Annotated in this window: 35 protein-coding genes (1 of these 35 running past the window's edge); 21 read left to right on the forward strand and 14 right to left on the reverse strand. The window is 45.7% G+C overall.

All coding sequences use genetic code 11. The features are described 5' to 3' along the window. Window positions 1–195: 195 nt before the first annotated feature. On the reverse strand, window positions 196–1404 hold the full coding sequence (locus B5F77_RS08725) for an ectonucleotide pyrophosphatase/phosphodiesterase (protein ID WP_239445969.1): 1209 nt from the start codon (window positions 1402–1404) through the stop codon (window positions 196–198). A gap of 436 nt (window positions 1405–1840) precedes the next feature. Between B5F77_RS08725 and B5F77_RS08730 the strand changes: the two genes are divergently transcribed. The 5 genes from B5F77_RS08730 to nadB all read left to right on the forward strand — a co-directional run bounded on the left by B5F77_RS08730 (window position 1841) and on the right by nadB (window position 11573). Further along, window positions 1841–5137, forward strand: coding sequence for a TonB-dependent receptor (locus tag B5F77_RS08730; RefSeq protein WP_087329882.1), 3297 nt, complete (start codon window positions 1841–1843; stop codon window positions 5135–5137). Between the two features lie 475 nt (window positions 5138–5612). Next, window positions 5613–7424, forward strand: a complete 1812-nt coding sequence (locus tag B5F77_RS08735) for a long-chain fatty acid--CoA ligase (RefSeq protein ID WP_087329884.1) — start codon at window positions 5613–5615, stop codon at window positions 7422–7424. Between the two features lie 67 nt (window positions 7425–7491). Beyond that, window positions 7492–8709: a DcaP family trimeric outer membrane transporter gene (locus B5F77_RS08740; RefSeq protein ID WP_087329886.1), complete on the forward strand. Its 1218-nt coding sequence runs from the start codon at window positions 7492–7494 to the stop codon at window positions 8707–8709. 80 nt (window positions 8710–8789) lie between these two features. Next, window positions 8790–9893: a redox-regulated ATPase YchF gene (ychF, locus tag B5F77_RS08745; protein WP_087329887.1), complete on the forward strand. Its 1104-nt coding sequence runs from the start codon at window positions 8790–8792 to the stop codon at window positions 9891–9893. Between the two features lie 108 nt (window positions 9894–10001). Beyond that, window positions 10002–11573 (forward strand): L-aspartate oxidase, encoded by a 1572-nt coding sequence (gene nadB, locus B5F77_RS08750; protein ID WP_087329889.1) that lies wholly within the window; start codon window positions 10002–10004, stop codon window positions 11571–11573. Window positions 11574–12113: 540 nt separating this feature from the next. Here nadB and B5F77_RS08755 read toward each other — a convergent pair. The 7 genes from B5F77_RS08755 to B5F77_RS08790 all read right to left on the reverse strand — a co-directional run bounded on the left by B5F77_RS08755 (window position 12114) and on the right by B5F77_RS08790 (window position 21870). Then, window positions 12114–13652, reverse strand: coding sequence for a YifB family Mg chelatase-like AAA ATPase (locus B5F77_RS08755; protein WP_087329891.1), 1539 nt, complete (start codon window positions 13650–13652; stop codon window positions 12114–12116). 55 nt (window positions 13653–13707) lie between these two features. Continuing rightward, window positions 13708–14811 (reverse strand): redoxin domain-containing protein, encoded by a 1104-nt coding sequence (locus B5F77_RS08760; RefSeq protein WP_087329893.1) that lies wholly within the window; start codon window positions 14809–14811, stop codon window positions 13708–13710. Between the two features lie 157 nt (window positions 14812–14968). Further along, the gene (gene pckA / locus B5F77_RS08765) at window positions 14969–16576 is read right to left on the reverse strand and encodes a phosphoenolpyruvate carboxykinase (ATP) (RefSeq protein ID WP_087329895.1); all 1608 of its coding nucleotides are present in this window, start codon (window positions 16574–16576) and stop codon (window positions 14969–14971) included. 308 nt (window positions 16577–16884) lie between these two features. Next, window positions 16885–17739 (reverse strand): hypothetical protein, encoded by an 855-nt coding sequence (locus tag B5F77_RS08770; protein ID WP_087329897.1) that lies wholly within the window; start codon window positions 17737–17739, stop codon window positions 16885–16887. A 23-nt stretch (window positions 17740–17762) separates the two neighbouring features. Beyond that, window positions 17763–18812 (reverse strand): glycosyltransferase family 9 protein, encoded by a 1050-nt coding sequence (locus B5F77_RS08775; RefSeq protein WP_087329899.1) that lies wholly within the window; start codon window positions 18810–18812, stop codon window positions 17763–17765. A 9-nt stretch (window positions 18813–18821) separates the two neighbouring features. Then, entirely contained in the window at window positions 18822–19427 is a 606-nt protein-coding gene (locus B5F77_RS08780; protein ID WP_087329901.1) for a DUF4254 domain-containing protein, read from the reverse strand. 919 nt (window positions 19428–20346) lie between these two features. After that, window positions 20347–21870: a GH3 auxin-responsive promoter family protein gene (locus B5F77_RS08790; RefSeq protein WP_087329902.1), complete on the reverse strand. Its 1524-nt coding sequence runs from the start codon at window positions 21868–21870 to the stop codon at window positions 20347–20349. Window positions 21871–21963: 93 nt separating this feature from the next. On the opposite strand from B5F77_RS08790, the gene B5F77_RS08795 reads away from it, so the two are divergent. The 5 genes from B5F77_RS08795 to yidD are packed head-to-tail and all read left to right on the forward strand — an operon-like array spanning window position 21964 to window position 25125. Continuing rightward, a complete protein-coding gene (locus B5F77_RS08795) occupies window positions 21964–22977 on the forward strand; it encodes an ATP-dependent 6-phosphofructokinase (RefSeq protein ID WP_087329904.1) in 1014 nt (337 codons plus the stop codon). A 48-nt stretch (window positions 22978–23025) separates the two neighbouring features. Next, window positions 23026–23763 carry a DUF4271 domain-containing protein gene (locus B5F77_RS08800; RefSeq protein WP_140392854.1) on the forward strand — a complete coding sequence of 246 codons (738 nt, stop codon included), beginning with the start codon at window positions 23026–23028 and terminating at the stop codon, window positions 23761–23763. Beyond that, on the forward strand, window positions 23760–24509 hold the full coding sequence (locus tag B5F77_RS08805) for a uroporphyrinogen-III synthase (RefSeq protein WP_204244956.1): 750 nt from the start codon (window positions 23760–23762) through the stop codon (window positions 24507–24509). The genes B5F77_RS08800 and B5F77_RS08805 overlap by 4 nt, the downstream gene beginning before the upstream one ends. A gap of 8 nt (window positions 24510–24517) precedes the next feature. After that, on the forward strand, window positions 24518–24907 hold the full coding sequence (gene rnpA, locus B5F77_RS08810) for a ribonuclease P protein component (RefSeq protein WP_087329909.1): 390 nt from the start codon (window positions 24518–24520) through the stop codon (window positions 24905–24907). Beyond that, window positions 24904–25125 carry a membrane protein insertion efficiency factor YidD gene (gene yidD / locus B5F77_RS08815; protein ID WP_087329911.1) on the forward strand — a complete coding sequence of 74 codons (222 nt, stop codon included), beginning with the start codon at window positions 24904–24906 and terminating at the stop codon, window positions 25123–25125. Before rnpA ends, yidD begins: the two co-directional genes overlap by 4 nt. Before the next feature lie 15 nt (window positions 25126–25140). Here the strand turns inward: yidD and prfB are convergent. After that, a protein-coding gene (gene prfB / locus B5F77_RS08820; RefSeq protein WP_140392855.1) for a peptide chain release factor 2 occupies window positions 25141–26257 on the reverse strand; the annotation gives its coding sequence in 2 pieces (ribosomal slippage) (window positions 25141–26193 and window positions 26195–26257; 1116 coding nt in all). A gap of 133 nt (window positions 26258–26390) precedes the next feature. Then, entirely contained in the window at window positions 26391–26936 is a 546-nt protein-coding gene (locus B5F77_RS08825; protein WP_087329913.1) for a GNAT family N-acetyltransferase, read from the reverse strand. Window positions 26937–27276: 340 nt separating this feature from the next. Between B5F77_RS08825 and B5F77_RS08830 the strand changes: the two genes are divergently transcribed. From B5F77_RS08830 to B5F77_RS08875, 8 genes are all read left to right on the forward strand, one after another. After that, complete coding sequence (locus B5F77_RS08830; RefSeq protein ID WP_087329915.1) at window positions 27277–29979, forward strand: DNA gyrase/topoisomerase IV subunit A; 2703 nt, start codon at window positions 27277–27279, stop codon at window positions 29977–29979. Beyond that, window positions 29979–30830, forward strand: a complete 852-nt coding sequence (locus B5F77_RS08835; RefSeq protein WP_087329917.1) for a DUF3316 domain-containing protein — start codon at window positions 29979–29981, stop codon at window positions 30828–30830. The genes B5F77_RS08830 and B5F77_RS08835 overlap by 1 nt, the downstream gene beginning before the upstream one ends. Before the next feature lie 47 nt (window positions 30831–30877). Beyond that, window positions 30878–31858 (forward strand): S41 family peptidase, encoded by a 981-nt coding sequence (locus B5F77_RS08840; RefSeq protein ID WP_087329974.1) that lies wholly within the window; start codon window positions 30878–30880, stop codon window positions 31856–31858. Between the two features lie 1990 nt (window positions 31859–33848). Then, entirely contained in the window at window positions 33849–37910 is a 4062-nt protein-coding gene (locus tag B5F77_RS08855; protein WP_087329923.1) for a DUF6383 domain-containing protein, read from the forward strand. Window positions 37911–38327: 417 nt separating this feature from the next. Beyond that, on the forward strand, window positions 38328–44465 hold the full coding sequence (locus tag B5F77_RS08860; protein ID WP_140392856.1) for a T9SS type A sorting domain-containing protein: 6138 nt from the start codon (window positions 38328–38330) through the stop codon (window positions 44463–44465). A 411-nt stretch (window positions 44466–44876) separates the two neighbouring features. Beyond that, the gene (locus B5F77_RS08865) at window positions 44877–46163 is read left to right on the forward strand and encodes a DUF2851 family protein (protein WP_087329976.1); all 1287 of its coding nucleotides are present in this window, start codon (window positions 44877–44879) and stop codon (window positions 46161–46163) included. Between the two features lie 319 nt (window positions 46164–46482). Then, window positions 46483–48312, forward strand: coding sequence for an Ig-like domain-containing protein (locus B5F77_RS08870; RefSeq protein ID WP_239446021.1), 1830 nt, complete (start codon window positions 46483–46485; stop codon window positions 48310–48312). Further along, complete coding sequence (locus B5F77_RS08875) at window positions 48287–49081, forward strand: DUF3108 domain-containing protein (protein ID WP_087329929.1); 795 nt, start codon at window positions 48287–48289, stop codon at window positions 49079–49081. Before B5F77_RS08870 ends, B5F77_RS08875 begins: the two co-directional genes overlap by 26 nt. Here B5F77_RS08875 and queG read toward each other — a convergent pair. The 4 genes from queG to B5F77_RS08895 form a co-directional block, all read right to left on the reverse strand. Next, window positions 49038–49988: a tRNA epoxyqueuosine(34) reductase QueG gene (queG, locus tag B5F77_RS08880; RefSeq protein ID WP_087329931.1), complete on the reverse strand. Its 951-nt coding sequence runs from the start codon at window positions 49986–49988 to the stop codon at window positions 49038–49040. The two genes, B5F77_RS08875 and queG, sit on opposite strands and share 44 nt — an antisense overlap. Window positions 49989–50252: 264 nt before the next feature. Further along, entirely contained in the window at window positions 50253–50864 is a 612-nt protein-coding gene (locus B5F77_RS08885) for a polysaccharide deacetylase family protein (RefSeq protein ID WP_087329933.1), read from the reverse strand. Window positions 50865–50879: 15 nt separating this feature from the next. After that, a complete protein-coding gene (locus B5F77_RS08890) occupies window positions 50880–54143 on the reverse strand; it encodes a DUF2723 domain-containing protein (RefSeq protein WP_087329935.1) in 3264 nt (1087 codons plus the stop codon). 126 nt (window positions 54144–54269) lie between these two features. Then, complete coding sequence (locus tag B5F77_RS08895) at window positions 54270–54923, reverse strand: ribonuclease H family protein (RefSeq protein WP_087329937.1); 654 nt, start codon at window positions 54921–54923, stop codon at window positions 54270–54272. A gap of 354 nt (window positions 54924–55277) precedes the next feature. On the opposite strand from B5F77_RS08895, the gene B5F77_RS08900 reads away from it, so the two are divergent. The 3 genes in view from B5F77_RS08900 to B5F77_RS08910 are tightly spaced (at most 48 nt apart) and all read left to right on the forward strand, a layout consistent with a single transcriptional unit that may run on beyond the window. Next, entirely contained in the window at window positions 55278–55799 is a 522-nt protein-coding gene (locus B5F77_RS08900; RefSeq protein WP_087329939.1) for a shikimate kinase, read from the forward strand. A gap of 12 nt (window positions 55800–55811) precedes the next feature. After that, a complete protein-coding gene (locus B5F77_RS08905; RefSeq protein ID WP_087329941.1) occupies window positions 55812–57023 on the forward strand; it encodes an NAD-binding protein in 1212 nt (403 codons plus the stop codon). Between the two features lie 48 nt (window positions 57024–57071). After that, window positions 57072–57671, forward strand: the 5' portion of a protein-coding gene (locus tag B5F77_RS08910) for a 2-oxoacid:acceptor oxidoreductase subunit alpha (RefSeq protein WP_087329943.1). 1254 nt of this gene lie beyond the right edge of the window; only the first 600 of its 1854 coding nucleotides appear in the window; the start codon lies at window positions 57072–57074; its stop codon lies beyond the right edge, outside the window.

The following is a 57671-nucleotide window of genomic DNA, read 5'->3' on the forward strand; positions in this document are numbered from 1 at the left end:
CCCCGAAGGGGTGAGGGGTTGTTTCTTATTATGAGAGATTTAACCCCTCAGTCTCAGCTATCGCTTCGCCAGCTCCCCTACGAGCAGGGGAGCTTTTCAGATAGCATTTTGACACAGCTCCTTTCAGTTACTTTCAATAACATTTTCTTATTTATGATACACCTCCGATTACATCCTGTCATGTATTTAGGCGGTTTATGGACGGAAGAGGGCTTCTACGGTGGCGCTATCGCCATCGTTCGGAGCCGGTTCGATACCTAACAAGCGAGCTATTATAAGGTAAAGGTTTACATTGGCCATTGCAGGCAATTTCACGCCCTGCTTGAACGACGGGCCGGCTGCATAGAAGATGGCTTCCATCTCGGGGGCGAAGTTATCATATCCATGTGCCCCGCCATTGTATGCCTTGGGATTATCGCGGAAAACGACGTAAGTCCCGATATGCGGCGCGACTACCAATTCCGGCACACGCGGGTTCTTTCCATATACATACTTTTCCGGGATTTCGTTTTTGCGCCAAACCGTCACGTTCGGTACTTTCTTCAATAGCTCATACGCCTTATCGGCATAACCGGCTTTCGGGTAAAGCAACGTCGGTACGCCTTCGAAGACATGATGAAAACTATCGCGCGGCAAGTATTCCGCCAGGTTGACCGATTGCGCAGCCGTATAGGTCGCCATGCCATGGTCGGAGACGACAAGGAAATCTATCTTATCGAAAATAGCCAACGTCCGAGCTTTCGCAAAGAAATAACCCAAGACGCTATCCACCTGTTCTACCATCCGAAGCGTAGCCGATGAATCTGGCGAACAAACATGCCCCGTATGGTCTGGCTCTTCCAAATACCACATAATCAAATGTGGGCGTGTTGCCTCGGGCCGTTGCAGCCAAGCGATAACCGAATCAGCCCGGTCTTTGAAAGGCACAGACGAATCGAACTTCTTCCACGTAGAGGGTTGTCCGCTGGGTAAAGCTATTTCGCTTCCCACCCAATAGAACGAAGCCGTACGCACACCCTGCCGCTCGGCCGTGTTCCAAATCGGTTCGCCCCCAAAGAAGCGAGGGTCGGCGCAACGCATGGTATATACGCTATCCAATTCGGCATCATAAAACGAATTGTTCACAATGCCATGATGGTCCGGATGTAAACCCGTCGCCATACTATAATGGTTCGGGAACGTCACGCTCGGATAACAAGGGCGGAAAGCAGCCTGCACGCCCGCTTTCCCCAACGAATCCAATGTCGGCGTGTGTGCCCGTAAGGGATAATCAGAGCGGAAGCCATCCATTGAAAGCACCACGACGTAACGATCGGATAGGGCATCAGACGGACGGCAACCTACTACTAGTAAACAACAAAAAAACCAAACAAAATAACTAATCCTTTTTATGTCAAACATCATTCATTCCTTTTTTAATTTCGCCGCAAAAGTACAACCATTCTCCCTATCCTTCATTAAGAACAAATGAAAACTTAGTTGCATTCCGGTTGCATTGCCTCCATTTCCACAAACTCCCCGAAGAAAATCCGCCCGATGCCCAAGATAAACTGGCAAACCGCCTAAGAAAGTTCTATCTTTAGGCTGCAGATATATATCTTTAGGTTGAAGATATGTATCTTTAACTTGCAGATATGTATCTTTAGCCTAAAGATAGAGAATGCCTCGTATGTTTTTCATTTTTCCATGGGCATCACCGGTTTTATCCTCAAGCCCAACCCCTGTTACCTTCGATGCGCTTCATATAAATGTAACGGCATTATAGGATAACTGTAACGAGAGAAATGTTAGAGAACGTATAATTTTGCACCGAATTTTAATTCATTAAACTTTTTATTTTATGCGGAAACAATTACAAAGTTTGGTTATCTGTACGCTGCTTAGCTTTCTCTGTTCCCTTTCAGTATGGGCACAGGTAACGACAGCCAGCATGAGCGGCGTGGTTTCTTCGAATGGAGAACCGGTCATTGGCGCTACCATCATGGCAGTGCATCAACCTTCTGGAACCAATTATGGGACTATCACGAACATGGACGGCCGCTTCGACCTGCAAGGTATGCGTACCGGCGGTCCGTATGAAATTACAATTTCGTACATCGGCTATCAAACGGCCATTTACAAAGACGTAACCTTGCAACTGGGTGAAACGTACAACTTGAATGTGGATTTGAAAGAATCTTCGGAAGAGTTGGAAGAGGTAGTCATTACGGCGGAACGTACACGGTTTATGACGGAAAAGACCGGTGCGGCATTGAACATCTCGAACGAGAAGATGAACAGCATCCCGACGATTAACCGTAGCATCGAGGATTTGGCACGTATCTCTCCGTATGCGAACGGCATGGGTTTTGCCGGCGGTGATGGACGTTCGACCAACTTCACGGTGGATGGTGCGAACTTCAACAACAACTTCGGATTGAACGACGGTCTGCCAGGCGGTGGTAATCCTATCTCTATGGATGCTATCGAAGAGGTTCAGGTCGTGATTGCTCCGTTCGATGTTCGCCAGACGAACTTCATCGGCGGCGGTATCAACGCCATTACGAAGTCGGGTACGAACACCTTCAAAGGAACAGCATACACGTACCATCAAAACCAGAACATGCGTGGTAATAACATCGATGGCGAAGACTTAGGCGCTCGCCCAGCCGAATCAAAACATATTTATGGTGCTACGTTAGGAGGTCCTATTATTAAGGATAAGTTGTTCTTCTTTGCCAATGTAGAATATGAGAAAGTGCCACAACAGGTTATCCAATGGCGAGCTCGCCAGGATGGCGAAGAAGCCGATGCAGAGGGTTACGTCTCTCGTACGTATGCTTCCGACATGGAGAAAGTAGCCAACCATTTGCGGGAGAAGTATGGATATGACCCAGGTTCGTATACCGATTTCCCTGCGGACGAAACCAACCTGAAGTTGTTAGGTCGCATCGACTGGAACATCAACAACAACCATAAACTGGCCGTCCGTTATAATTACACTAAGAATACAGCTTGGAATGCTCCGAATGGTAATTCGGGCGACTTTGTTAATACATCGGGTCGTTTAAATGGAACATACCGCGTAGGCCAAATGTCTATGGCTTTTGCCAACAGCATGTATTCGATGGATAATAAAGTGCATTCCGTATCTGCGGATTTAAATAGCCGCTTCTCCGATAATATCTCGAATCAGTTATTGTTCACCTATACCAATATCCAAGATATACGTGGAACCAATTCGGATATGTTCCCATTCATCGACATTATGGCAGGACGTAACGCAGATGGCAGCCAGATTATGGAGCCATATATGTCTGCCGGTTATGAATTATTCTCTTATAATAATGGTGTAAAGAATAAAATCTTTAATGTAACGGATAACTTCACTTACTTCTTAGGTAACCATAAGCTGACGGCTGGTATCAGTTATGAGCATCAGATGGCCAACAACGCTTACATGCGTGAAGGTACAGGATATTACCGTTACAGCAGCTTGGAAGATTTCTTGAACGACGAAGCTCCGGAAGCCGTAGCTTTGACATACGGTTACAATGGAAACAGTACACCAAGCGCACAGGTGGTATTCAACCAATTGGGCTTCTATCTGCAAGATGAATGGAGCATCCGTGAAAACTTGAAATTAACTTACGGTATCCGTTTCGATGAGTTGTTCTTCAATGACGATGACATCATGCGTAACAACGCTATCTACGAATTGGATTTCAACGGACGCCATATCGACACCGGTGCATGGCCCAAAGCACGTATGCAATTCTCTCCGCGTGTCGGCTTTGTTTGGGATGTATTCAAAGATAAATCCTTAAAGGTTCGTGGAGGTACAGGTCTGTTTACAGGACGTCTGCCGTTGGTTTACTTTACGAATATGCCAACCAACTCGGGTATGATCCAAACAACCGTTACCTATGGACACAATTACAGTACAGGTGCAGTAAGCCCAGAATTGCAATTGTTTAAAGGTGGCATTGAGACAACCGTTGACGGTATGATTGACAAATTAGGTTTGCCACGTGAGATTTCTCCGGAAGATGGCCGTTTGCAAAGTAAAATTGCCGGTATCGACTCTAATTTTAAGATGCCGCAAGTTTGGAAATCTTCGGTTGCCGTAGATTATCAATTACCTGTATCATTCCCATTCACAGCTACTGCAGAATTCATGTACACCAAGAATGTGAATGCGGTGGTTATTGACAACTATAATGTAAAAGGAGATACAGAAAACTGGGAACGTTTCAATGGGGCAGACAACCGTTTGATTTATCCGGACAACTTTACGCATTACGATGGTATCAATGCCTTGGTATTAACCAATACACATAAAGGACATGGTTATACGGCTAACTTGACGTTGAATGCGACGCCTGTTCGTAACTTAGATTTGATGGCCGCTTATACCCATACGGAATTTAAAGAAGTCTCTGGTCTGCCCGGTAGCGACCCACTTTCTACATGGCAAGGTATGATGACTATTGATGGTCCGAACTTCGGCACCGTACAACGTTCTCAGTATGTAATTCCAGACAGGGTAGTAGCATCACTTTCTTACTATGTTCCATTTACGAACAACAAAGTAACGAATGGCTTGCATTTCAATCTTTATTATACAGGTTATTCGCCATATAGCACATCGTATGCTTATACAAACGATTTGAACGGCGACGGTCTTAATAACGATTTGATGTATATCCCGAAGGATGATAGCGAAATCCAATTCACCAGCGAGGCAGACCGCACCGCATTCTGGGACTTCGTTAATCAAGACAGCTATTTGAGCGGCCATAAGGGCGAATATGCGGAAGCATACGCCGGACGTTCTCCTTGGGTACACCGCTTCGATTTCCGTATCGCACAAGATTTCTCTATCAAAGCAGGTAAAAGCACTAACACGTTACAGATTAGTTTGGACTTCATGAACGTGGGCAATATGTTGAATCATGCTTGGGGTGTCACTAAGACAAATACGGTTTCTAATGGTGGTCGTATCTTAACCGTAGACCATATCGATGCAAACAACACGCCGGTATTCTCTATGTGGAAAGACGGTAACGGCAACTATCCGACCGAAACTTATTCGTTGAATCGTAATTACGATGAATGTTGGAGCTTCCAAGTCGGTGTAAGATATATCTTCAATTAATAGGTTATTTAGTTTATACTACGACGAAGGCTGTTTCCCATCTGGGAGAACAGCCTTTTTATTACCCTCCAAAACATAAATAAAGCTTATGTAATTATGAAAATATATTGCGCAGAAGGAATTAAAACGGCTATAATATGAAATAAGGTTAAATATAGAAAGAAAAGTGCCAGAAAGTTATGCTATATAACATAAAGTGCCTACATTTGCACTGTGTTTTTCATGGTATTAGATTTAAGGTTAGCAATTGAAGATTGGTTGTCGGGATGACAACCTTTCCTTTTTTATAGAGGTTACCTTTTAGATGGCTTCCATTTATAACGAGAATCGTTTCCGATTATAGTTATATTCCTTTTCGTTTCCAGTTAAGATTCTTTCCATAGATGCCTATTATTTTTCCCTATTTCAATTCCCCTTTAGTAGAAATTGACGAAAAAGGTGTATCTTTGCAAAAAAATATAAACGCATAAGACGTATGACTTACTATCATTTTTCCGAATTGATACAACGGCAAGCCGAACGATATGGAAATCGGACCGCATTGAAGTATCGAGACGACGCGGCCGGACGATGGACGAAAGTATCGTGGGCCGAATTTGCCGAGTTGGTAACGCTGACTGCAGAAGCGTTGGCGGATAGCGGCATAGGCGTGCAAGAAAATATCGGTGTGTATTCGCAAAACATGCCACAATGCCTCTATACGTACTTCGGAGCGTATGCAAACCGGGTGGTGGATGTACCGATGTATGCCACCAGTTCGCCTTCGCAAATCGCATACATAGTGGAAGATGCACAAATACATACACTTTTTGTAGGTGAGCAACTGCAGTATAATAATGCCTTCATCGTACAAAAGCAGAAACCCAATATATTGAAGCGATTGATTATCTTCGACTCGTCGGTAAGGAAAAATCCAGAAGACAATACGTCGGTCTATTTCGATGATTTCATTCGCTTAGGAAATAATGCCCATGCCGAGAGCTTGGTAAAAATCCGCACGAGCGGCGCTTTACCTGAAGATATAGCGACCATAATTTATACGTCGGGTACGACGGGCAATCCTAAAGGTGTGGTCTTGACTCATGCCAATTATTTAGAAGCCATGCGTACACACGATATACGTATTCCGCAAGTCACCGATCGGGACACCTCTATGTGCTTCCTCCCGCTCACCCATATCTTCGAACGAGGCTGGACGTATGTTTGCTTGACGAAAGGAGCCATGGTCGCTATCAATCGTGACCCCAAACGGATTCAAGAAACCTTACCCGAAATCAAACCTACGGCCATGGCCAATGTGCCCCGCTTTTGGGAAAAGGTATATATTGGCATTCAAGAAAAGATACGGAATGCTTCGCCTACGATGCAAAAACTTTTCCGCGATGCTATTGCCACCGGACATGAATATATATTAAATTACAAGCGGACAGGGCGAAAAGCACCTATGGGATTGAAAACCAAGTTTGAGTTTTACGATAAAACACTCTTTTCGCTGGTCAAGCGCGTGGTAGGTATACAAAATGGAAGATTCTTTCCTGTAGCAGGTGCCCCTTTGTCGGATACGGTATTGGAATTTCTTCTTTCATTAAATATTCCGCTTCGCTATGGTTATGGGTTGAGCGAAACGACAGCTACGGTTTGCTTCTTTCCGGAAGAGCATTACGAGATTGGTTCGATTGGCATTCTCCAGCCTGACTTGGAAGTAAAAATCGATCCTTCGAATCAAGAAATCTTGGTGCGAGGTAAGACGGTCATGATGGGGTATTACAATCGCCCAGAAGAAAATGCGATCTCCTTTACCGAGGATGGATTTTTCCGTACAGGCGATGCCGGCCGGCTCGAAGGAAAGACGCTTTATTTCCTTGAACGCATCAAAGACTTGTACAAAACCTCCAATGGCAAATACATAGCTCCTCAAGCCATCGAGTTAAGCATTACACGTGATCCCTACATCGAGCAAGTAGCTGTTATTGGTGACCAGCGCAAATTTGTGAGCGCCCTCGTGGTACCCAATTATGAACTTCTCGAACAATATGCTAAGAGTAAAAACATCGCTTATACCTCTCGGGAAGAGTTGCTCGGGCATGAGCTCATCCATAAATTGATACAAGCCCATATCGAAGAGCATCAACGCGAACTGGCTTCATTTGAGAAAATCAAACGTTTCACGCTTCTTCCAACGCCTTTCACCATGGAAAGCGGCGCCTTGACGGATACGTTAAAACTCCGTCGACGCGTAGTAAACGAGTTGTATGCCAAAGAGATTGACGAGATGTATGCGGAATAGCTACTCGAAAAGGTTCATGTTTCGATTTATTTTCTGTACTTTTGCGCGCAAAATAAATAAGTAAAAAATGAAAAGGAAAATAGGACTGGCAGGATTGATGTGCTGCCTTGTACTGATGGGATTTGCCCAAAAGAAGAATTTTACGTACAAATTTTATGGCCAAGTGCGCGGTGAATTATTTTACAACACGCGGGCGAATGGTGAAATTGCGGATGGATTGTTTCATATTTACCCGTTAGACCATGCGTATGATACCGACGGGAACGACCTCAATGCGCAAACAAACAGCAGCTTTTATATGCTTTATACGCGTTTGGGATTGGATTTGACAGGTCCTAATATCGGGAAAGCAGAAACTTCCGCCAAGCTGGAGGCTGATTTTCGAGGAACAGGCTCTTCGTTTGCCGTACCTCGTATCCGCCACGCTTATTTCAATTTGGCATGGGATGGACGGCAATCATTTTTAGTAGGTCAGACGTGGCATCCTTTCTTTGGAGATGTACACCCGGAAATGTTGAACTTAAGCACTGGAGCACCGTTCAATGCGTTTAGCCGTGCGCCTCAAATCCGTTATCGTTATACAGGCAAGCATTGGCAATTCACGGGAACTGCCCTTTGGCAATTGCAATACCTCGCTGAAGGACCCATTGGAAAGAGCGAATCCTATCAGAAGAATAGTGGCATTCCAGAGTTTCACGCAGGGGTGGATTATTTAAACGGAACGTTCATCGCAGGCGTAGGTGCCGATGTACTTTCACTCAAACCCCGGACGCAGAATACCGTCGGCGACAAGACCTACAAATTGGATGAACGCATTACGTCCGTCAGCTTCGAAGCACATGCGCGATACAAAATGCCGGATTGGACTTTTGCCGCCAAAAGCACACTCGCTTCCAACATGACCCATACCTGTATGCTGGGAGGCTACGGCGTTACAAGCATCGACCCTCGTACAGGCGAGCAAGAATATACACCCTTCCGCCATTCGGCTACGTGGCTCAACATCGTACATGGTTCGAAATGGAAACAGGACTTGTATATCGGTTATGTGAAAAACTTAGGTACAAGCGAAGATATTTTGGCAAAATATGGTACAGCCCTCGATATCGACCAGATGGTCACAGTCAATGCGCAAATCTCTTATAACTTGCCACACTGGAAAGTAGGCATCGAATATACGCCTGCCACTGCTTGGTATGGCACGGCCGACGAGCGCGGACGCATCCACGATACGCACACGGTTACGAACCATCGCATCCTTTGGGTCATGATGTATGTATTCTAACCTTGGCAGTTCAGCGATAAATGCGTACCTTTGTGCCTTCGAAACGAAGACTTTATTGAATGTAATAAAAAAGAAATAATATGGCTTTACAATGTGGTATCGTAGGTCTTCCGAATGTGGGAAAATCTACGCTTTTCAACTGTTTATCGAATGCGAAGGCGCAATCCGCCAACTTCCCGTTTTGTACGATTGAACCGAACGTGGGGGTGATTACAGTCCCGGATGAACGCCTGAATAAATTGGCCGAAATCGAACATCCACAGCGCGTCATCCCTACGACAGTCGAGATTGTCGATATCGCCGGATTGGTGAAAGGTGCCAGCAAAGGAGAAGGTTTGGGGAATAAATTCTTGGCAAATATACGAGAGACGGACGCTATTATTCATGTACTTCGTTGCTTTGATGATGATAATATCGTCCATGTGGATGGCCGTGTCGACCCTGTACGCGACAAGGAAATCATCGACATGGAATTGCAAATAAAAGATTTGGAAACGGTGGATAGCCGCATCGCCAAAGTGCAAAAGCAAGCGCAGACGGGCGGAGACAAGCAGGCCAAAATCGCTTACGAGGTGCTCTGCCGGTACAAAGAAGCGCTGGAGCAAGGGAAAAGCGCCCGCACTGTTTCGTTCGAGACGAAAGAGGAGGAGCGCATCGCGCACGACCTTTTCCTCCTCACCAACAAACCGGTCTTGTACGTTTGCAACGTAGATGAAGCCAGCGCAGTGAATGGCAACGCGTATGTGGAGGCGGTCCGCGAGGCGGTGAAAGACGAGAATGCTGAAATCCTCGTCGTAGCGGCTAAAATCGAGAGTGAAATCGCCGAATTGGAAACCTACGAAGAGCGGCAAATGTTCTTGCAAGAAATCGGGTTGGAAGAATCGGGTGTGAACCGGTTGATTAAGTCGGCCTACAAGCTCTTGAACCTTCAAACCTTCCTGACAGCCGGACCGGACGAGGTACGTGCCTGGACATTCCACCGCGGCTGGAAAGCTCCTCAATGCGCCGGCGTCATCCATACCGATTTCGAGAAGGGATTTATCCGGGCCGAAGTAATTAAGTACGAAGATTACATCGCATATGGTTCAGAAACGGCGGTTAAAGAGGCCGGGAAGATGAGCGTGGAAGGTAAGGATTACATCGTGCAAGACGGCGACATCATGCACTTCCGCTTTAATGTATAAGAAAGGGTTTGTAACGAGTGTTTTAAGCCTCCTGCATCGTGCGGGAAGCTTTTACAAATGTTTCAAGTATTCTAATACTCTTTTAAATAATGCCTTAAATAAAATAATATGGTAAAACGATTTGATTTCTTAGTAATAGGTTCTGGCATCGCCGGAATGAGTTTTGCCTTGAAAGTAGCACACAAGGGACGGGTTGCACTGGTGTGCAAATCCGGGCTGGAAGAGGCAAACACTTATTTTGCACAGGGCGGTGTTGCTTCCGTCACGAACTTGATTGTAGACAACTTCGAAAAGCATATCGAAGATACGATGATCGCCGGAGACTGGCTGAGCGACCGGGCCGCTGTGGAGCAGGTCGTTCGAAATGCACCCCAACAGATTAAAGAGCTCATCAGCTGGGGTGTGGATTTTGACAAGGATGCCAATGGAAATTTCGACCTCCATCGCGAAGGGGGCCACTCGGAATTCCGTATCTTGCACCATAAAGATAATACCGGCGCCGAGATACAGGACAGCCTGATACGCGCCGTACAGACACACCCCAATATTGACGTGTTTGAAAATCATTTCGCCATCGAAATCCTGACGCAACATCATCTGGGCGTGACCGTCACGCGGCAAACGCCCGACATCCAATGTTATGGCGCCTACATCATGGACATGAAGACAGGAAAGATTGACACTTTCCTCTCGAAAGTCACGCTCATGGCGACCGGAGGCATCGGAGCTGTCTACCAGACGACCACGAACCCACTTGTGGCGACGGGTGACGGCATCGCCATGGTCTACCGCGCTAAAGGAACGGTAAAGGACATGGAATTCGTGCAATTTCATCCTACCGCACTCTACCATCCGGGCGACCGCCCTTCGTTTTTGATTACCGAGGCGATGCGCGGTTATGGCGGCGTGCTCCGGACATTGGATGGGAAGGAGTTCATGCAGAAGTACGACAAACGGCTCTCGCTGGCTCCGCGCGATATCGTGGCGCGTGCCATCGATACAGAAATGAAAAACCGGGGCGACGACCATGTGTATCTGGACGTGACACATAAAGACCCGGAAGAGACGAAACGGCATTTCCCCAATATCTACGAAAAATGCCTTAGCCTCGGCATCGATATTACAAAAGATTACATACCGGTAGCTCCGGCTGCGCACTATCTCTGCGGAGGCATTAAGGTGGATTTGAACGCCCGCTCGTCCATCCAGCGCTTGTATGCCGTGGGTGAATGTTCTTGCACAGGTTTGCATGGAGGAAACCGCCTTGCCTCGAACTCGCTGATTGAAGCGGTGGTCTATGCCGATGCCGCTGCCAAACATAGCCTAAGCATTATTGATTCACTCTCTTTCGAAGAACATATTCCCGAATGGAACGACGAAGGGACGCGCTTACCGGAAGAAATGGTGCTCATTACGCAAAGTGCTAAAGAGGTAGGCCAAATCATGAGTACTTACGTAGGTATCGTGCGCTCAGACCTTCGCCTGAAACGGGCATGGGACCGTCTTGATTTACTCTACGAAGAGACCGAAAGCCTTTTCAAACGCTCCGTGGCTTCGCGTGAAATTTGCGAATTGCGTAACATGATTAATGTGGGTTATTTGATTACGCGTCAAGCCATCGAACGAAAAGAGAGCCGCGGATTGCATTACACGTTGGATTATCCGCCGACGCACAAATAAAAACGCAACGCGCCGCTCTTATCAAAGATTTCTTACTTATTTATAACTGTAAGAAGGTGTATCGTAATGGGTATATAGCACGCTGACGTAGATTAAAGCACAGCTGACCGCAGATTTTTATTTTTTGCGTTAAATAGCGCGTAGCCATTAAAAAAATATCTGCGTGCCATTTCCCATTTCGGCACACCTTCTTTAAAAGCATGTAAGGAGAAGCCTACGCTTTAGGTTTCTCCTTTCCTGTCTTTTAGGATAAACCTACGCTTCAGGCTTCTCCTTTCCGTCATGTAAGGATAAGCCTACATTCCAAGCTTCTCCTTTCCGTCGTGTAAGGATAAGCCTATACTTCAGGCTTCTCCTTTCTGTCATGTAAGGATAAGCCTACACTCCAGGCTTCTCCTTTCCTATCTTTTAGGAGAAATTTATGCCTTAGATTTCTCTTTTGTGGAAATTTAGGAGAAATAAGCGCGTTTTTCTTCTCCTATAATTTCCTAAAAAGGTTCATGTCGCTGACGGGAACACAGTTCTTTCATTAAAAAACGCCTATCCTCCCCAATTTTCTCTGTCCAAGTTCCGATAGTGGATAGCTTCGGCCAAATGACATGATTCGATGCGTTCAGACCCCGCCAAATCGGCAATAGTACGAGATACTTTCAAGATGCGGTCATAAGCTCGCGCCGAGAGATTGAGTTTGTTCATAGCATGCTTCAAGAGGGTCAAACCCGCTGAATCGGGAGTGGCATACCTGTGTAGTAACTTACTATTCATTTGCGCATTGCAATAGATACCAGGCTGGTCGGAAAACCGCTTTTCCTGGATGGCACGAGCCGCTATCACTCGTTTTCGGATAGCAGCACTGGGCTCAGCATCTGTCTGTTCGGAAATCTTTTCGAAAGGAACGGGAACTATTTCTATTTGGATGTCGATACGATCGAGCAAAGGCCCTGAAATCCGGTTCATATATTTTTGCACGGCGCCAGCCGAACATACGCAAGGTCTTGTCGGATGATTATAATATCCACATGGGCAAGGATTCATTGAAGCTACCAGCATGAATCCAGCTGGATATTCTACCGAAAAACGCGCCCGCGAGATAGTAATCTTCCTATCTTCCAGTGGTTGGCGCAATACTTCCAGTACGCTTCGGTTAAATTCAGGCAATTCATCCAAGAAGAGGATGCCATTGTGTGCCAAACTGATTTCGCCAGGCTGAGGGAAAGAGCCTCCACCTACCATCGCCACATTAGATATGGTATGATGAGGCGCACGAAAGGGACGTTGCGTCATCAACGAGGTCTCACTCCCCATCTTACCGGCCACCGAATGAATCTTCGTGGTTTCCAGCGATTCGTGCAATGTAAACGGCGGTAGAATCGAAGGAAGACGTTTTGCCAACATCGACTTTCCACTTCCTGGAGGTCCGATCATAATCACATTATGTCCACCAGCTGCGGCTACTTCCAACGCACGTTTGACGTTCTCTTGTCCACGTACCTCTGCGAAATCATAGTCAAACAATTCTTGTCGGGCATAAAATTCTTTACGCGTATCAACTACCGTTGGCTCCAAATCCTTTTTGCCTTCCATAAAAAGAAGTACATCTTTGAGATTCTCGACACCGTATACTTCCAAATTATTAACCACCGCAGCCTCACGCGCATTCTGCTTTGGCAAAATGAATCCTTTAAAGCCCTCTTCACGAGCTTTAATAGCTATGGGTAAAGCTCCTTTGATAGGATTTAGTGAACCATCCAACGAAAGTTCACCCATCAAAAGATAATCCGACAAGCGATCTGGTTGGATTTGTTCAGCTGCGGCAAGTATGCCCACCGCAAGCGGGAGGTCGTAAGCCGAACCCTCCTTTCGGATATCGGCAGGCGCCATATTCACTACAATCCGGTTGCGAGGGAAGGTATAACCGCTCACTTGTAATGCGGAAATAATCCGCTCATGACTTTCTCGGACAGCCACATCGGGCAATCCGACCAAAAAGAATTGAACACCTTTACTACAATTGACCTCTACCGTAATCAATGTAGCAGATATACCTTGAACTGCTGCTGCAAAAGATTTTACTAACATAGTTAAGATTTATTTTTAAGAACAACAATCTATTTTTTATCGCCAGACGACCCGTTTAGGGTTCAAAAAGTTCTTCCAACGCATCTCGTATTTCGAGGTTGTTTTCCGTCTTCAGAAGAATCTTTTTATCTTTATCGATTAAGAAACAACGGGGCAATTCATTGACATTATACAAATCAATCAAGGCGGATGCTTGCCCGGCTGAATCACTCACTAAGTTCCATGCCACGCTATCCTGACATACAAACTGACGGAGAGCACCTGAATTTTCGTCAAGAGTGACTACAATCAAATCCAACTCCTCCTTTTCGTATTTCTGAGCTATTTGCTTGAGGTAAGGGTCTTCGACAGGCTCGTCTGGTTCACACCAAGGAGCCGTAAAGGCCAATAATACATATTTATCCTGTATTTGTGCCAAATCAATTTCTTTACCATAAATATTTGTCACATCGAAAGTGGGAGCTTCCGCACCGATGTTGGTACGTTTGGCCCGTGCACTATATTCCTCCAAGGCAGCATAAAGGAAATGCGTACGCAAATCAGGCGATATGAGTGGCAGGAGTTCGTCCACTTCGCGCGTATCGTCTGGATTCGTAAAGAAATACTGTATCAATGCTAACGAAGCGACTTCGTCAGGATGCTTTTTGATATAAGCTACACCCTGTTCTTCCAACTGATGGTTTGTATTAGTCAGTTTGGCCATCAGGTCAGCCTCTTCTATCGGATTAGCTTGCGCTTGAGCTATTTTTCGTTTTAAATCGGCTTGTTCTTTCCACAAATTAGCAGAACTATTTCGGAAATCAGCCAAACGCTCATTCATTTTATCCCCTCCTTTCAGATGTAATAACATTGGATATTGCGCATCACCCGAAAGCTTTATCTTCTTTCCTGGCTCTAAGAATAAGGTAATCCATTGGCTCCGCCCATTAAAAAAGAGCGTCAATGTCTGGAAATCCCCTTCTTTTTTCATCAACTCAAACGAGCCATCAATTTCGCACTCGAGTGTATCCACCCATTTCTTACTTTCGCTTTCAAAGACAGCATAAATCGTCGGCTCAGTTAAGTTTGAAAGTTTTCCTTCAACTTGATAAGCAACACCTTCGCTACAAGCTGTCAAGCCTAGCAAAGCTCCGATCATATATACAATCAATTTTCCCATTTATCTATCGCCTTTGCACATTTCTTTATTTCGGCGTAAAGGTACGGAAAGTTTTTTAATGTACGTTTATAAATCTGAAAAATGTGAAGGTGAAATAAAAAAAGCGCACCTTCATCAGAAGGCACGCTTTTTAGAATAGCTTATTTAAGAAATCTCATTACAATTTCGGACCTGCAGCAACCAAAGCCTTACCAGCTTCGTTTCCTTCGAACTTAGCGAAGTTCTTGATGAAGCGGCCAGCCAAGTCTTTAGCTTTTTCTTCCCACTGAGCAGCTTCAGCGTAAGTGTCACGAGGATCGAGGATCTTCGGATCTACGCCCGGCAATTCTGTCGGAACTACGAAGTCGAAGTACGGGATAGTCTTCGTCGGAGCCTTGTCGATAGAACCGTCCAGGATAGCGTCGATGATACCACGAGTATCGCGGATAGAGATACGCTTGCCAGTACCGTTCCAACCAGTGTTTACCAAGTAAGCCTTAGCACCCACTTTTTCCATCTTCTTAACCAGCTCTTCCGCATATTTAGTCGGATGCAAGCTCAAGAAAGCAGCACCGAAGCAAGCTGAGAATGTCGGAGTCGGTTCAGTGATACCACGTTCTGTACCAGCCAACTTAGCAGTAAATCCAGACAAGAAGTAATATTTAGCTTGTTCTGCGCTCAGGATAGATACAGGAGGCAATACGCCGAATGCATCAGCAGACAAGAAGATTACTTGATGAGCGTGAGGACCTTTAGATACCGGTTTCACGATGTTGTTGATGTGGTAGATAGGATAAGAAACACGAGTATTTTCTGTTACGCTCTTATCTGCGAAGTCAATCTTACCAGCAGCGTCAACTGTAACGTTTTCCAACAAAGCATCACGCTTGATAGCGTTGTAGATATCTGGTTCGCTTTCTTTATCCAAGTTGATAACCTTAGCGTAGCAACCGCCTTCATAGTTGAATACACCTTCGTCATCCCATCCGTGTTCGTCATCACCAATCAACAGACGTTTCGGGTCAGTTGACAAAGTTGTTTTACCCGTACCAGACAAACCAAAGAAGATAGCAGTATCAGTACCTTCCATGTTGGTGTTAGCCGAGCAGTGCATAGAAGCGATGCCGCGCAACGGGTTCAAGTAGTTCATGATTGAGAAGATACCCTTCTTCATTTCACCACCGTACCAAGTATTCAAGATAACTTGTTCGTTAGTCTTCAAATTGAATACAGTAGCAGTTTCAGAGTTCAAGCCCAGTTCTTTGTAGTTGTCAACTTTTGCCTTGGCAGCGTTGAATGATACGAAGTCAGGTTCACCGTAGTTAGCCAGTTCTTCTTCTGTCGGACGGATGAACATGTTCTTCACGAAGTGAGCTTGCCATGCTACTTCCATGATGAAACGTACTTTCAAACGAGTAGCTGGGTTAGCACCACAGAATGTATCCATTACGAACAAACGTTTACCACTCAACTGCTTTACAGCTTTTGCCTTCAAATCAGCCCATGCCTCTTCCGAGCAAGGCTTGTTATCATTCTTATATTCATCAGAAGTCCACCATACCGTATCTTTGCTGGCTTCATTATATACGAAGAATTTATCCTTAGGAGAACGACCAGTATAAATACCTGTCATTACGTTTACAGCACCCAGTTCAGTTACCTGGCCTTTTTCGTAGCCTTCCAAACCTTCCTTTGTTTCTTCCGCAAACAATACTTCATAAGAAGGGTTGTGGAGGATTTCCTTCACATCGGTAATACCGTACTTGCTTAAATCTAAATTCGCCATCTTGATTAAATGTTTATTATGATTGACTTATAAATTAAATTCCTTTTTCTTTTTCAGCTTTCACTTTATAAACAAGCGTCCGGCTTGTTTTGTTTAAGCCGACACAAAAGTAATACAAATTTCTTTTGCAGATTCACGATTAAGGAAATTTTTCAGTAATTCGATTCCTTTTTGCGGAATTTTATTTTTCTGCCTGAAAGACACACACAAAATGCTATCTGTAGTTTACAAAATCGCGTCAAACGAATGCATGAAGTAGCTATGAGGCTACGCTCATTTGCCATCCTTTATGGGCAATTTTTATCTTTTCAAAAACAACGTATGTAAGCCAATGAAAAACTATCATATAGATAATCATGCAAACCATGCCGGTAACGGAAAGAAATTACGTTGTTTTTGATTTCATATTCAACGGTAGTTCGGAGAAGTAACGGCGAATCTCCATTATTACGATAACCGTGAAATCCGCAGATATCCACTTTGCCGCTCAATCCTTGCCAACCTCCACTAAGACCTCCTCCATAAAGGATGGCATCATCTTGGCGATGTTTTGAATCGTTTGTCATCCAACAATAGAAACCTAGAAGAACGTCTGCTCGGATGAAAGCTGCACGGTCGGGTGTATGCCAAAGGTCTCGCCCCGCATTGAGATCGAACCAATAGGAAGCTGCATCCGTATAGCGGGCATCACACAATCGTCCGCCACTGGCCGTTTTGAGATTAGCACTCACTACAAGATCTGCCCATCGGGCGCTTTCTACCACCTGATAATAACAATTGACAATTACATCGCCAAAACAGGCAATGGGAGATTCAACCTCGACGGCATGACGTTCGTCTCGAACTTCAGGGGACGTTTTATACCATTCTTGGACGACACCACTCACACTTACGCCTGCCTTTCCACCCGCAATCGGGATATAAAGTCGCGCAAAGAGGTCTTTCGTTTGGTCTCCTTCCATTGTATGGTATTCCCCTCGTACTTCTATTTCCCAACGAGAAGGAAGCTTTCCATCCATTAATTCAGGAAATGGAAATGCATTGGCTCCAAAATAACGCGGAGAATAGACTAAATACTTTTGTTTTTCCCACCACTCTTCGGCATGAAGAGTCAAGATAGGAAAGCTCATCAATAAGAAAAACAAATAAAGAAATCGTTTCATGTAGCAGGTGAATGCTTAAATGGTTAATTGCCCAAAATATATTCTACCTTATTTATAATATCTGCGGGTGGCAACTGCGTCATACACGCCCAATCGCCTCGCCGGCAAGGTTTTTGTCCGTAAATGGAACAGGGGCGGCAACGAAGAGGAAGTTGTACGGCATAGTCTATCGCTTGGCCATAACCGTAGAAACCGGCGTAAGGATGCGTTGCTCCCCAAATGGATAACACTCTTGTCCCAACCAGCGAAGCAAAGTGCATGTTGGCTGAATCCATACAAATGAGCAAGTCCAATTGATGGATGAGTTGCAGCTCTTGGTCAAGCCGAAAACGACCTGCCACACACACAACATTTGCATACGGGGTTGCCCATCGTTGCAATATAGCCTCTTCCTGTCCACGCCCTCCGAAAAGAAAAACCTGCGTGTCGGGACGAACAGCAAGACTGGCAATCACTTGCTCCATACGCTCTGGCGGATAGATTTTCCCTTGATGTTTAGCAAATGGAGCTATGCCAATCCACCATTTTTTTCCTGCCCCATCGAGTGATAATTTCGTCAACAACGCATTCCTTGCAGATTCGAGAGGCTCTTTTTCTGGGAACAACGACGTAAACGACTCTTGGTAAGCTAATCCTGCCCGGCGGAAGACATCCTCATACCGTTTTACCACAGGGCGCAATGGTTTCTTGGGCCATTCGGATTCTTGTATCAACTGATGTCGTTCAAAGCGTGCTTTATCAACCACAAACACCTTCGTACCCTTTAACCGGAAAAGGTTTGAAATAATCATCGTACGCAGTACATGATGTAAGTCAAGTACCGCATCATAGGGCGTATGCAACAAAACGGAACAAAAACGCAATAATCCACCGAGGCTCTTCTCTGTCGTTTTCGTATTAATCCCGACGACTTCCACATTCTCCGGCCGGTTCATGAATAGGGGCATCAGGAAGGCTTGCGTCAAAACCGTAAACCGATGTTGCGGGTTCGTGCGGGCCGCCGAATAGACTACAGGGATGGTCATGGCTACATCGCCAATGGCCGAAAGGCGGATGACTAAGAAATGTGCCATACTTGTGATTTATTGATGCCGCCCATACAACACCGGGTTAAGTGTTGGGTCGTTATACATTTTCATCTGTTTATAGACTTTCATGTATTTACGTCCGGCATGAATGTCGGCCAGCAACTGGTCGATTGCGGTCGAGAGGTCTTTCTTTTGTTCCAACAACGTGGTCAGTTTCTCTTCACACCGGGATTTGTGGGCAGCTGTTGCGTCGGGGCGATGCACCTCCTCTTCCATATGATAAATCTTAAGGCGAAGAATCGAAAGGCGGTCGATAGCCCAGGCGGGACTTTCCGTATTAATTGTCGCATCAGGCAATACTTTCACCTCCTTATATTTATCCAAGAAGAAACTATCGATAAGCTCTACGAGGTCTGTACGATCCTGGTTCGACTTATCAATGCGTCGTTTGATGCGGAGCGCCTCTACAGGGTCGATGTCCGGGTCTCGTATAATATCTTCCAGATGCCATTGCACGGCATCAATCCAATTCTTCAAATAGAGGTAAAACTCGATACTTTTCACGGGATAAGGGTTATGAATCGTAGCATTTACACTGTCCGTCACGTGATACGCATCTGTAGCCTGTTCAAAAATATGGTAACATTTTTCACTAAACATCTTGTTACTGTTTTTTAATTATACAAAAATTGGTAGGGCAAATGTACGAAAAAAAATGGTACGAAAACGGGTTGTGCTTAGAATTAGGGAGGATTTCGCGAAGGGCAGGTCAAAGCCGGGTTTTTTCCTATACTTATATATACCTATAAAATAAAAGCTCCCTGCTAATGTATTTATTAGCAAAGAGCTTTAACCCTTCCTTTGTTGTCTCACGAGGATTCGAACCTCGACAGACAGAACCAAAAACTGTAGTGCTACCATTACACCATGAGACAATCCGGCGCTTTTTCTTAAAAGCACTGCAAAGGTAAGGCGTTTTTTTTATATACGCAAGTTTTTCGCGAATATTTTTTCATTCTACTGAAAAAAAGGCCTAAATGGCGAAGAATATAATGATAAACGAAAACGATTCTCGTTATAATTGAAAACGATTATAGTTATAATCAAAAATGATTGTAGGCATCATCGTTTGCATACTAAAAAGCCTTTACACCTTATTATCAGGGAACCTTTCAGTTGATAATAGACAACGTAAGCCCGCGCTTTTTTTATGTTCGCTCATGACCAAAGTCGGGAACGTTGTTTTTTATCATTTGAGTTTGTATTTTGATAAAATAACTATGGGGTGATAATACCGCTACAAATGTAGCGAGACCATCAACTCCAGGTTTTTGTTTAATATTTTTGCAATTGAAGTCATGATACAAGGGTAAAAAGCATGCCATCGAATGCTACGAAACATTCTACCACAGTATGTTAATCTATCGGGGAAAGAAATTTATATGGAGGAAGGGCAATTACGAAAGGTCCGTTTTCGGAACAGGACGGGACTCTCGCAACCGCCTCACTTCCTCTGTTGCAAAGTACGCGATTTGATATGAAGAACGTATGTCAGTAAGATTACATTCTAATGAACTATTTAGATAGAATGAAGCGCATTAAATTGTAGTAATTCTTCCAACACCTGTCTGTCGTTCGAGAGGCGCGGGATTTTATGCTGTCCACCCAATTTCCCCTTAGCCTTTAGCCAATCGTAGAAACAATCCTCCCGGGCAGGAATGACCTCCAGCGGTTGCAGCGAAATCTCCTTATAGCGTTTAGCCTCATAATCGGAATTGACCTGTTGCAAGAAACTATCGAGTAGGCGGGCAAATTCAGTAAGAGAGCGAGGCGCTTGCGTAAATTCAATCAACCACTGGTGTCGCCCTTTAGCCTTATCCAAGAGGAAAAGCGGAGCAGCGGTATATTCCTTGACCTTCGCACCTGTGGCTTGGCAGGCCATTTGGATGGCCCGCTCAGCGTTATTCACCATCAATTCCTCGCCAAACGCATTAATATAATGTTTCGTACGGCCGGAGATAATAAATTTATAAGGGTGGGTAGAGGTGAAACGAACCGTATCGCCAATCAAATAACGCCATAGCCCTCCTGCAGTCGAGATAACTAGGGCGTAATTTTTCCCTGCCTCTACTTCCCACAAAGGAAATACATGCGGATTATCTGAATCTAATTCGTCTAACGGGATAAATTCATAGAATATACCATAATCCAGCATCAGCAACAAGGAGTGGTCAGATGGGTCGTCTTGCAAACCAAAGAAACCTTCCGAGGCATTGTAGGTTTCCATATAATGCATCTTGTCGGAAGGTATCAGTTGTTGGTATTGCGCGCGATACGGCTCGAAGCTAATTCCACCGTGGAAGAATACCTCCAAGTTCGGCCAGACTTCTGTTAAGCAGGTTTTTCCGGCCTTTTGAAGGATGGCTTTAATCAATACCAGCATCCACGAAGGCACGCCCGAAAGACTATTGACGTCCTCCCGCCAGGTGCTCTCTACGATGGCTTTGATTTTATGCTCCCATTCATCCATTAAGATAATCTCCCGTTTCGGAACGCGCACCAAATCCACCAATGGATTCAAGTTCTGTAAAAGTACCGCGGAAAGATCACCGCATCGGGTGCCTGCATGGAGCGGCGAGGGGGCATGGCTCCCGCCTAATATCAATCCCTTACGAGAGAAAAAGTGACTCTCTGGATAGTTACGAAGGTAAAGCGATACGGTATCGAATCCTCCTTGATAATGGGCACGACGAAGGATAGCTGGCGTGACGGGCAAGAACTTGCTCTTATCACTCGTCGTACCACTACTTTTGGCAAACCAACGGCAGGTTCCCGGCCAGAGAACATCTGTTTCGCCCCTGACCATCCGTTCTATATCCCCCTTTATTTCATCGTACGTTTGGACTGGAAAACGGTTTTTATAATCGCTATATTGGGAAAGATGTTCGAAATCATGCTGTACGCCCCATTCCGTATGGGACGCCATACGCCATAACCAGCGTAATTGCTGCTTCTGGATAGGCTCTGCCTCTTCCGTAAACCGGGCAATCTTATGCTGCCTAGGACGGAAAAACTCATAGACGGTATGTGTTAGAATATCCATGGTCTCTTTTTTATTGCGGAACAAAGGTAATTATTCTCTTTTTATTTCTACCTTTGCGGACATATAAGTTTATTTAAAAAGCGACGAAGAGATATGAGAATTGGTATTCTTTCTTCCGGCGGCGATTGCCCAGGAATCAATGCGACTATACGCGGTGTAGGGAAGACCGCCATTGTGCATTATGGGATGGAAGTCATGGGTATCCATGGCGGTTTTTCTGGTTTGTTGAATCGAGACGCCGCTCCTTTGGATGAAAACAATCTTTCGGGTATCTTAAACTTAGGAGGAACGATATTGGGCACTTCCCGCGAGAAGGGTTTCCGCGAGTTACTTACATCGGTCAATCACGAGGATTCCTGCCGTATTACGCAGGCTTACCACGAACTGGGATTGGATTGCTTGGTTTGTATTGGAGGAAACGGGACGCAAAAGACTACTAATCTCTTAGCCCAACATGGATTGCATGTTATCGGTTTGCCTAAAACAATCGACAATGATATATGGGGTACGGAAATAACCTTTGGTTTCGATACAGCTGTAAATATTGCTACCGAAGCCATCGACCGCCTGCACTCAACCGCCAGTTCACACAAACGTGCCATGCTGGTTGAAGTCATGGGACATCGGGCGGGATGGATAGCGCTTCATGCGGGAATGGCCGGAGGGGCGGATGTAATTCTGATTCCGGAATTGGGCTTTCAGGCTGAAGTGGTAAATGAAACCATCCGTGAACGGGTACGAAGCGGGAAACATCATTCTATTGTAGTCATAGCAGAAGGTGTGCGGATGCCAGACAAGAGTAAAGCGACCGATTACCTGATGCGGGAAATCGAATCCGCTACAGGTATCGAAACGCGCGCTACGGTTTTAGGATATATCCAACGAGGAGGAACACCCTCGCCTTTCGACCGTAATTTGGCTACCCGCTTAGGAGGATATGCCACCGAACTTATTGCTCGTGGCGAGTTCGGACGTATGGTATGCGTGAAAAATGGCCGTGTGGATTCCATCCCACTTGAAGAAGTGGCCGGAAAGTTGAAGCTCGTCACACCCGACCATGATTTGATACTCCAAGGGAAACGCATGGGTATCTCCTTTGGCATATAAGTCAGTTCTCCCAAATATAGGCATTATCAGACGGAATTAGAACGATATTTGGAAAGAACTATAACGATGTTTGAAGGATACGTGGGCATTCGCTTGTGGGATGGGCAAATCGTCGAGGATGTGTTGTTCTCCATCCTGGTAGGTTTGCTCCTCCTTTTTGCTTTTAGTGCTCGTTTGCATGCAAAATCTTTCTTGAAGATGTTTCGATGCATTAGCTTTTTGGGGCGTGAAGGTTTTACTACAGAGATGTCGGTCTATTATAATAAGTATTTTAGTAGTTTCATGACATTTCAGGCATTGCTTCTCGCGAGTCTTTGGGTATTTCTCGAAGCCTATCACCGAGGGTATACTAACGGTCTGACGTATGGAAAGATTGGGCTGTTAATCTTCGCTACGTTTCTCTTCATAGGAGCTTGTTACATTGTCCGGCGTCTGGTTTATCATCTACTGATTTATACCTTTGCCGATGCAGCCTATGAATCCCAGTGGCGTTTGAATTACCATTCGATAGTCGGTGTATGGGGCATTTTGCTATATATACCAGTTGTTTGGCAAGGATTTGTAGGAAGTTTTTATTATTTGTCTACCGGATTGTTCCTATTTCTTTATATCTTGAGCCATTTTGCGATAATTTATAAGTCGGTACGTTTATTTCACACTAAAAAGTTCGATTTATTCTATTTAAGTTTGTACCTTTGCGCCCATGAAATTTTACCCTTATTCATCATGTATAAGGGTTTTATTTATTTGTATAACTTTATCGAGAAAAGTGCTTTATGGCATTGAATATCAAAAAACTGTTAGTCTCACAACCTAAGCCGGCGTCTGAAAAATCGCCCTATTTTGATATTGCAGAGAAATATGGTGTAGAGATTGATTTTCGTCCCTTTATTAAGGTCGAGCCGCTGAGTTCGAAGGAATTTCGCCAGCAGCGTATCTCTATTTTAGACTATAGTGCCGTTGTGTTTACCGCTCGTGCCGGGATTGATTATTTTTTCCGTTTGTGTGAAGAGTTGCGCATCACGATTCCAGAAACCATGAAATATTTTTGTATGACGGAGTCGATTGCGGTTTATCTTCAAAAGTACATTGTCTATCGGAAGCGTAAGATTTTCTTTGCGGCGAGTGGAAAAATGGAGGATTTGGTCACAATTATTGGTAAGCATCCGAAAGAAAAATATTTAATTCCGGTATCGGATGTACATAAAGATGACTTAAAGTTGCAATTGGAGATGAAGAAAATCAACTTCACGGAAGCGGTCATGTATCGTACAGTAAGTAATGATTTTACACCGGATGAGAAGTTTGATTACGATATGTTGGTGTTTTTTAGTCCGGCAGGTATCTCTTCATTGCTAAAGAATTTCCCCAATTTCGAGCAGAATGATATCCGTATTGGTTGCTTTGGACCGGCAACAGCAAAAGCTGTGAAAGAGGCGGGTTTACGCCTCGACGTGGAGGCTCCTACGCCAGAAGCTCCTTCCATGACGGCGGCCTTGGAACAGTATTTGAAGAAAGAAATAGGAGAATAAAAAGAATAATGACGGGACGCAGGTACACCTTGTCGAAGGCCGAGCGCCTGTCGTGGAAACGTTACATTGATTTGCTCTTCGCGGAGGGCGAATCGTTTGTATCTTATCCGCTGCGGGTGATTTATTTGCCGGTCGAACAGACGATGGGTGTACCTGTTTCTTTTTTAATTAGCGTTTCGAAGAAGCGATTCAAACGAGCGGTCAAACGAAATGCAGTTAAACGGCTGGCACGGGAAGCTTTTCGGCAACACAAAGTCGATTTTCAAGAAATTGCTCATTCGGCGGGCAAGGAGCTTCTGCTGGCTTTCCTCTACTTGGATAAAGAAATAGCCACGTATACAGATATGGAAAAAGCGATGATAAAAGCTGTCCGGCTTTTGCGGGAGAAACTTGTATGAAAAAATTACTCACCCAGCTTTTGTTGCTACCTATCTACTTTTATAAATATTGTATCTCCCCTTTGACGCCCCCTTCGTGTCGTTTTACACCGACTTGCTCGGAATATGCCGTACAAGCTTTGAAGAAATATGGCCCTTTTAAAGGATTATACCTGGCCGTAAAGCGTCTCCTTCGTTGCCATCCATGGGGCGGGAGCGGATACGACCCGGTACCTTAATTCCTTAACATTATCTTAGGGTTCTGAGCCGGCAAATTCCATTAAGTAGGCTTTGATAAAGCCGTCGATTTTTCCGTCCATCACGCCTGTGACATCGGAAGTCTGATAATTCGTCCGGTGGTCTTTCACGCGGCGGTCATCAAACACATAACTACGGATTTGCGAACCCCATTCGATTTTCTTCTTCCCTGCTTCTACTTTTTCCTGTTCGGCCATCCGATGTTTTAATTCCTTATCATAAAGGATAGAACGCAATTGGCGCATGGCATTTTCGCGGTTCTTCGGTTGGTCGCGCGTTTCGGTATTTTCGATGAGGATTTCTTCTTCTTCTCCCGTATAAGGGTCTTTAAATTGATAACGGAGGCGAACGCCAGATTCGACCTTGTTGACATTCTGTCCACCCGCTCCTCCCGAACGGAAGGTATCCCATGAAATAGCAGCCGGGTCGATTTTCACTTCAATCGTGTCGTCTACCAATGGAGTGACGAAGACGGAAGCGAACGACGTCATGCGCTTACCTTGTGCATTATAGGGCGAAACGCGTACCAAACGGTGTACCCCGTTTTCGCTTTTGAGGTATCCATAGGCATAATCGCCTTCGATATTGAGCGTAGCCGTCTTGATACCTGCTTCGTCGCCATCTTGGTAATTGGCAATAGAGACTTTATATCCATTCGATTCGGCCCAACGCGTGTACATGCGGTAAAGCATGGAGGCCCAATCTTGGCTTTCGGTACCGCCTGCGCCCGAATTGATTTTCAGTACGCAACTCATCTGGTCTGCCTCGTCGCGAAGCATGTTGCGGAACTCGAGGTTCTCAATCAGGGAAACCGCTTTTTGGTAGTTCTCGTCCAATTCTTCTTCCGAGACAATACCCTCTTTTACGTATTCGTAAGCCAGTTGCACTTCGTCGACAGCGGCTTTTACTTCTTGGTAAAGTTCAATCCATTTCTTGAGGTCCTTCACCTTCTTCATCTGTGCCTCGGCTCGTTTGGCATCTTCCCAAAAGCCGGGGTCTTGCGTGCGGAGTTCTTCTTCTTCGAGTTGGATGGTTTTGCCATCGATGTCAAAGATACCCCCTCAGCGCTTTCTCGCGCTCCAACACGTCGTGTAGTTGGTCTGTTGTAATCATAATTTCTGTATAACTGTTTTAATTTGCAGTGCAAAGATAGGATATTTTCCAAAGACGCGGAGCAATTAATAACGAACAATTAAAAATGAAACGCTCCGAGTCTCTGTGTCTCCGTGTTTTAATCCGTTGTTAATCAACTTTCATGCAAGAACCGCAAAGGCTCTCGGTAAATTTTCTCCTGTATCTTTTGCGCATAGGCTTCGATGTCGGGATGCGGCGCGGAAGCCATAATCCAAAGCGGGCAAGCTGGTTCATCGGCACGGTAAGAGGGCTGGATGTAGTCTTTGTAAACGACCTTATAACCATTACGTTCGTAGAAACCGATACGACGGCGCGCCATTTCCTCTTCAGCGGGTTCTACCTCAAGAATACGCAACTTCGGGAGTTGTTCGCTCCAATAGTCTAATACGCGTTGCCCTATCTTACGATTGCGCATCGCGGGGAAGACGGCCAGATGTTCCATATAATAGAAATCGCCCACGTCCCAATACGAAGCGAGGCCGCATAGCTCGTCTCCGTCGAAAATGGCATTCCAATACATTTCCGGCGCTTCGGTCAGAAGCTGTTCCAATTGCCGGATATCCCGTCGTTCGGCTTCGGGGAACGATTCGATGTAAAGCGGAACGAGGCGTTCCAAAAGCGGGTCGTCTGCCCGCGTGATTCGTGTCAATCGTATCATATAAGCTCCATTTAGATTGCGAAGATAAGGAAAAAATCTGTATCCTCCGAGGAAAAACAAAATAAGTCCGGACTAAAAAGTAAAAACATCCGAGCAAATCTCTATCTTTAGCCTGCAGATATATATCTTTAGGTTGAAGATATGTATCTTTAAGCTGCAGATATGTATCTTTAGGTTAAAGATAGAAGATAGAAAGGATGTTTCGAAGTTTTCCTGGGGGGAGACGGATTTTTTCAGGGAGAAAAGCAAGTTTTCCGCCCGGATTGTGCCGTTCTCCCTTTGAGGACATTCATTTTCTTTGTATATTTACAGCCGAATCCAATCATTTTCAATTATCGGAATGAGACCAGAAGATATAGAAGACGAAAATAGCCTATTGCCGCACGACGACAGGCCACAGGATGAACAACCCGTGGATGAGGGGGTGCATTCGGAATATAAAGTGCCTGAACGCGGGGCGGATCGCATCACGCATCACCTTTCGGGCATGTACCAAAGTTGGTTTTTGGATTATGCTTCGTATGTGATTTTGGAGCGTGCCGTGCCTCATATTAACGATGGACTGAAGCCCGTCCAACGGCGCATCTTGCATTCGATGAAACGACTCGACGATGGACGCTATAATAAAGTGGCGAACATCGTGGGGCATACGATGCAATTCCACCCGCACGGCGATGCCTCCATTGGCGATGCCTTGGTGCAATTGGGGCAAAAAGACTTGCTCATTGATTGCCAAGGAAACTGGGGAAACATCCTGACGGGCGACGGGGCGGCGGCTCCTCGTTACATCGAGGCGCGCTTGTCGAAGTTTGCCCTCGAAACGGTATTCAACCCGAAGACCACCCTTTGGCAAGCTTCTTACGACGGAAGGAACCGCGAGCCGGTAACGCTGCCTGTCAAGTTTCCGCTTCTATTGGCGCAAGGCGTAGAGGGAATTGCGGTCGGTCTCTCTTCGAAGATATTACCGCACAACTTCAACGAGCTTCTTGATGCCTCAATAGCCTATCTTAAAGGCGAACCGTTCCAGCTCTATCCGGATTTCCAAACGGGCGGATACATTGATGTAAGCAAATACAACGACGGGGAGCGTGGTGGTTCGGTCAAGGTGCGGGCTAAGATTGGGAAAATAGATAATAAAACCCTTGTGATATCCGAGATTCCGTATGGGCGAACTACCTCTTCCGTGATAGAATCCATCCTGAAAGCCAATGATAAAGGAAAGATTAAGATAAAGAAGGTAGATGATAATACGGCTAAGAATGTCGAGATATTGGTGCACCTCGCACCGGGCGTTTCCTCAGACAAGACGATTGACGCGCTCTATGCTTTTACGGATTGCGAAATCAGCATTTCGCCCAATTGTTGCGTGATAAAAGACGACAAGCCGCACTTCCTGACCGTGAGCGACGTCTTGAAGCATTCCGCCGACAACACCCTGGCGCTCCTACGTCGGGAATTGGAGATAGAGAAGGGAGAACAGGAAGAGGCGCTTTTCTTTGCTTCGTTGGAAAAGATATTCATCGAGGAGCGTATTTATAAAGACAAAGAGTTTGAGCAGGCGGCTTCCATGGACGAGGCGGTGGCTCATATCGACTCTCGTTTGGAACCTTTCAAACCGAAACTGATTCGAGAGGTAACACGTGACGACATCTTGAAGCTCATGGAAATCAAGATGGGACGTATCTTGAAGTTTAATTCCGAGAAGAGCGACGAGTTCATTCTTCAAATCCAAGCTGATATTGCGTGCATCAACAATCATTTGGCGCATATCGTGGATTATACGATTCATTGGTTCGCCATGTTGAAAGAGAAATATGGGAAACGGTATCCGCGTCTCACGGAAATCCGTAATTTCGATACGATTGTAGCTACGAAAGTGGCCGAAGCCAACGAGAAGCTATACATCAACCGTACGGAAGGTTTTATTGGTACAGGCTTAAAGAAGGACGAGTTCATTTGCAATTGTTCGGATATCGACGATGTAATTATTTTTTATCGTTCGGGTATTTATAAAATCGTCAAAGTATCAGAAAAGATGTTCGTGGGAAAAGATATTTTGTATGTGAATGTCTTTAAGCGGAATGATAGCCGTACTATTTACAATGTCGTATATCGTGATGGAAAGCTGGGGCCGAATTATATCAAACGCTTTGCCATTACTTCCATTAGCCGTGATAAAGATTATAACCTGACGAAAGGTACGCCCGATTCGCGTGTGCTTTATTTCAGCGTCAATCCGAATGGCGAGGCAGAGACGATTAAAGTGATCCTCAAACCGAAGCCTCGTCAGAAACTTTTGGTTTTCGAGAAGGATTTCAGCCAAATTGCCATCAAAGGGCGTGGGTCAATTGGGAATCTGTTGACAAAGGCGGATATTCATAAGGTCTCTTTGAAGCAACGCGGAAGTTCGACGCTCGGAGGACGCATGGTGTGGTTTGATCGGGATGTGCTTCGTCTTAATTATGAAGGAAGAGGCGAGGAGTTGGGCGAATTCCAAAGCGAAGACTTAATTCTGGTAGTGCGGCAAAATGGTGAATTTTATACTACGAATTTCGATTTGAGTAACCATTATGAGAACGATATCCTCGTCATCGAGAAATTTAATCCGCATAAAGTCTGGACCGCGGCCCTCTATGATGCCGACCAGAAATATCCTTATTTAAAGCGGTTTCTTTTGGAAGCAGGGAACCGGAAGAATTTTCTCGGCGATAATCCCAAGAGTTCGCTTTATCTTTTGACAGATGAGGTGTATCCGCGTATCGAGGTTGTCTTTGGTGGAGCCGATGCATTTCGCGAACCGCTTATCGTAGAGGCGGAAGAGTTTATTGGCGTGAAAGGTTTCAAGGCAAAAGGGAAAAGGCTGACTACATACCAAGTTGATACAATCAATGAATTGGAACCTACGCGTTTCCCTGAAGAAGAACAGGTGCCTGAAACGGAGGCTCCTGAGGAATTGGAAGAGGCTATGCCGGACGAACCGGACGAGAATCCGGAAGACCTCCGCGATGAAATTGTAGGACAAATGAAGCTTTTTGATAATTGATGCGCTTTTTGTTTCTCATCGGGTTCTTTTGCTTGGCCATCTGTTCGTTGCAAGCTCAGGAGGATGAAGTGCCGGCTTCGGTGAATGCTGCTACACTTATCGGAGTAGGGGGGTATGATTTGATGGACACCTATCTAACGCCGGGTAGCCGTATTCCGTATAGAGGGTGGGGAATACGTATCTTAGACGAACGGATGAAGCTTACCCGTCTGTTGTCAGGACGTATTTCGCGCCAACAAATCGTGAGTGCCGACTTTTCCGTGACTCAGAATGGCGCGGGGACTGCACGGGCGCTGAGTGGTTTTCTTGATTATACCTTGGGGTATCATTATCGTTTCGAACCGTTGCCCGACTTGCGTCTTCTGGCGGGTGCTTCGGCTCATGCGATGGTGGGTTTTGTGTATGGCACGCGCTCCAGCAACAATCCGGCTTCAGCTAAGGCGGATGTGGACGTGAATGTCTCGGCGATGGCTCTTTATCACTTGAAGATAAAGGGTTACCCGTTTACGTTGCGGTATCAATTGGAGGTGCCTTTTCTGGGTTTCCTTTTTTCTCCACATTATGGGCAATCCTATTACGAGATATTCGATCAAGGAAATACGTCAGGCATCATTCGTTTTAGCTCGCTTCATAATAAGCAAGCGATGAAGAACTATCTGACGGTTGATTTTCCCGTGGGCCGTTTCACTTTCCGGGCAGGTTATTTGAATAGCCTTTATTATTTGGATGTGAACGGCATTCAAAGCCATATTTTTTCGCATTCATTTATGATTGGGATTGTGAAAGAGTTTATTTCGTTGGGAGGAAAAAAGAAATCGGCTCCCAGCCACCGGAGTGCTTATTATGAATAATATAGATAATGAAGAGGATGAAACGGATTGGGTTGATTATTGGAGGGATGTTGATAAGCGTTTTCTTTTGTGTTTCTTGCCGTGATACGGATGAATATACAACCGATGTGCGGGAGAATTTTGAGACTTTATGGCGCATCCTCGACGAACACTATTGCTTCTTTGAATATAAAGAGGTGGATTGGGATGAGGTGCACGACCGTTATGCGGCTCAACTGACGGATACGATGAACCAATACGCCTTTTTCGACCTCTGTGCCTCTATGCTTGCCGAATTGAAAGATGGGCATACGAACCTCTATTCCAGTTTCGATGTGGCGCGTTATTGGGCATGGTACACGGATTATCTGCCTAATTTCTACGAAGAACTGAATAATGCTTATTTGGGGGATGACTATAAAATCGCGGGCGGATTGGAATACAAAACGATGGCCGATGGGCAAGTTGGATATGTGCGTTATGAGAGTTTCTCGAGCGGCATAGGCGAAAGTAATCTCGATTATATGTTTTATTATTTCCGCGATTGCAAAGGATTGATTATTGATATCCGAAACAATGGAGGTGGTTCGCTTACCTATTCCGAGCGTTTCGCCTCTCGTTTTCTGGAAGAAGCTTGTACGGTGGGTTATATCCAATACAAAACGGGCACAGGGCATTCGGATTTTTCCGAACCTTATCCCATAGAATTACAGCCTTCTGCCTATATCCTTTGGTTGCGTCCCGTAGTGGTGCTCACGAATCGCCATTGTTATAGTGCGGCCAACGACTTTGTGCAAAAGATGCGCTTGTTCTCTCAGGTGACGATTATGGGCGACCGCACCGGAGGCGGTAGCGGTTTCCCTTTCACTTCCGAGCTTCCGAACGGCTGGACGGTTCGCTTCTCGGCTTGCCCTATGCTCGACGCGGACGGAAACCTGACCGAGTTTGGCATTGATCCCGACGTCCAAGTATCCATTACGTCCGAAGACTTGCTCCGGGGAGTGGATACGATTCTCGAATCAGCCATTACCTTCCTTTTAGAAGAATAGAAGGTGTGTCATAAATAAGAAAATGTGATCTGAAAGTAACTGAAAAGCTCCCCTGCTTTGATAGGGGAGCTCCCCGCAGGGGTGAGGGGTCGTTTCTTATGATGAGAGATTTAACCCCTCAGTCTCGCTACGCGAGCCAGCTCCCCTAAGGGCAGGGGAGCTTTTCAGATAGCATTTTGACACAGCTCCATTACCTTCCTTTTAGAAGAATAAATCCCTTCATCTTTTTTCAAAAATCCTCCTTACGGCACGGCTCTTTCATTTCAATGGGATACCGCAGGCCTCGCTCCGCTTCGACCCACGGCTACCTGAAACTTGCGCCTCTTCGAGGCACGATATAGGTAATAAAACAGTCCTCGAATGAGAGCTTCTGTGCATAGCTGCTGGTCGAAGCGGAGCGAGGCCTGCAGCTACAAGCGTTCCGAAATACGATCTGAAAAGAGGAGCTATAAAAACTATCTGAAAGGGGCTGTGCCGTATACCCATTATGAAACACCTTCTTTCAAAACGCTTCCGGCGGAAAATTAGAACTTTCGACGCCGTCGAAAATGCTTCCGGCGGAAAATTGGGACTTTCGACGCCGTCAAAAATGCTTCCGGCGGAAAATTAGAACTTTCGACGCCGTCGAAAATGCTTCCGGCGAAAAATTAGAACTTTCGACGCCGTCGAAAACGCTTCCGGCGAAAAATTGGAACTTTCGACGCCGTCGAAAATGCTTCCGGCGAAAAATTAGAACTTTCGACGCCGTCGAAAATGCTTCCGGAAGAAAATTGGAACTTTCGACGCCGTCGAAAACGCTTCCGGCGGAAAATTGGGACTTTCGACGCCGTCGAAAATGCTTCCGGCGAAAAATTAGAACTTTCGACGCCGTCGAAAATGCTTCCGGAAGAAAATTGGAACTTTCGACGCTGTCGAAGGAAAGACATTTCGAAAAAACTATTAGAAAAGCTCCCCTGCTTTGATAGGGGAGCTGGCGAAGCGACAGCTGAGACTGAGGGGTTCATACACACAAAGAAAACCACCCCTCACCCCTGCGGGGAGCTCCCCTAAGGGCAGGGGAGCTTTTCAGTTACTTTCTGATTACATTTTCTTATTTATGATACACCCCTACAATCCCTATCTTCACCGGTAGAAAGCAGTACAGGTATTTATCGGTCAGATACCTATCTGAAGAGGGCTGATATTTTTATTTACGTCACACCCTCTTATCAATTCTCAATAGGGTTGGCCTAACGGAAGCGGCGTAAAGCAAATTCCAAGCAGAGCGAAAAGAAATCTCGGTTGTCTGAGCGAAGCGAGTTTCCCGAGATTTCCGCTCCGCGCTGCGAATTTGTAGCCGCTGAAGTGTAAGCCTTGACTTTTTGGTTCTTTTGGGTCAAGCCAAAAGAACGAAGAAAAACTTGAAAGGAGAGGTCCTTTTCTTTCCACTCAAAAGGACGAAGGGCCATTTAGGGATTTCATCCTCCAAACCTTGGGGTTTCGTCCCTGAATCCCCTACTTTCGGATAAGAACTCGAATTTTTTTCTTTAAAACTCTTGCTATTTCATTTTTCCTCCTTACCTTTGCATCGATTCCGCATCGGAGAGCGTTCCGACTTAGGGAATCGGATTGAAATTATGGTAAGCATTTTACGAAGATTATTCCTGAATTGAAAATCGGCAAAATTTTTAAATCAGACGGAATGATGGACAGTAAATGCTTGCGCTGCGTACGAGTTCGTTAGAAAGTTTCCTGGAATGGAAGCATATCTTATCAATATGTATCATTAAAAAAGGGGAAGCTGTAGATATAATCGTATAGGCGCGGGCTGTTGTTCTATTATTGTCTGATGGGCGTTTGCCGATGCCTCAATTTAAATAATAGACGACGTAAGCCCGCGCTTTTTTTATGTGTGCACGCGAAGCCGGGGCGTTGTATGAATCTTTCGTAAAACGTAGAATGGAATTTATTATTAATCAACTATTAATTAACAAACTAAATTTAAGGTTTTATGAACAAAAAAGTACTTACGCTTTGCGCCGGGCTTGTCTTGGCGGGTAGTGTGAACACTTGGGCTAAGACGGATGTGAATGCAAACGTGACTGCAAATGGGGGTTATGCTATTCAATCAACATCTGGCAGTTTTAACAAGTTCTTAGCAGACAAGTCTTCTTGGAATCAGACTACAGCGTCTGACTATGATTATCCAAAGGTTTCTCCGTTCTCTATTGAACGTTCGAATGGAGCAAAGCCTATTTATAAATTGGATAATACGGATGGTCAAACAGATTCTCGCTATTTCCAATTGGTTGTTGGTGAAAATGGCAATGGAGGTAGCGAAGTTTTGACAATGGTTTGGACTGGTACGGAATATAAATTGCAAGTTGAAAATGTTCAGAATGCAAATATTCCGGGTTATGAAATCCAGTTAGATCGTACTCTTTGGGAAGTTCGTGCAAAGAAAGATCCTGTATCTACAGTTATCTATTATCAGTTGATCAACAAGGCTTCTAATATGGCTTTGCAATTGTCAACAAATGCTGTTGCAAATAGTGAGTTTACCACTTTGGGAGGTGAAACTTATAAAGAAGCAAATTTGACAATTGTAAGTGGACAGACAAACTGGCGCTGGTCTGATGGTGCTGAAGCTATTAATGAGACAACTCCATTGAGTAACATGTTGCGTGCTGCTTTTTCTGATACTGAAACAGTTTATTTGGTGAAGAAAAAATCTGGTAACGACTATACATTAGCAGCATTGGTTACTAATAGCAATAACAACCGTACTGTTGAGGCTTCTGCTACATCCGGGTCAGAAATCGAGAATGGTTTAACTGAATATTCTGCTATTAAATTTGAAGCTTGGGAAGCCAACCCAATCGTCTTGACTGCCGCTCAGTTGAATTCTGAATTAGGTTATGAAAACATTGCTTCGGAAGGTGAAGGCAAGAAGGATGGCTTTAAATTCTATTTCTATCCAGATGTAGTTGGTCCGAATGCGACTAACGTAATGTTGGGTAGCGAATTTACGGCTGTTGCTCCTGTGACTCCGGGTACAAATCGTGTTCCGGGTGATACACCTGATGGTTTCGTTCGTTTCCAAAAGAAAGGAACTAATCAATTCTTAATGGTCGATACAACTTATTATAATGAGGATGCTCAAGACCGTTATGAATTACAGATGGCTGTACGCGAAATTAATTATCCGCGTTTTGCAGTAGTAGAAGATGAGAAGACTGTTTCTGATATTGATGCTGCGAAGTCAGACAAATCATTGTATACAGGTGCTTATACATCTGTAACTGAAAAGTATACAGCAAAGTCTTATATTCAGATGTTGCGTCAGTCTAACTTCCGTGCTATCTTGTATCCGGCTACTCAAAGTGTTCGTTTGCAAGCTGAAATGATTTACAAGAAAGCTAAGACGGATGAACCTTGGTGGAAGCAAGTTGCTGAAGATGAAACAATAAGAGGTGAACAACGTATTTCTGAATATGCATCAGCACCGCTTGGTACGAATCCTTTGGCAGTAACATCAGGTATTGTAAACGCTGTAGGTTTCTATCCTGCACATACGTATGATGCTACAAATAATCGTCAAGGACATCGGGTACTTACTTATGCTACAGCGGTGACAGTATCTCCTTATACCAATAATTATGCCGAGTTTACCAATAGAACAAGCGGTGTAAAAATGATATGGAATGCTATTGGTACATTGGCTGTGAAAGGTTCTACGGTTTCAGCTGTTGCTTCAGCAGATGCGGAAGATATGCTTGTTAAAGATCCGGCAAATAACAGTAAGAATATCTATTCTCCTGTATTTGCTACAGCATTCTCTAATGTTGTTAAGTTGGTTACTTTGACGGATACGCATAAAGTGCTGACTGCGGATGAAATGGATATTAATGATAAGGAGTACAACGGTCTCTTAACCTTCATCACTATCACGGATACGAAACCGGTAACAGATGATTTGGCTAATATCCAGAACGGTTACTACTATATCATCAATGCAAACAAGGTTCCGACTCAGTTGCGCAAGGCTGGCGATTATCGTATGGAAGACTTGGCAGCTACAAATGCTACCTTCGCTTATTGGAACGCATTGTCTGGCAAGTGGGATGTTGCTGTAGCTGGTACGGAAGAGTCTGGTATTCTCGCTTATAACCAGAGCGACTATCAAACCAGAATGGACAGCGAGTCTTGGATGAATGCAGACAAGGGTAACGTAGTTTATGTAGAAGACAAGGTAGAAGTTCCTTCTGCTCAGTGGTTCATCGAAGGTAACGGTGGTTATTATACAATGTACAACCGTGAGTCTGGCCGCGTATGGAATACAAGCTACTGGTGGAGAGTTCCGGACAAAGAAAATACATACGTAAACATGGCTACTTATACAGATGGTACAGGTTTGTCTACTTCTTACCGCGATACAATCCGCATCGAACCGGTTGAAGTAAACGTATTGCGCAACCACAAGTTAGGTTACTTAGACTTAACTGCTGAAGAAGCTGCTGCTGATACAAGCGTATATTCATTTGGCTTCAATACGTTGGGCGATGTTGAATTATACCTTGGCCAGGCTGCTGGTACAGATTCGTTACTGCAAGTAGCAGGTTTGGAAGGCAAGTTCAAATTGGAACGTGTAAACTTCGTAGACAAAGACTTGTATAGCTCGGCTAAGAAAGATACGACTTCTTTGTTCTATGGTATCAATCCGGCTATCGACGGTGCTGAGAAAGAATATCAATTGGATCGTGGTTTGTACTACATCTATAAGGATGATGTAAATGCTAACACGGGCGATGCTACAACTGGTGTTCGTACTCGTGAATATGTTACTTTGGAAGCTGGCAAGTATCGCTTGACTTCTGTTCAGGTTACAATCGACTCGAAGAATGGTTTCTCTACTATTGCTGATCAAGAAGTTATTTCTGGTACGAAGTTGGATCCGAGACGTTCGTTCTTTGTGAAACAAGTAGCTGAAGGCAACCATTATGTATTGGTTGATCCGTACACGGTTTCTCGCGAAGAAAACAACAATGCTACAAATACTAAGTATTATGGTGTTCGTGCATTCGTTAATCAATTGAGCGGTGAAGTTCAGCCTGCAAGCTTAGTTTCTGCTGGTGCTTCTAACGCATTTGACAACAGTGTATTCACTATCAATAAGGAACAAGGCTTGAACTATTTCGACATCCGTCGTGATGGTGCAGACTTAGATACGGTTAAGATCTTCGTAGCCAACAATCCTTCTTATCTGTTGGGTGAAAACTCGAACGTGAAGGGTGCAAACGTAGGTTTGTTAGATTTGCGTGAGGTTTCTGATAAGATCAACAACGCGCTCTTCGTTGATACAGCTAACGTAAACAACCCGGCTTGCCCGCGCTTCTTGTTAGGTGTTCGCGATACGAAGGCTTATGAAGAATCTAACTTAGACCACCACCACAACCGTCACTTGTATACAGATGCTGCATACTTGGTTAACTTGATTGATTCTGTTGCCGACAATACAGCTTATCTGTACAAGAACGCAGGTCAGAACCAGAAGAACTACTATCGTCTTGGATTCTTGGATGGTCGTCACAAAGGCACTACATTAACATTGGATGAAAGCGGCAAACCGTTCGACTTGAGCGATGCAGCTCTGGGTGAAACAGGTTTGAACTACGCTACATTCGCATTCCGTTATTGCGATGCAAGCCGTGAAGACTTCTACATCGAAACACAATACGATGCAAATACGAAGGGTTGGATTAAGATCCACAACGGCGTAGCTGTCGTAACTCCGGATATCCAGGAAGCTGAAGTATTCTCTTACGAAGCAACTGAAGAAGACGCTACTGCTAACGAATCAATCGCTGCTGAAAATAATGCAGTAAGCGTAGTAGCTACAGACGGTGCTGTTGTGATCAAGGGTGCTGAAGGCAAGAACGTGGTAATTGCTACTATCCTCGGTAAGGTAGTTGCTAACGAAACAGTTAACAGCGACAATGAAACAATCGCAGTTCCGGCTGGTATCGCAGTGGTATCGGTAGACGGCGAAAGCTTCAAGGTAGTAGTGAAGTAATTGACAATTGAAAATTGACAATTGACAATTATCTATAGAATGGAATAGAGTTCATAACAATAAAATTGTTAATAAAATTGAGAAGGTCTGCCACATGCCGCCTGTGAAGGCCGCGGGCAGACATATTAAAAAGATAAATATAAAAAGTTCTATTCAAACAGCATTCCCCGGCTGCGAAGTCCGGGAATGAGTAAAAAACAAGGCCTCTCTCAGTATCGGGAGGGGCTTTTTTAGTCATAACCGCGGTCTTTCTCCTTTGCTCGACGTGTTCGAGCCGTACTGCTCTAAGGTCTCGAGCCACGTTGCTCGAAGGTGTTGAGCAGAGCTGCTCTAAAGTGTCGAGCAGGCAAGGCGGAAGGCTGCACAAAAAACGAGATAAATAAACAGGAATTAATTAACGATTAAACATATCATGATATGAAACAACGATTACTTTTGGCCCTGCTGATGGTATTTGCTTCGGTGGGGTTGATAGGGGCGCAATCGACTTCTATCGATATTACGATTCCGGGCAACAGTACGGGAGGGCAAGTATTGGTAGAAGTGTCCGGAAGTAATATTCAGAATGGTCAGGCACCAGTAGCTACGGCTACGGGTTTGACTCAGTATTATTACCGGAAAGATGGAAAAATGGTTGCTCAATATGCTGTACCAGTGACTGACAAAGAGCAGGTTCTTTCGTTTGCAAATGGGACGAATGAAAGTGGTGTAGTATGGATAAGTGACGATTTGAAGATGGAAGTTATTGGTCAGGTTTCCAGTTTTGTTATTAATGGCAAAGGAGCATTGACCAATCATCTTACATCTTTAGTATTCTCTGGCAATGGCATATTGCAGAATTTGGTATTAGGTCAGTTGGATGGTGATGTAAATAAAGGTTGGATTGGCTACGTTCCTGCATTGAAGACATTAGATTGTTCAAACAATCAGTTGAGTGTTCTTCCTGCTAAAACGAATGCTCCTGATGGAAATATTGCGATTACAGATTATGACGTGAGAGGACAAAGTCTTCAAACTGTTCCAACTTTATCAACTGTTAGTACGACAGACCATAAGTTCTCTATTAGTACAGAAGCTTTGGATAATATCTGTCTTAAAGGTATTACAGATTATGAATTGAGCAATTGTTTACTGAACGGTGAATCGGTTTCTTTGGAAGGAGATAGCAATGATGGCTATACACTGAAGCAGAGTGGTATTTTTGTAGGTGGTACGTTTACTGCAACATTAACTGTGGCAGCTACGGATACCTATTATCCAGGTGCATCTTTGCAAGTAAAGGTGACGGTTGATGAACCGACCTTCAAAGCGACAGCTAAAAGGAATGATACAAATGGTACGGTTTCCGTAAGTCCAAATAAAGATTTGAAGGTTGGGGATAAAGTAACGGTTTCCGTAAATCCAAATGAAGGTTGTGAAGTTACTTCCATCGAATTTGCCGGGTTATCAAAGGATGCGAACCAAACGGAGATAAATGGAACTTATACGGTTGTAGGGGATGTGGATCCAAGTGTATCTGTTACATTCTCTGCAATTGTTGTTGATAAATATACCGTTTATACAAGTAAGAATAGTGGTGGTACAGTTGAACTATATGAAGGAAATAGTGCGACAGGTACGGCTCATACGTTCTTAAACTTGGAAGCAAATACAAATTTCTCGGTAAAAGTAACACCGAAAAAAGGATATTTGTTGGAGAAAGTCGCATATAATAAAACTGTACAAACCATTCCTGCAGCGACAAGTGGCAGTTACGTGTTCTCGGGTTTGCAGTCTGTGGCCGCAGATGCTCCTTTTGAAGTCTTTTTTAAGCGTGGTGCGACAATTACCCGTATGGCTTTTGATGCTGAAGGCAAGCGTTTGACTGGTGGCTTAACTCCGAATGTCACTTATAATGGCCAGGATACGAAAGGCATGACTTTGGAACCAGGTACTGAAATATCATTTACATGGGATACACACGCCAACTACGCATTCGACCATTTTTCAGTAAATGGAAAAGTGGTAGAAGGTACTACGGCAAAAGTTGTAGCTGGAACGAATAATGTGGTAGCGCATTATACCAGCACGGTGGCCACAGTCGAAAAGTTTGTATTTGGTATTGCAGATCAAGACGCAGTCACTGTTTCTGAGGTGAAGAAGGCGGGTGATGAAATCTCGGTGAAAATTGCTGATGACAAGTTGGGTGCAAACGAGAAGATAAATGCAGTATATATTAATGGAAATGATGTTACATCGACTCTTAAAGATATGGCAGTAGCTGGTAAGAATACGGTTGTTGTTTATGCCGATGTAGCTCCGACGTTGAGTAAGATAGTGACTGGCATTGAGCAGGTAACAACCGAACGTGTATCTATTAAGAATGCAGGCGATCAAGAATTGAGCGATGGCGCATCGCTAACAGCCGGTGAAACACTCACGATTCTGGTAAACAATATCGATGGATTCACAGTAACAGCTACATTCAATGGCGAACCTTTGAAGATTGGAGAATCTAATACGGTTAAGGTACAAGGAGGTCAGAATTATTTCCGGGTTATTTATAAGGAAGATGCTCCGGCTACATTGCCAGAGAAAGTAACAATCGTTCCGGAAGGTACAGGTACGGCAGATTTGAATCTGGCTTCTAATGGTTGGATTGGCATCAATACGCATCCGAACCAAGGTTATGGTTTGGCTTATGTAGAAGTGAATGGTGGTAAGAGCCAAGTAGTTTATAATTTCTTGGGTAATCCGAATGCAGCCATAGCTCCTTCCATACCAGGAGAAAATACGGTAACGGTTCACTTTACCAATAAGGCCATGATTGCAACCCATGTAGAGGGCATTGCTGATTATGAAGGTGGAGATGAGATTCAAATATCAACTCCGACGAATCCGAACGGTGACATTGAAGATGGAACTTACGATGTAGATTCAGAAGTGAAATTTACTGTTGCGACTACTAAGGAATATAATAGTGTAGATTATAAGTTGGTAGCAGTCTATATCAATGGAGAATCTCAGCCTTTGCTTGATGATAAAGGGACTTATACAGGTATATTGGCTGTAGGAACGAACCATATTGTAGCGGCTTATGAAAGTCAAGCTACTACCATGGTAAAACCTGTATTCTTGGGAATAGAAGGTAGTGCTCCGACAATTACTTATTATGTAAATGACGATGAAACGGGTTCAACCAATCTTCCTACAGGTTTGAATGCGGGTGATAAGTTATCGTTTAGTCTTGGAGATGCAGGTAACAATACATTGAATTCTGTTTATTTCAACAATGACGAACTTACACCGGTTGAAGAGGCTACAGATGGAAATAAGTATGACGTTGAAATTGTAAAGGGCGGCAACTATATTTACGCTTTCTACAATGGTGCAGCTACAATCAAGGGCGTTGTGACAGAAGGCGGAAAAATTAGCTTTGCTCCAAATAGTACAGAGATAAAAGAAGGTACTTCTATTACAGCTACTGTTACTCCGGAGGATGACTATGCTATCAAGAAAGTTTATTTCAATGGCATAGATGTAACAGAAAGTTTGGATGCTAGCGGCCAATATACTACAGATCAGGTTGAATCTGGTTTGAATATTGTTCATGCCGAATTCGAATATGTAGCAACTACGATTAAAGTGACTTGTACTCCAAGTGCGGCAGGCAAAGTAACTTATGAGAAAAAGGAATACGAGAAAGGTGATCAAGTAGAGTTTACGATAACGAAGGATGCTGATTATTCAAATGTAACTTATTCATTGAATGGTGGCACTCCAGTTTCGGTAACAGGCGACAAGTTCACTGTTACATTGGTAGCTGGCGAAAACAACATCAATGTAGAATTCAAGAAGCAGCTGGAAGGTAACTTGCTTGTGAAGTATGATTCTAATGATCTTGGGGATTTGACTGTTACAGACCAGAATGGTAATGATGTAACTGAACAGGCTGCCAATGGTGAGATTGTCAATGCTCCGGCAAAGACGTTGTTGGATATTACCTTCAAGGTTGGCAATTCAGCAGATGATTTGATTGGCAAGAAGGTGACGGCTGTTATCAACGGTAAGCCTTACACGGCTGTTAAGATGAATCCGGATGGCGACAATACATTTGAAATCAACGATGTGATATTGCCGGAAGGATTGCAATCGGTATTGAAGGTGTATGTGAAGACATTGGATAATATCGAATTGAAGTCTTGCACAAGCAACTATACATACGATGGTACGCCGAAAGCTGTAGAATATGTAATGGATCCGGTGAATCCGGTAGGCATGACGGTTGAATATAGCTCGAACCAAAATGAATGGCGCGATGAACCGTTTACGGATGCAGGTACTTATTATGTGAGATTCTATCGTCCGGCAGATGATGTGTATGCAGAAGTGAATACAATTTCGTCATATACGATTGATCCGGCAGAGGTAGTTATTACGGATATGCCGACCGTTTCTGTAGATAGCGATAATCGTACTTATATCCTTTCGGGTGGTGCTGCCGGTTATAAGAGCGGCGATACGTATATTCCGGTGGAAGGCGACTTTGCTGTAATTGGTTCTCATACATCAGGAAATCATCAGTCGAAAGTGACATTTACCGTAACAGATGATAATGCCGCCAACTTTACTTCTGGTAGTTGCTATACCTCTTTGCAAGTTTGCTATCAAGTAGGAAGCTATAAAGAAGGTCATTATACATTATCTATAGGTAGCACGGAAGTTCCATTCCAATTGATGCGAGATAGGGGTGGTGAAGCGAAAGTATTCATTACAAATACAAATAATCTGTTGGATGGTGGTGATAATATTAATGTGATTTATGAACCGGTACCAGGCTTTACTTACACGTTGTATCGCGTAGAAGACGATGGAACGGAAACCGCATTGAATATCAATCTTGCAAATTCGTTCCGCGTAGATGCTGTATGTGGTGCTGACCATAAAGATGTCACATTAATCATGAAGTCTAAAGACACCCGCCACGATTTGGCATTGAATATAGACGATGACAATACGAATACGTTCGAATTGAAGGAAATCTCTTATGATGGAACGGCGCATCCGTTTACGGCTAATGCTTCTTCGTTGCCATTGGTTTATATTGATGGGGAAAGCCGTCCGCAAGTAGCAGCTGCAGATTATCCTACGGCTGAGGTTACTTATACGTTGGATGGCGTAGAAGTTCCTGAACCAGTAGATGCAGGTGTTTATACGATTACGGTACACTTCCCGGCAAATGCTTTGTATCGTGAATATACGGCTATCGGTACATTCGAAATAGAAAAAGCTAAATTGAATGTAGTAGAAGATCCGACAGAGCAAGTTAGCGAGGGCCAGTTAGGTCTGCCAATTGCTACGCCGATTGCTGCCGGACAGTATTTGTACAATTCGGTATTGGCAGGTGCAGCTGAAGTGCCGGGCGAATATCGTTGGGAAGATGAAAGCACAGAAATCAAACCGGGTGAAATTGGAAGTGGCGGCGTTATGCAGAATGTCGTATTCGTTCCATTGGATACAGAGAATATCGATTCTCCGGTAAAAGTAGGTGCTGCTACCATTGAGGTATTAGAGAATAAGCAGATTGTTACTTGGCGTGCTGTATTGGGTGAAATAAGCGTCGTAGATGCAAATGGCAATTCTTACGATAGCGGCGATCCCGTTCGTCCAGGTACAATCTTGACGATTACAGCCAAACCGTTGGATGATACGATGCAAGAATTCGAATCGATGAAGGTTACGGTGGATAATGAAACGACTACAGTTTCAAGTGCATCAACGACTATCAAGGTTCCGGATGAAGGCATTGTAGAAGTCTATGCAACCTTTAAGCTCAAAGACAATAGTTCGGTTATCGAAGTGCCGACGGGTCAGTGCGCGATTGTATTGCCTACGAATATCCGTGGCGCGAAGTTGAATAAGACCGGCGTACAGATGGTGAACCGTGGCGAATCCTTCACCTTCACTGTTTCGACGCTCGACGCAGATAAGGACAAGGTGGTTGTTTTGGTCAACGGTACGGCTATCCAACCGGCGAACGGCGTCTACACGATTTCGAATATCACCGAGCAGCAGAACGTTAGCGTTTCGTTGACTTCGAAGACGGAAGTGAAACTGGATATCCCGAAGGAATACAAACTGAAGGATGGCACGTTGATTGGCCGCGTAACGGTAGTGAACAACACCTCGAGCGACGGTAAGGTTTACTACAACGACGAATTGACGCTCATTGCCCAACCGGTGGAAGGCGTGAACTTCTCGGCTTGGTCGGATGGCAACAAGGAAGATGTACGCAAGTACACCGTTGCGACTTCGGAAGTGAAGCTGACGGCATCGTTCAGCGGCGTACCGACAGGTATCGAGGATATCGAATCGGCTCAGATCTTGGCTGGCAACGAATGTATTTGGGTGAAGAACGTAGCCGATGCCAACGTAACAATCGTCGGTATGACGGGTCGCATCCAGGCTCAACAGCAGATTAGCGGCGATACGCAAATCCGCGTTCCGGCTGGTATTTATGTAGTTGTCTTGGAAAATGGTAAGGATGTGAAACAAGTGAAAGTAATTGTTCGGTAAGGGCAATTACATAGGCCGATGTGAATCGTCCTTTTATTAAGTGAATGGATGTACGGGAGGAAGTCTTCGGGACTTTCCTCCCGTCTCTTTTTTCCTCCTTATGAAAACTTTCTTTCTTGCCTGTGAAAACTTCCTTTTCTCCTTATGTTTTCTACAAATATCGTCGATGTTTAGATAAGTATCGACGATATTTGTGTATCTTTAGCCTAAAGATAAAGAAATATCGACGGTACGAGAAGAAAAGATAGCGAGCAAGGTAAGTTTGCATAGGCAAGAAAGGAAGTTTTTGTGCGGGGAAGGGTAGAAAGTATAGAAAAAAGTGCAGGTTATTGCCTGTTTCAAAATTAGTTCGTACCTTTGGGCACTCTGCTATTGGAGCGTCTTATATAAAAACATTAACTGTGAGAAATGATGGAAATACTCTTGCAATACATTTGGAAATACCGGCTTTATGAGTCGGTTGCTTTGCAGACGACGAAAGGCGAACGTTTGGAAGTGTTGGATCCTGGTATTCAAAACCGGGATGGTGGTCCGGATTTCTTTAATGCGAAAATCAAGATTGGCGATACGTTGTGGGCTGGAAGCGTGGAAATACATGATAAAGCTTCGGATTGGTGCAAGCATGGACATCAGGAAGATGCAGCCTATAAGAATGTGATTCTGCACGTGGTGTTGGAAGAAGATGCTACTGTGGAACGGCCCTTCTCGCATGAAGAAATTCCCCAGTGCGTGTTGAGTGTGCCCGATAGGGTGGTGGCCAACGTCGAATGGCTCTTGAGCCGCGATAGCAATCTGGCTTGTTTGGAGCGTTTACCCGCTATTGAGACGGTACATCGCACAGAATGGTTGGATGCACTATTGAGTGAACGATTGGAACGCAAGACGGAGGATATATTTAAATGGCTCGAACAGAAACAACAAGACTGGAATGAAGTATTCTATATCCTGTTGTGCCGCAATTTCGGCTTTGGGGTAAATGGCGATGCCTTCGAACGGTTGGCACGCAGTCTTCCACTTAAATGCATTCAGAAACAACGGAATAGTATTTCACAAGTCGAGGCTTTGTTTTTAGGGCAAGCCGGATTGTTGCATGAAGAAGCCGAGGGACAACATTATTATTATCGGTTCCTTCAGCAAGAGTATGAGTTCCTGCGGCATAAATATACCTTCTTGGTTCCGTTGGAACCCTATCTTTTCCGGAACCTACGCTTGCGTCCGAATGCAACACCGCACATCAAGTTGGTGCAACTGGCTGCTATCTTTTCTCAACGCGAGCATCTTCTTTCGGCTATTTTGCAAGCCCGTACGCCACGTGAAATAAAAGATTTGTTTCGGATCAATGCATCCGATTTTTGGGATACACATTATAACTTCAAACATGCGTCTACTTTTCGTAAGAAAGGGTTGGGAGAGAATGCACTAAATATTCTCTTGATTAATAGCGTTGTTCCAATCATGTTTGCCTATGGGCACGCACATCATCAACCGGAATATAGCGAACGGGCGTTGAAACTCCTCGAACGTATTCCTGCCGAGAAGAACACAATCATCCAACTCTTCCAACAAGCTGGTTTAGAGGTTAAACATGCCGGAGATAGTCAAGCGCTTATCCAATTGATGCGTAATTATTGCGAACCGAAAAAATGCCTGTATTGCCGCTTCGGATACCAACTACTTCGGAAATCGTGTAAAGAATAACTTTTTTTAGCATAAAAAGAGGGCGAAAGAGTTGCATGATAAAGAAGGAAACCTTACCTTTGCAACATGAAATCCTAAATTAAAGGTTTTGATAAAATTTTTCATAGTTAAGGTTTTGGTTTGAGGAGTGTCCGGTTGTGAAACGGGGCACTCTTTTTTTATGCTTACTTGACTCTCAAATCCAAGATAAATCCCTATTTTTGTCGGGATTTTAGGAAAAGCAAAATAAATGAGACCCATAAGAAGAAATAGTTCCAAACAGTTCGTGGCTGCGGCTATCCTGGGCATCTTTACTTGGTGCCTATATGCCTGTGCGAACATGGCTACTCCTAATGGAGGGCCTTACGATGAGTTGCCTCCCCGATTTATTAGTAGTATACCGGCTCCCAATACGATCAATTATCAAGGAAAGAAGATTGAGATTCTTTTCGACGAACTAATCCAACTGGATAATCCGATGGAAAATGTTATCATCACGCCACCACAACGGGAAACACCCATTATCCGGGCTTCTGGCAAAAGGGTGGAGGTCGAATTATTGGATTCGTTGCAAGAAAATATGACGTATACTATCGACTTTACCAATTCGATAGCTGATAATAACGAGAAGAATGTGCTTGAGAATTTCACCTTTGCCTTTTCGACGGGTGATATTATCGACTCCATGGAGGTCTCTGGCTATGTATTAAATGCCGAGAATTTGGAACCAATGCCCGGTATTTCCATCGGACTTCATAGCAACTTGGCGGATTCTGCCTTTCGGACGATTCCTTTCTATCGTACGTCGCGTACGAATGATAAGGGACATTTCACGGTGCGTAATATCAAACCGGGTACGTATCGCATTTATGCGCTGAATGATGTGAACCGGGATTATAAGTTCGATCAGCCGGGAGAGGATATAGCTTGGACGGATTCACTCGTTGTTCCTTCGTGCGAACCGGCTATTCGCCAAGATACCATCTGGAAAGATACGTTGACGATTGATACTATTTTGACGGTACCTTATACGCGTTTCTTTCCAGACGATATCCATTTTCGCCTCTTTAAGGAGAAGTTCGAACGACAATACATGACGCGGCCCGAACGTCCGGATGCGCATTATTTTGTGCTTCATTTCAATATACCAGTCGATACGATTCCCATTCCGATACCGCTCAACTTCCGACCGCAAGCGGAAACATGGTTTGTTACTCAACAAAATAATGGGGGAAAAGACATCGCCTTTTGGATTTCCGACTCGACCGTGTGGAAGCAAGACACTTTGCGGATGGAAATTACTTATCCTCGAAGTGATTCGTTGAATGTGTTGCGTCCGCAAACGGATACGATACAGACTATCAGCCGTCGGCGTCCTGCGGAGAAAAAACGGAAGAAGAAAGATGAGCCGGAAATCGAATTTCTGGGCATGACGATTGATGCGCCGAGTAGTATGGACCTCTTCGATACGGTTTCTATTGTCTTCAACGAACCTGTTTTGGATTTGCAGAAAGAGTGGTTTAAGTTAGAACAAGAGGTAGATTCGGTCTGGGGCATTGTGGATTTCGAGTTTTTCCAAGATTCGTTGAATTCATTGGGGTATTATATCGACCGCGATTGGAAATATGGTGAGTCGTATCGTCTTTCCGTGGATTCGGCCCGTATCTATAGCCTGTATGGGAAGTGGAACGACCGGTTTGAAAGTGCGTTCAAGATTAAACCGGAAGATAGCTATGGACATCTTTATATTAATATTGTAGGAGTCGATTCGTGCGCTTACGTTGAGTTGCTGAATGCAAAAGACGAGCCGGTGCGCAAAGCGGTCTTGAAGGGAGGTGGCGTCCTCTTCATGGATTTGAAACCGGACAAGTATTATGCCCGTATCGTCTTGGATTTGAACCGGAACGGAAAATGGGATACGGGTAGTTATGCCGAAAAACGTCAGCCCGAAGAGGTGTTTTATTCGCCGAAGGTCTATAATGTCCTGCAAAATTTCCAGATAGAAGAAACCTGGAATGTGTATGCTACGCCATGGCTCCGTCAGAAGCCACTCGATATTACCAAGAATAAGCCCAAAGAGGTCACGAAGAAGAAACGTGATTACCGTGAAGAAGGGCGAACCAGTTCCTCTAATTCCTCTTCCAATGGACTCGGTGGTTTCTCGTTGTAAACGCTTGGCGATAGCTTTCCTGTGGCTCGTGGGCTCTTCCGCGGCGATGGCGCAGGCACTTCCGCGAGAGATTTTCCGGGAGGGCGAGGTGCAGCATTTCCAGCTCTACTTCAAATGGGGGCTTATCATGGCGAAGGCCGGAAAGGCGGAGTTTCGGATGCAGGCAGATACGTGGAAGGGTGATTCGGTGTGGCATTATGCACTTCGGTTTCATACGACAGGGCTCATCGAGCGTGTGTTTCCGATGCGCGATTCGTTGGATTGCTATTTTACGAAGTCCGATCGCCTGCTCCGGTTTGCCTCTAAGCATGCGAACGATGGGGATTATTATTCGGTAGACGACCTCCGTTTTACGTATGGCGGGAAAGGGACGGAGGTGCATTCGCGCCGCTATACTTTGTCGCGTACCAAGATTGATACGCTGTTGGTGGCCCAACAGCCGGTGTATGATATGCTGGCGGCGACGCTTTACCTCCGTTCGCTCGATTGGGAAACGTTGCATATCGGGCGGGAATATCCTTTCCAGGTAGCGATTGGTAAGGATTTGGTGAATGCAGCGTTTCGTTACGACGGGCAGCAGATTGTAGAGCGCGACGGCCGTGCTTATCCGAGCCGTCATTTCTTTGTCGATGTGTACGACGAGGCTTTTACCCAGAGCCAGGCGGCGGGCGAGGTCTGGATGCTCGATTCGCCGGCACATTTTCCGCTTAAAGTACGCGCCAAACTCAAAATTGGGGCGGCCGAGGCTTATCTTCTTCCGGAAGAATAGGGACGAGGGCACGGCAGGTACGCTGCAGCCCTTCGTATTTCGCCCGTTTGACAGCCGAGTGCTGGAAGATACGGCGATAGTCTTCTTCTGTCAGGTTTTCCAACGTTTCGTAGGAGAAGCGCAGCAGTTCGTCGGTGGGGCGAAACTCGTCCACGCGGGTCGGACGGGCAAAGCGGTTGTGCGGGCAAACGGCCTGACAGGTGTCGCATCCGTAGAGCCGGTTCCCTAATTTATTCGCTAATTCGTCAGGGATTTCCCCTTTATGCTCAATGGTCAGATAGGAGAAACAACGGTTGGCGTTGAGCAGATGTGGTGCCTCCAGCGCTCCGGACGGGCAAGCCCGGAGGCAACGGTCGCACGTTCCGCAGCGCGATGGCATGGGCTCGTCGTACGTATCCGCCTCCCGCGTCGTAATAATCTCGCCCAGAAAGAAAAAAGAGCCGCGTCTCGGTAGAATCAGGCAGTTGTTTTTGCCTATCCACCCGAGGCCTGCGCGCCACGCCCAGTAACGTTCCAACACAGGGGCGGAATCCACAAACAGCCGTGCCTCGTCCGCCTCTCCGCCCAGCGATTCCCAGAGTTGCCGCAGTTTCCGTTTCATCACCTGGTGGTAATCTTTACCATACGCATAGTAGGCGATATAAGGAAGGGACGGGTTGCGCCTTTGTTCGGGGAAATAGTTGAGGGCGACGACGATGAGGCTCCGTGCGCCGGGCACCAGTTCCGTCGGGTCGAGCCTCAGTGCGCGGTGGTTTGTCATGTAAGTCATCCCCGCTTCGTATCCCTTTGCCAGCCAAGCGTCCAGATGTGCTGCTTCGCCGGGGATGGCCTCTGCCGGAGCGATACCGCACGCGTCGAAGCCCCATTCAAGGGCCATTTCCTTTATTTTTTTTGCTTCTAACTTCATTTACAGTTTTATTTTCGATAATTGTGTTACAAGGAAATCTAATTTAGACCCCGAAATAGATAATCATGTTGCATGGAAATCTAATTTAGGGCCTGAATCGGGTTTTCCGTCTGCCTGAAAATGAAATTTAGACCCTGAAACAGATATCCATGTTACAAGGAAATCTAATTTAGACCCTGAAAAAGACATCCATGTTACAAGGAAATCTAATTTAGACCCTGAAATAGATAGTTATGTTACTAATATAGCTAAACAGGGGCGGCGTTATTCAATCCGTTTGAACTGATAGCCCTGTTCGAGGAGCCATTCGATGGCCCGGGGCATCGCCCAACGCATGTTCCGTTCGGCCTTGAGGGAATCGTGGAAGACGAGGATGGAGCCGTTGCGCGTATAGCGTTTCACGTTCTCCAGGACCTGCTGGGGCGAGAGGTGCGGACTGTAGTCGCGCGTGACGACGTCCCACATCACGATGCGATGCGATTTCCGGAGGCGGAAGACCTGCGCGAGCCGCATGTGCCCGTGGGGCGGACGGAAAAGGGACCCCGGAATCAGCAGGCCGGCCTTGTCTACATTCGCCACGTAGTTGCGCGTCCTATAGCGAATGCCCTGGATGTGGTTGAACGTATGGTTTCCCACGGCATGCCCGCGCTCGACAACCAGCCGGAACACGTCGGGATGCTTACGGACATTGTCGCCCACCATGAAAAAGGTAGCTTTCACGCCATACGTGTCCAGCGTATCTAAAACCCAAGGGGTGACCTCTGGAATCGGTCCGTCGTCGAACGTCAGGTAGACGCATCGCTCTTCAGACGGGATTCGCCAGGTCGCCCCCGGGAATAAAGCCCTGTAGAACCAGGGCGGTTGCTCTATGAACATATTTTAGTTTAGTACTTATTCGCCTTTTTTCTGCAACGAAGCATACGCCATGCGGAAGTTATCGAACTCTTCCTGGTACTTTTCTTGCAGTTCCTTGTCGTGCTCTTTGGCTACGCGCATAATTTCTTGCATGGTATACAAATCCGTATTTAAATCGGAAGCGACCGAAGCGAATTGCGTCGGTTTCAAGCGGAAATACCAGTCGAGATTACGCATCATATTATCGGCAATTGCCTCATAAACTGCGTGGCCCTTCTCTTTTTGCCCTAAGAGATAGTAGAACTCGCCAATCGAGAGCGCCGTATAATCCATCGGGACGTTTTCCGGCGTCATGACCTCCATGCACTTGTCGAGTACTTTCAAAGCCCGCTCGTTGTCGCCCTCTTGCATCAGCGTAGCAGCCAATGGCGCGAAGACGCTGTATCGGTACGATTTACACATGCGGAGCACGTTCTCGTCGAGGTAGATGCCCGGCTCGTTTACGCCTCCCCATTTGAATTTGTTCATCACATTATCGTACATTTTCTCGACATTTACCGCCTTCACGGTCTTTTCCACTTTCATGGGGACGATTTGGTACGCCATGCCGGTCTTTTGGAAATAGGGCGAAAGGTTGACGAACTGGTCGGGCGAGACGGTGATGGCATAATACATAGGACGCTGCCAGTTGTTCGTCTGAAGCATGTTGAGGATAATCAACTCCTGCTTGCCCAGGGCGTTCTTTCCTTTCAGGTCGATGGTCATGTCTCGTAAAATATAACGGGCGTCGGCCGTATCGACCACTCCGTGCTGCACGACGGCCGCCGAATCGACCTTGTAAGTCAAGGTTTGCGAAGGAAGGTAATCCATTTCTTCGCTGAGTCCCGGCAGTTTCTTGTATTTCGGGTCGTTGCTACGGACAAATTCCAGCGCCGTATTGAGGTCGACAGCCTGTTCCGTGACGGGGAAAATATACGCGAAGTCGCGCGTTCCCTGTACATAATCCGCGTGGTTCCACGAGATAGGAAGCGGAGCCGATTCGTAAGCCTGTTTCTTCATTTGGTCGATGTACCAATCCGTCTGCAGATAACTGGTGTTACAAACGCGGACATCGGTACGGATGCCTTCTACCTCTTGTGCATACCAAAGCGGGAAGGTATCGTTATCGCCATTGGTAAAGAGGATGGCGTTCGGCTCACACGAGTTTAAGTAATTGTGGGCAAAGTCGCGGGCAATGTAGCGGCCCGAGCGATCGTGGTCATCCCAGTTTTGACCTGCCATTTGGATGGGTACCAACAAAGCGGCGATGGATGCCACTACAGCTGACGCCATGCTTGGCAACTTCGCATATTTCTGAAGCAACTTGACCAATGCCGCTACGCCGAAACCAATCCAAATACAGAACGCGTAGAATGAACCGGCATACGCATAATCTCGTTCGCGTACCTGCAACGGACTTTGGTTCAGGTAAAGCACAATGGCAATACCCGTCATGAAGAAGAGCATGAACGTTACCCAGAATCCCTGGATTCCCTTCTTTCCGGCATAGACTTGATAGACTAATCCCAAGATACCGAGCAGGAGTGGAAGCATATAATAGACGTTATGCCCTTTGTTGTCGGCAATGTCGGACGGCATATTGTCCTGTGGACCCACCAGCTTCTCATCGATAAACTTAATGCCTGTAATCCAGTTTCCGTGGTTCACCTCGCCTTGTCCTTGGATATCGTTCTGCCGTCCGGAGAAGTTCCAGAGGAAGTAACGCCAATACATGAAGTTCAGCTGGTAGGAGATGAAGAAGCGGATATTCTCGGCGAAGGTCGGCTTCAGGACGGATTTCGTCTCGCCACATTGCGTGAACTTCACCGGTTGTCCCTTGATATTCGCCCATTCCTTGTAAGCCTCGATGTGGCGAGGCTCGGCGCTGTGCATACGAGGGAAGAACATGTTCAGCTCATCCACATATTCATATTCGAGATTATGGCGCGATACATAATAACGGTCCTTTTCATTCGGGTCTTTCTTCTCGATGCGGGTCCATACCGGCGAGCCTTCATGCGTGACGGCTGCGCACATGTTACCTTCGTTTGTGCGTTTCACTTCTGAAACGTAGGTCCGACCATATAATAAAGGTGTATCGCCATACTGTTCGCGCGCCAGGTAGGTACGCAGTGTAAAGATATCGCTTGGAGCATTCTGGTTCATCGGCGTATCGGCTGTGGCGCGAATCAGAATCAGCGCATAGGAAGAATAACCGACCACAATCACCAACAACGCCGTGAGCGTCGTGTTCATCAATTTGATGTTGAGTTTTTTGCTCAGGAAAAGCCAAGCAGCCAGTCCGGCTACAATCACTACTGGTATCAAATAGCTACTTCCGATAAATGGAATGCCAATCAACGTCACAGCAATGAGAAACGACAATTTCAGGCGGAGCGGATGCACTTCGTCGCGCATGGTTTCCCAAATAGACCAAGCCAAGGCGGCTGCCAATACGATGACATACGCATAGACGCCACTGTTGTAGGGCATGCCCAAAACGTTCACAAACAACAATTCGAAATAGCCGCAAATCTCGACCAGTCCTTGTACGACGCCATACATCATCAGGGCAATAATCACGAACGAAATCAGCAGGGCGACGAGCGTCCCCTTCATCGTCGGCTCTGGGAATTTCTTGTAGTAATAGACCAACACCATTGCTGGAATACAAAGTAAGTTCAGCAAGTGGACACCGACACTCAATCCCATCAAATAGGCAATGAGGATAATCCACCGGTCGGCATGGGGCTTGTCGGCTACCTCTTCCCATTTCAAAATCAGCCAGAAGACGACAGCTGTAAAGAGCGACGAATAGGCATATACTTCGCCCTCGACCGCACTAAACCAGAATGTGTCGCTAAATGTATAGGCCAACGCACCGACTACACCCGAACCCATAATCGTCACCAGTTGCGCGGTGGTCATCTCTTGTCCGTCGTTTACAACAATCTTCCGGGCTAAATGCGTAATACTCCAGAAAAGGAATAGGATAGTTAGTCCGCTGAAGAGAGCCGACATCGAGTTTACCATCTTCGCCACCATCGAAGGATCGGAGGCCAGTTGGGTGAATAGATTGGCTGTCAGCATGAAGAACGGTGCTCCAGGCGGGTGCCCTACTTCCAGTTTGTATGCCGAAGAAACGAACTCGCCGCAGTCCCAGAAACTACCCGACGGTTCGATGGTCATCAAATAAACGCAGGAGGCGATGGCAAAGACAATCCATCCCAATGCGTTGTTGATTAGTTTGTAATTTCCCATTCTATCTTTATTAATTTGGATTTAACTTTTCCCTATTTGCCTTTTCTCGGCGGCAAAACCGTTGCAAATGTACGCAATTGTTTGATTGTACAACGCAGTAAGGGGCGATAAATTGCGCGGCCGATGTTATTTCCTGCCGAAATCAGCCGGAATCTCTCCCCACGCGCTGGTTTCCCACTTGCGGATTTCAGTTGTATATTCGTTTTCTTGCAGCCACTTTTCGGCGCGATGGATGAGGTCGAACAGCATCTCGTTGGCAGGTTCGCGCTCCAGGAGCGTTTTGCAACGTTTGGCCTTGACCCACGCGATGGCGTTGCGGCTGTCCGAATATATCGGAAGCGAGCTCCCGCTCCGTTTCAAAAGCGCCAGCCCGTGCACCAAGGCGAGAAATTCGCCGATATTGTTCGTCCCCCGGCGGAGTGGCCCGACGTGGAACACCTCTTGCCCCGTTTTCGTGTACACGCCCCGGTATTCAAGGTCGCCCGGATTACCGCTGCAGGCGGCATCTACCGCGAGGCTTTCTTCCGTGGGTTTCCCTATGGCAGGCGTCTCGGCGTGCATCATCCGTTCGAACACCGTGCGGTTCGAGGGGTTCGCGGCGCGATACGCCTCATAGCCTTTCTCATACGCCTCTTCGGCCTCCGCGCGTGTCTCAAACGCTTTGTATTTTGCGCCCGTATAGCCTTTCACCTGTTCCTCGCACGTGTCCCAATCGTGGTAAATGCCGGGATTCACTCCCTGCCACACGACGTAATATTTTCGTTTTCGGTTTGTTTTCATTGCTTTTTATGCTATATATTTATCATTTTTTCCTATTTCCTATTCCATCGGAGGCTGGTTTCCTTTCCAGGGAGCCGTCTTGTCTCTTGTTGTGTGACAAGGCACTAGAAAAGCGTATTCTTGCCTCTTGTTGCGTGACAAGGCACTAGAAAAGCGTATTCTTGCCTCTTGTTGCGTGGCAAGGCACTAGAATAGCATATTCTTGCTTCTTGTTGCGTGGCAAGGCAACGGAAACAGGGTTTGGAAAAGAGCCCTGTTCATAAATTATTTCCGCCTTGCATGCGAAAATTCGCCTGCAAAGATAGGGAATATTTCATTTTTAGCTACTTTTGCAAAAATTCAAAACGACAAGCAATGAAACGAATATTCTTGACAGGTTACATGGGAGCGGGCAAGACGACCGTGGGGCGAAGCCTCGCTGCCGAGCTGGGGCTTTCGTTCATCGACCTGGACCTCTATATCGAAGGGCGTTTCCATAAAGAAATCCGCCAAATTTTTGCTGAAAAAGGGGAAGAGGGCTTTCGCGATATCGAACGGCGAATGCTACATGAAGTGGCAGAGTTTGAAGATGTGCTCGTCTCGACGGGCGGAGGGACGCCCTGCTTTTTTGACAATGCCGCATTTATGAACGCACAAGGGACGACGATATACCTGAAGGTGTCGGTCGACGAACTGGCGGCACGGCTCGAGACGTGCAAGCAGACGCGCCCCGTCCTCCAGAATCGTTCGGGCGAGGAACTGAAGCTATTCATCGCCGAAAACCTACAGGCGCGCGAGCCATTCTATCAGCAAGCCCGCGTTATCTTCGACGCAGAGCAGATGACAGGTCCTGAAGACGTGTACCGGATTACCGAGCAATTGAAAGAAATGATTTAAAAAGATACGCGTATGAGAAACACATCCGACAATACTTCCCAATTTTACGTCCCGCAAGAATTGCTGCAGGAACTGGGGAAATTGGGTACGCACCTTTCCATCGGCATTCCTAAAGAACGTGCTGCAGGTGAGCGGCGCTTGGCTTTGACGCCCGAAGCCGTCGAGATGCTGGTGAACTATGGGCATCAGGTGCGGGTGGAAAGCGAAGCCGGGTTGGGTATTAATTATGCTGACAGCCATTTCGCCGAGGCGGGGGCAGAAATGACAGCTTCGCCGGAAAGAGTGTATCAATCGGATGTGATTGTGAAGATATTGCCTCCGTTGCCGGAAGAAATCGCCTGGATGAATCCCCGCGCGACGGTCTGCTCCTTTACGCCTCGCCCCTGGTTGAAGCCGGAAGCTTACCAGCTCTTGATGGCTAAGCGCATCACCGCCTTTGCCTACGAGTTTTGGAGCGACCGTGAACGTCATTTCCAGCCTATCATGAGCGCGATGGCCGAGATAGAGGGTTATGCCGCTCTTACGATTGCGGCCGACTTGCTGAGTAATCACCATGGCGGGAAGGGCATCTTGTTAGGAGGCATTGCCGGAGTCTCGCCGGCCGAGGTGGTTATTATCGGAGCTGGTACCGCCGGGACGAGTGCGGCTCGGGCAGCTATGGCATTGGGCGCGTCGGTAAAGGTGTTCGACGACGACATCGCGCGGCTCCGGCAGTTACACCGGACATTGGGCGTCTCGGTCTTTGCTTCCAATTTTCATCCGAACGTATTGCGGAATGCGTTCCAGAGTGCGGATGTAGTGATTGGCGCGTTGCATAAAGATAACCTTGACCATCATTTCGTTATTGCCGAAGAGTTGATAGCGACGATGAAAAAGGGTTCGCTCATCATCGATCTCCGCGTGACGCAAGGCGGTTGCTTCGAGACGACCTGTTGTCTTTCGCCCGCCGACCCGGAGATTTTTGAACAGCATGGGGTATTGCATTTCTGTCGCCCGTTTATCAGCAACTATGTGGCTCGGACTGCATCGATGGCTTTCAGCAACCTGATGGTGCCGCTCCTTACGCATTTAGGCGATGTCGGGAGTGCACAGAATCTGATAAAGACCTATCCGAGCTTCAAACGGGGCATTTACCTGTATCAGGGGAAACCGGTGAACGAATACATTTCGAACCGGTTCAATTTACGGTCGAATAATATCGACCTCTATTTGACTGCGTTTTAGGCAGGCTTATTTTTTTAATGGTATTAAGTTCAGAAACATATTAATATTATGACAGAACAAACAAAAGTAACGACATTGGAAAAGGTGGTAGTCCGCTTCTCGGGCGATTCTGGCGACGGGATGCAATTGACCGGTACCATCTTTTCGAACCTGTCTGCCATTTTCGGGAACGAGATTTCGACTTTCCCCGACTATCCGGCAGAGGTACGGGCACCGCAAGGAACATTGAGCGGTGTGTCCGGTTTCCAGGTTCACTTGGGTTCCAGAAAAATCTTCACGCCGGGTGATAAGGCAGACGTGTTAGTCGCCATGAATCCGGCTGCGCTGAAGGTAAACGTAAAGCATTTGAAACCGAATGCGATCGTACTGATTGATACGGACTCTTTCAAAAAGACGGATTTGGAGAAAGCGCAGTTCACAACCGACGATTCGTTCCAAGAACTGGGACTGACGCAAGTGCAGGTCGTAGCGGCTCCTATCTCGACGATGGTGAAAGATGGGTTGGTTGATTTCGGATTAGACAACAAATCGGCGCTCCGCTGTAAGAACATGTTCGCATTGGGACTCGTATGCTGGCTGTTCGAGCGTCCGTTGGAAGAGGCGATGCACATGCTCCAGACAAAGTTCGCCAAGAAGCCAGTTATTGCG

The organism is Parabacteroides sp. An277 (assembly GCF_002159645.1).
Classification (GTDB): Bacteria; Bacteroidota; Bacteroidia; order Bacteroidales; family Tannerellaceae; genus Parabacteroides.

Bases quoted from the DNA above. Each gene is read 5' to 3' on its own strand.
- B5F77_RS08725 (WP_239445969.1), bottom strand. From the start codon at position 1,404: ATGATGTTTGACATAAAAAGGATTAGTTATTTTGTTTGGTTTTTTTGT.
- B5F77_RS08730 (WP_087329882.1), top strand. From the start codon at position 1,841: ATGCGGAAACAATTACAAAGTTTGGTTATCTGTACGCTGCTTAGCTTT.
- B5F77_RS08735 (WP_087329884.1), top strand. From the start codon at position 5,613: ATGACTTACTATCATTTTTCCGAATTGATACAACGGCAAGCCGAACGA.
- B5F77_RS08740 (WP_087329886.1), top strand. From the start codon at position 7,492: ATGAAAAGGAAAATAGGACTGGCAGGATTGATGTGCTGCCTTGTACTG.
- ychF (WP_087329887.1), top strand. From the start codon at position 8,790: ATGGCTTTACAATGTGGTATCGTAGGTCTTCCGAATGTGGGAAAATCT.
- nadB (WP_087329889.1), top strand. From the start codon at position 10,002: ATGGTAAAACGATTTGATTTCTTAGTAATAGGTTCTGGCATCGCCGGA.
- B5F77_RS08755 (WP_087329891.1), bottom strand. From the start codon at position 13,652: ATGTTAGTAAAATCTTTTGCAGCAGCAGTTCAAGGTATATCTGCTACA.
- B5F77_RS08760 (WP_087329893.1), bottom strand. From the start codon at position 14,811: ATGGGAAAATTGATTGTATATATGATCGGAGCTTTGCTAGGCTTGACA.
- pckA (WP_087329895.1), bottom strand. From the start codon at position 16,576: ATGGCGAATTTAGATTTAAGCAAGTACGGTATTACCGATGTGAAGGAA.
- B5F77_RS08770 (WP_087329897.1), bottom strand. From the start codon at position 17,739: ATGAAACGATTTCTTTATTTGTTTTTCTTATTGATGAGCTTTCCTATC.
- B5F77_RS08775 (WP_087329899.1), bottom strand. From the start codon at position 18,812: ATGGCACATTTCTTAGTCATCCGCCTTTCGGCCATTGGCGATGTAGCC.
- B5F77_RS08780 (WP_087329901.1), bottom strand. From the start codon at position 19,427: ATGTTTAGTGAAAAATGTTACCATATTTTTGAACAGGCTACAGATGCG.
- B5F77_RS08790 (WP_087329902.1), bottom strand. From the start codon at position 21,870: ATGGATATTCTAACACATACCGTCTATGAGTTTTTCCGTCCTAGGCAG.
- B5F77_RS08795 (WP_087329904.1), top strand. From the start codon at position 21,964: ATGAGAATTGGTATTCTTTCTTCCGGCGGCGATTGCCCAGGAATCAAT.
- rnpA (WP_087329909.1), top strand. From the start codon at position 24,518: ATGACGGGACGCAGGTACACCTTGTCGAAGGCCGAGCGCCTGTCGTGG.
- yidD (WP_087329911.1), top strand. From the start codon at position 24,904: ATGAAAAAATTACTCACCCAGCTTTTGTTGCTACCTATCTACTTTTAT.
- B5F77_RS08825 (WP_087329913.1), bottom strand. From the start codon at position 26,936: ATGATACGATTGACACGAATCACGCGGGCAGACGACCCGCTTTTGGAA.
- B5F77_RS08830 (WP_087329915.1), top strand. From the start codon at position 27,277: ATGAGACCAGAAGATATAGAAGACGAAAATAGCCTATTGCCGCACGAC.
- B5F77_RS08835 (WP_087329917.1), top strand. From the start codon at position 29,979: ATGCGCTTTTTGTTTCTCATCGGGTTCTTTTGCTTGGCCATCTGTTCG.
- B5F77_RS08840 (WP_087329974.1), top strand. From the start codon at position 30,878: ATGTTGATAAGCGTTTTCTTTTGTGTTTCTTGCCGTGATACGGATGAA.
- B5F77_RS08855 (WP_087329923.1), top strand. From the start codon at position 33,849: ATGAACAAAAAAGTACTTACGCTTTGCGCCGGGCTTGTCTTGGCGGGT.
- B5F77_RS08860 (WP_140392856.1), top strand. From the start codon at position 38,328: ATGAAACAACGATTACTTTTGGCCCTGCTGATGGTATTTGCTTCGGTG.
- B5F77_RS08865 (WP_087329976.1), top strand. From the start codon at position 44,877: ATGGAAATACTCTTGCAATACATTTGGAAATACCGGCTTTATGAGTCG.
- B5F77_RS08870 (WP_239446021.1), top strand. From the start codon at position 46,483: ATGGCTACTCCTAATGGAGGGCCTTACGATGAGTTGCCTCCCCGATTT.
- B5F77_RS08875 (WP_087329929.1), top strand. From the start codon at position 48,287: ATGGACTCGGTGGTTTCTCGTTGTAAACGCTTGGCGATAGCTTTCCTG.
- queG (WP_087329931.1), bottom strand. From the start codon at position 49,988: ATGAAGTTAGAAGCAAAAAAAATAAAGGAAATGGCCCTTGAATGGGGC.
- B5F77_RS08885 (WP_087329933.1), bottom strand. From the start codon at position 50,864: ATGTTCATAGAGCAACCGCCCTGGTTCTACAGGGCTTTATTCCCGGGG.
- B5F77_RS08890 (WP_087329935.1), bottom strand. From the start codon at position 54,143: ATGGGAAATTACAAACTAATCAACAACGCATTGGGATGGATTGTCTTT.
- B5F77_RS08895 (WP_087329937.1), bottom strand. From the start codon at position 54,923: ATGAAAACAAACCGAAAACGAAAATATTACGTCGTGTGGCAGGGAGTG.
- B5F77_RS08900 (WP_087329939.1), top strand. From the start codon at position 55,278: ATGAAACGAATATTCTTGACAGGTTACATGGGAGCGGGCAAGACGACC.
- B5F77_RS08905 (WP_087329941.1), top strand. From the start codon at position 55,812: ATGAGAAACACATCCGACAATACTTCCCAATTTTACGTCCCGCAAGAA.